Source organism: Arminella tubonensis, from assembly GCF_003240585.1.
GTDB lineage: Bacteria > Pseudomonadota > Alphaproteobacteria > Rhizobiales > Rhizobiaceae > Rhizobium > Rhizobium tubonense.
The window spans coordinates 1-57,671 of the sequence record NZ_PCDP01000030.1 but is presented as its reverse complement, the minus strand read 5'-3'; the positions used below and the strand labels follow the sequence as shown (position 1 = coordinate 57,671).

General features: G+C 60.7%; 54 protein-coding genes (1 of these 54 running past the window's edge). 40 read left to right on the top strand and 14 right to left on the bottom strand.

Annotated elements, in window-relative coordinates; translation table 11 throughout:
* The 6 genes in view from CPY51_RS09880 to CPY51_RS09855 are tightly spaced (at most 9 nt apart) and all read left to right on the top strand, a layout consistent with a single transcriptional unit that may run on beyond the window.
* Positions 1–471 carry the 3' portion of an ABC transporter ATP-binding protein gene (locus CPY51_RS09880; RefSeq protein ID WP_111160095.1) on the top strand. 249 nt of this gene lie to the left of the window's left edge, so 471 of the gene's 720 nt are visible here — the last part of the coding sequence; its start codon lies beyond the left edge, outside the window; its stop codon occupies positions 469–471.
* On the top strand, positions 471–1,190 hold the full coding sequence (locus CPY51_RS09875; RefSeq protein ID WP_111160074.1) for an ABC transporter ATP-binding protein: 720 nt from the start codon (positions 471–473) through the stop codon (positions 1,188–1,190). Before CPY51_RS09880 ends, CPY51_RS09875 begins: the two co-directional genes overlap by 1 nt.
* The gene (locus CPY51_RS09870) at positions 1,177–2,040 is read left to right on the top strand and encodes a branched-chain amino acid ABC transporter permease (protein WP_111160073.1); all 864 of its coding nucleotides are present in this window, start codon (positions 1,177–1,179) and stop codon (positions 2,038–2,040) included. Before CPY51_RS09875 ends, CPY51_RS09870 begins: the two co-directional genes overlap by 14 nt.
* Positions 2,041–2,049: 9 nt before the next feature.
* Positions 2,050–3,135 (top strand): branched-chain amino acid ABC transporter permease, encoded by a 1,086-nt coding sequence (locus CPY51_RS09865; RefSeq protein WP_111160072.1) that lies wholly within the window; start codon positions 2,050–2,052, stop codon positions 3,133–3,135.
* Positions 3,128–4,882 (top strand): FAD-dependent oxidoreductase, encoded by a 1,755-nt coding sequence (locus CPY51_RS09860; protein ID WP_111160071.1) that lies wholly within the window; start codon positions 3,128–3,130, stop codon positions 4,880–4,882. Before CPY51_RS09865 ends, CPY51_RS09860 begins: the two co-directional genes overlap by 8 nt.
* 7 nt (positions 4,883–4,889) lie before the next feature.
* Positions 4,890–5,789, top strand: a complete 900-nt coding sequence (locus CPY51_RS09855; protein WP_111160070.1) for an intradiol ring-cleavage dioxygenase — start codon at positions 4,890–4,892, stop codon at positions 5,787–5,789.
* 19 nt (positions 5,790–5,808) lie between these two features.
* On the opposite strand, the gene CPY51_RS09850 is transcribed toward CPY51_RS09855, so the two are convergent.
* The 9 genes from CPY51_RS09850 to CPY51_RS09810 form a co-directional block, all read right to left on the bottom strand.
* On the bottom strand, positions 5,809–6,159 hold the full coding sequence (locus CPY51_RS09850) for a ribbon-helix-helix domain-containing protein (protein ID WP_111160069.1): 351 nt from the start codon (positions 6,157–6,159) through the stop codon (positions 5,809–5,811).
* Positions 6,160–6,205: 46 nt separating this feature from the next.
* The gene (locus CPY51_RS09845; RefSeq protein ID WP_111160068.1) at positions 6,206–6,775 is read right to left on the bottom strand and encodes a DJ-1/PfpI family protein; all 570 of its coding nucleotides are present in this window, start codon (positions 6,773–6,775) and stop codon (positions 6,206–6,208) included.
* An 83-nt stretch (positions 6,776–6,858) separates the two neighbouring features.
* Positions 6,859–8,544, bottom strand: coding sequence for an ABC transporter ATP-binding protein (locus tag CPY51_RS09840; protein WP_244598567.1), 1,686 nt, complete (start codon positions 8,542–8,544; stop codon positions 6,859–6,861).
* Positions 8,541–9,485 (bottom strand): acetamidase/formamidase family protein, encoded by a 945-nt coding sequence (locus CPY51_RS09835; protein WP_111160066.1) that lies wholly within the window; start codon positions 9,483–9,485, stop codon positions 8,541–8,543. The genes CPY51_RS09840 and CPY51_RS09835 overlap by 4 nt, the downstream gene beginning before the upstream one ends.
* A gap of 63 nt (positions 9,486–9,548) precedes the next feature.
* Positions 9,549–11,177: an ABC transporter substrate-binding protein gene (locus CPY51_RS09830; RefSeq protein WP_111160065.1), complete on the bottom strand. Its 1,629-nt coding sequence runs from the start codon at positions 11,175–11,177 to the stop codon at positions 9,549–9,551.
* A 31-nt stretch (positions 11,178–11,208) separates the two neighbouring features.
* A complete protein-coding gene (locus CPY51_RS09825; RefSeq protein WP_111160064.1) occupies positions 11,209–12,129 on the bottom strand; it encodes an ABC transporter permease in 921 nt (306 codons plus the stop codon).
* Entirely contained in the window at positions 12,129–12,977 is an 849-nt protein-coding gene (locus tag CPY51_RS09820; RefSeq protein WP_111160063.1) for an ABC transporter permease, read from the bottom strand. Before CPY51_RS09820 ends, CPY51_RS09825 begins: the two co-directional genes overlap by 1 nt.
* Positions 12,977–13,558, bottom strand: coding sequence for an ANTAR domain-containing response regulator (locus CPY51_RS09815; protein ID WP_111160062.1), 582 nt, complete (start codon positions 13,556–13,558; stop codon positions 12,977–12,979). The genes CPY51_RS09820 and CPY51_RS09815 overlap by 1 nt, the downstream gene beginning before the upstream one ends.
* Entirely contained in the window at positions 13,555–14,691 is a 1,137-nt protein-coding gene (locus tag CPY51_RS09810) for a transporter substrate-binding protein (protein ID WP_111160061.1), read from the bottom strand. Before CPY51_RS09810 ends, CPY51_RS09815 begins: the two co-directional genes overlap by 4 nt.
* 255 nt (positions 14,692–14,946) lie before the next feature.
* On the opposite strand from CPY51_RS09810, the gene CPY51_RS09805 reads away from it, so the two are divergent.
* The 25 genes from CPY51_RS09805 (at position 14,947) to CPY51_RS09685 (ending at position 43,062) form a co-directional block, all read left to right on the top strand.
* A complete protein-coding gene (locus CPY51_RS09805; protein WP_111160060.1) occupies positions 14,947–15,957 on the top strand; it encodes a GlxA family transcriptional regulator in 1,011 nt (336 codons plus the stop codon).
* 226 nt (positions 15,958–16,183) lie between these two features.
* Positions 16,184–17,854: an ABC transporter substrate-binding protein gene (locus CPY51_RS09800; protein WP_111160059.1), complete on the top strand. Its 1,671-nt coding sequence runs from the start codon at positions 16,184–16,186 to the stop codon at positions 17,852–17,854.
* A 74-nt stretch (positions 17,855–17,928) separates the two neighbouring features.
* Positions 17,929–18,942, top strand: coding sequence for an ABC transporter permease (locus CPY51_RS09795; protein ID WP_111160058.1), 1,014 nt, complete (start codon positions 17,929–17,931; stop codon positions 18,940–18,942).
* 3 nt (positions 18,943–18,945) lie between these two features.
* Complete coding sequence (locus CPY51_RS09790; RefSeq protein ID WP_111160057.1) at positions 18,946–19,821, top strand: ABC transporter permease; 876 nt, start codon at positions 18,946–18,948, stop codon at positions 19,819–19,821.
* On the top strand, positions 19,818–21,926 hold the full coding sequence (locus CPY51_RS09785; protein ID WP_111160056.1) for a dipeptide ABC transporter ATP-binding protein: 2,109 nt from the start codon (positions 19,818–19,820) through the stop codon (positions 21,924–21,926). The genes CPY51_RS09790 and CPY51_RS09785 overlap by 4 nt, the downstream gene beginning before the upstream one ends.
* Entirely contained in the window at positions 21,923–23,200 is a 1,278-nt protein-coding gene (locus CPY51_RS09780) for an MFS transporter (protein ID WP_338049419.1), read from the top strand. Before CPY51_RS09785 ends, CPY51_RS09780 begins: the two co-directional genes overlap by 4 nt.
* Entirely contained in the window at positions 23,197–24,630 is a 1,434-nt protein-coding gene (gene hydA, locus CPY51_RS09775; protein ID WP_111160055.1) for a dihydropyrimidinase, read from the top strand. The genes CPY51_RS09780 and hydA overlap by 4 nt, the downstream gene beginning before the upstream one ends.
* Positions 24,627–25,400, top strand: a complete 774-nt coding sequence (locus CPY51_RS09770) for an SDR family NAD(P)-dependent oxidoreductase (protein WP_111160054.1) — start codon at positions 24,627–24,629, stop codon at positions 25,398–25,400. The genes hydA and CPY51_RS09770 overlap by 4 nt, the downstream gene beginning before the upstream one ends.
* Positions 25,401–25,436: 36 nt before the next feature.
* The gene (locus CPY51_RS09765) at positions 25,437–26,474 is read left to right on the top strand and encodes an NAD-dependent epimerase/dehydratase family protein (RefSeq protein ID WP_111160053.1); all 1,038 of its coding nucleotides are present in this window, start codon (positions 25,437–25,439) and stop codon (positions 26,472–26,474) included.
* On the top strand, positions 26,474–27,415 hold the full coding sequence (locus CPY51_RS09760) for an allantoinase PuuE (protein WP_111160052.1): 942 nt from the start codon (positions 26,474–26,476) through the stop codon (positions 27,413–27,415). Before CPY51_RS09765 ends, CPY51_RS09760 begins: the two co-directional genes overlap by 1 nt.
* 24 nt (positions 27,416–27,439) lie before the next feature.
* Positions 27,440–29,110: a thiamine pyrophosphate-requiring protein gene (locus tag CPY51_RS09755; RefSeq protein WP_275540468.1), complete on the top strand. Its 1,671-nt coding sequence runs from the start codon at positions 27,440–27,442 to the stop codon at positions 29,108–29,110.
* 25 nt (positions 29,111–29,135) lie between these two features.
* On the top strand, positions 29,136–30,470 hold the full coding sequence (locus CPY51_RS09750) for a dihydroorotase (protein ID WP_111160093.1): 1,335 nt from the start codon (positions 29,136–29,138) through the stop codon (positions 30,468–30,470).
* 10 nt (positions 30,471–30,480) lie between these two features.
* Positions 30,481–31,254, top strand: a complete 774-nt coding sequence (locus CPY51_RS09745) for an SDR family NAD(P)-dependent oxidoreductase (protein ID WP_111160050.1) — start codon at positions 30,481–30,483, stop codon at positions 31,252–31,254.
* Between the two features lie 53 nt (positions 31,255–31,307).
* Positions 31,308–32,093 carry an SDR family oxidoreductase gene (locus CPY51_RS09740; protein ID WP_111160049.1) on the top strand — a complete coding sequence of 262 codons (786 nt, stop codon included), beginning with the start codon at positions 31,308–31,310 and terminating at the stop codon, positions 32,091–32,093.
* Between the two features lie 342 nt (positions 32,094–32,435).
* Positions 32,436–32,822 (top strand): c-type cytochrome, encoded by a 387-nt coding sequence (locus CPY51_RS09735; RefSeq protein ID WP_111160092.1) that lies wholly within the window; start codon positions 32,436–32,438, stop codon positions 32,820–32,822.
* A 186-nt stretch (positions 32,823–33,008) separates the two neighbouring features.
* A complete protein-coding gene (locus CPY51_RS09730; RefSeq protein ID WP_111160048.1) occupies positions 33,009–33,824 on the top strand; it encodes a cytochrome c oxidase subunit II in 816 nt (271 codons plus the stop codon).
* Positions 33,825–33,877: 53 nt separating this feature from the next.
* Entirely contained in the window at positions 33,878–35,656 is a 1,779-nt protein-coding gene (locus tag CPY51_RS09725; RefSeq protein ID WP_111160047.1) for a cbb3-type cytochrome c oxidase subunit I, read from the top strand.
* Positions 35,653–36,357 carry a cytochrome c oxidase subunit 3 gene (locus CPY51_RS09720; RefSeq protein ID WP_111160046.1) on the top strand — a complete coding sequence of 235 codons (705 nt, stop codon included), beginning with the start codon at positions 35,653–35,655 and terminating at the stop codon, positions 36,355–36,357. Before CPY51_RS09725 ends, CPY51_RS09720 begins: the two co-directional genes overlap by 4 nt.
* A gap of 12 nt (positions 36,358–36,369) precedes the next feature.
* Positions 36,370–37,092 (top strand): heme-copper oxidase subunit III family protein, encoded by a 723-nt coding sequence (locus tag CPY51_RS09715; RefSeq protein ID WP_111160045.1) that lies wholly within the window; start codon positions 36,370–36,372, stop codon positions 37,090–37,092.
* 10 nt (positions 37,093–37,102) lie between these two features.
* Positions 37,103–37,435 (top strand): cytochrome C oxidase subunit IV family protein, encoded by a 333-nt coding sequence (locus CPY51_RS09710; protein ID WP_111160044.1) that lies wholly within the window; start codon positions 37,103–37,105, stop codon positions 37,433–37,435.
* A 226-nt stretch (positions 37,436–37,661) separates the two neighbouring features.
* A complete protein-coding gene (locus CPY51_RS09705) occupies positions 37,662–38,822 on the top strand; it encodes a Gfo/Idh/MocA family protein (protein ID WP_111160043.1) in 1,161 nt (386 codons plus the stop codon).
* A 13-nt stretch (positions 38,823–38,835) separates the two neighbouring features.
* Positions 38,836–39,720, top strand: coding sequence for a carbohydrate ABC transporter permease (locus CPY51_RS09700; protein ID WP_111160042.1), 885 nt, complete (start codon positions 38,836–38,838; stop codon positions 39,718–39,720).
* A 14-nt stretch (positions 39,721–39,734) separates the two neighbouring features.
* Positions 39,735–40,577 (top strand): carbohydrate ABC transporter permease, encoded by an 843-nt coding sequence (locus CPY51_RS09695; RefSeq protein ID WP_195909491.1) that lies wholly within the window; start codon positions 39,735–39,737, stop codon positions 40,575–40,577.
* Between the two features lie 67 nt (positions 40,578–40,644).
* Positions 40,645–41,862, top strand: a complete 1,218-nt coding sequence (locus CPY51_RS09690) for an ABC transporter substrate-binding protein (RefSeq protein ID WP_111160040.1) — start codon at positions 40,645–40,647, stop codon at positions 41,860–41,862.
* A gap of 63 nt (positions 41,863–41,925) precedes the next feature.
* Positions 41,926–43,062, top strand: a complete 1,137-nt coding sequence (locus CPY51_RS09685; protein WP_111160039.1) for an ABC transporter ATP-binding protein — start codon at positions 41,926–41,928, stop codon at positions 43,060–43,062.
* Between the two features lie 28 nt (positions 43,063–43,090).
* Here CPY51_RS09685 and CPY51_RS09680 read toward each other — a convergent pair whose 3' ends face one another.
* From CPY51_RS09680 to CPY51_RS09670, 3 genes are read right to left on the bottom strand one after another with little or no spacing between them, the layout of a single operon-like run.
* Positions 43,091–44,194 carry a D-TA family PLP-dependent enzyme gene (locus CPY51_RS09680; RefSeq protein WP_111160038.1) on the bottom strand — a complete coding sequence of 368 codons (1,104 nt, stop codon included), beginning with the start codon at positions 44,192–44,194 and terminating at the stop codon, positions 43,091–43,093.
* 1 nt (position 44,195) lies between these two features.
* A complete protein-coding gene (locus CPY51_RS09675) occupies positions 44,196–45,671 on the bottom strand; it encodes a M81 family metallopeptidase (RefSeq protein ID WP_111160037.1) in 1,476 nt (491 codons plus the stop codon).
* A gap of 27 nt (positions 45,672–45,698) precedes the next feature.
* Positions 45,699–46,184, bottom strand: coding sequence for a hypothetical protein (locus CPY51_RS09670; protein ID WP_111160036.1), 486 nt, complete (start codon positions 46,182–46,184; stop codon positions 45,699–45,701).
* A 111-nt stretch (positions 46,185–46,295) separates the two neighbouring features.
* Between CPY51_RS09670 and CPY51_RS09665 the strand changes: the two genes are divergently transcribed.
* From CPY51_RS09665 to CPY51_RS09640, 6 genes are all read left to right on the top strand, one after another.
* Entirely contained in the window at positions 46,296–46,685 is a 390-nt protein-coding gene (locus tag CPY51_RS09665; protein WP_111160035.1) for a RidA family protein, read from the top strand.
* Positions 46,686–46,720: 35 nt separating this feature from the next.
* Entirely contained in the window at positions 46,721–47,584 is an 864-nt protein-coding gene (locus CPY51_RS09660) for a MurR/RpiR family transcriptional regulator (protein WP_111160034.1), read from the top strand.
* Between the two features lie 27 nt (positions 47,585–47,611).
* Complete coding sequence (locus tag CPY51_RS09655) at positions 47,612–48,388, top strand: SDR family oxidoreductase (RefSeq protein WP_111160091.1); 777 nt, start codon at positions 47,612–47,614, stop codon at positions 48,386–48,388.
* Positions 48,389–48,415: 27 nt separating this feature from the next.
* Positions 48,416–50,335 carry a beta-N-acetylhexosaminidase gene (locus CPY51_RS09650; RefSeq protein ID WP_111160090.1) on the top strand — a complete coding sequence of 640 codons (1,920 nt, stop codon included), beginning with the start codon at positions 48,416–48,418 and terminating at the stop codon, positions 50,333–50,335.
* Between the two features lie 9 nt (positions 50,336–50,344).
* Positions 50,345–51,781 carry a M81 family metallopeptidase gene (locus tag CPY51_RS09645; RefSeq protein WP_111160033.1) on the top strand — a complete coding sequence of 479 codons (1,437 nt, stop codon included), beginning with the start codon at positions 50,345–50,347 and terminating at the stop codon, positions 51,779–51,781.
* Between the two features lie 96 nt (positions 51,782–51,877).
* Positions 51,878–53,080 carry an MFS transporter gene (locus tag CPY51_RS09640; RefSeq protein WP_111160032.1) on the top strand — a complete coding sequence of 401 codons (1,203 nt, stop codon included), beginning with the start codon at positions 51,878–51,880 and terminating at the stop codon, positions 53,078–53,080.
* 13 nt (positions 53,081–53,093) lie between these two features.
* On the opposite strand, the gene pepT is transcribed toward CPY51_RS09640, so the two are convergent.
* Entirely contained in the window at positions 53,094–54,326 is a 1,233-nt protein-coding gene (gene pepT, locus CPY51_RS09635; RefSeq protein WP_111160031.1) for a peptidase T, read from the bottom strand.
* A 127-nt stretch (positions 54,327–54,453) separates the two neighbouring features.
* On the opposite strand from pepT, the gene CPY51_RS09630 reads away from it, so the two are divergent.
* A complete protein-coding gene (locus tag CPY51_RS09630; protein ID WP_111160089.1) occupies positions 54,454–55,848 on the top strand; it encodes an aminotransferase-like domain-containing protein in 1,395 nt (464 codons plus the stop codon).
* Between the two features lie 192 nt (positions 55,849–56,040).
* Complete coding sequence (locus CPY51_RS09625; RefSeq protein ID WP_111160088.1) at positions 56,041–56,463, top strand: DUF983 domain-containing protein; 423 nt, start codon at positions 56,041–56,043, stop codon at positions 56,461–56,463.
* A 14-nt stretch (positions 56,464–56,477) separates the two neighbouring features.
* Here the strand turns inward: CPY51_RS09625 and CPY51_RS09620 are convergent, their stop codons facing one another.
* Entirely contained in the window at positions 56,478–57,365 is an 888-nt protein-coding gene (locus CPY51_RS09620; RefSeq protein ID WP_111160030.1) for an AraC family transcriptional regulator, read from the bottom strand.
* Positions 57,366–57,556: 191 nt separating this feature from the next.
* Between CPY51_RS09620 and CPY51_RS33790 the strand changes: the two genes are divergently transcribed.
* The coding region (locus tag CPY51_RS33790) for a family 4 glycosyl hydrolase (protein ID WP_146260092.1) at positions 57,557–57,671 on the top strand (115 nt) is incomplete at its 3' end.

Below are 57,671 nucleotides of genomic sequence, written 5' to 3'. Positions count from 1 at the left end.
TTCCAGATTCCGCAGCCTTTCGAGAAGCTCACCGTGTTCGAAAACCTGCTGGTCGCCGGCGCCTTCGGCTCGCGCAAGCGCGAGGCCGAGGTTTCGGATCGATGTGCGGAAATTCTGGTCGATACAGGCCTGATCGACAAGGCCAATGTCGTTGCCGGAAGCCTGTCCCTGCTGCAGCGTAAGCGGTTGGAACTTGCCCGGGCGCTGGCGACCGAGCCGAAACTGCTGCTGCTGGACGAAATTGCCGGTGGACTGACCGAGGGTGAATGCCGCTCGCTCGTCGCCACCATCCGGGCCATCCATGCAAGAGGCATCACCGTCATCTGGATCGAGCATGTCCTGCACGCGCTGAACTCGGTGGTGGAGCGCCTGCTGGTGCTGCATTTCGGCAAGGTGATTGGCGCGGGCAGGCCGGAGGAAATCATGGCATCGCGCGAGGTGCGCGAGATCTACCTGGGGATCGAGATATGATGGCGCTGCTTGAAACCATAGGGCTGGAGGCGTTCTACGGCGACTTCCAGGCCCTGTTCGGCGTCGATATTGCCATCGGCGCCGGCGAGGCTATTGCCATTATCGGTGCCAACGGTGCTGGCAAGACGACATTGCTGCGCTCTATCGCCGGCGCGCTCCTCAATGAGCGAAATTCCATCCTCTACAAGGGCGAGTCGATCGGCGCCTTGTCGGCGCCCGACATCGTCGCGCGAGGCATCGCCATGGTGCCGGAGGGCCGGCGGCTGTTCCCCTCGCTCAGCGTCGAGGAAAACCTCCAGGTCGGCGCCTATGGCCGCAACGTCGACGGGCCATGGATCCTCGACAGTATCTATGCGCTGTTCCCTATCCTGAAAGAGCGGCGAAGCAGCCCGGCAACGGCGCTTTCGGGCGGCCAGCAGCAGATGGTGGCGATCGGCCGGGCGCTGATGTCGAATCCGACGGTGCTGCTTTGCGACGAGATCAGCCTCGGCCTGGCGCCGATCGTCGTCCGGGACATCTATGCCGCCTTCCCGAAAATTCGCGAGACCGGGGCATCGATCGTGATCGTCGAGCAGGATATCGCCCAGGCGCTGAAAGTCGCGGATCGGGTCTATTGCATGATGGAGGGGCGCATCACCCTATCCGGCCCATCGGACAAAATCAGCCGCGAGGCGATCCACGCAGCCTATTTCGGAGCGGATGGTCATGAACTGGCTTGATACGATCCTCCAGGGCATCCTGCTCGGCGGGCTCTACGCTCTCTTTGCAGCCGGTCTTAGCCTCGTCTTCGGCATCATGCGGCTCGTCAATCTGGCCCATGGCGATCTGATCGTGCTAGCCGCCTTCATCATTCTGGTACTTGTCACGTCGCTGGGGCTCAATCCCTTCGTCGCGGCACTGTTTGCGGCGCCGGTCATGTTTGCGGCCGGCTGGGCGCTGCAATATTTTTTGCTCAACCGGACGCTCGGCAAGGACATCCTGCCGCCGCTTTTGGTGACTTTCGGCCTGTCGATCGTCATCCAAAACGGCCTGCTCGAGGGCTTTTCCGCCGATAGCCGTCGCGTCTCGGTCGGGTACCTGGAAACGGCTTCGCTCAGCCTCGGGCCGATCAGCGCCGGGATCATGCCGTTGCTCACCTTCCTCTCGGCGGTGCTCGTCATCGTCTGCCTCAGCCAGCTGATCTATCGAACATCCATGGGCCGCGCCTTCCGGGCGACCTCCGACGATCCGGTGACGGCGGGGTTGATGGGCATTCGGCCGCAGCGCATCTTCGCCATGGCAACCGGTCTTGCGATGGTGATCGTCACCATTGCGGCGCTCTATCTCGGCACCCGTGCTAATTTTGACCCTACATCAGGTCCAACCCGGCTGATCTACGCGTTCGAAGCGGTCATCATTGGCGGGCTCGGGTCACTCTGGGGCACGCTTGCGGGCGGCATCATCCTCGGCGTCGCGCAGACGGTTGGCGCCGCGGTCAATCCAGAATGGCAACTTCTCGCCGGGCATCTCGCCTTTCTCGTGGTCCTGTTGTTCAAGCCGCGCGGCCTCTTCCCGCGCGCCGTCGACTGAGGTCAATCGATGAGTATCGCAATTACATCCTGGCAAGTCGAAACCCGCACCAAGGCATCGGCGCTGTTTGCCGTGGCGATCGTGATCGTCCTAGTCGCCGCAGCCGGAGCACCCTTCTTCGTCTCGCGCAGCATCATCCAGGACATGTTCTTCATCCTCACAATGCTGGTGCTGGCCCAGACCTGGAATCTTCTTGCCGGCTATGCCGGTCTGATTTCCGTCGGTCAGCAGGTCTTCGTCGGCTTCGGGGCCTACGCAATGTTCGGCTGCGTCATTCTTCTCGGCATCGATCCCATCGCGGCGATCTTCATCGCCGGCGTGCTCTCGGCACTTCTGGCGATCCCCACCGCCTTCTTCACATTCCGGCTCTATGGCCCCTATTTTGCCATCGGCACCTGGGTGATCGCCGAAGTCGGCCGGCTGCTCTTTGCGCAATGGAAGGCGCTCGGCGGTGGCACCGGCACGTCGTTACCGCGGCAGGCCGCGCGCGAGATGTGGGGCGTCGGCGCACTACACGAGCTCTTCGGCATGAAGGCCGCGCAGGCGGGCGACGCGCTCACCTACTGGCTGGCATTGCTGCTGGCACTGGGGACGATCGGTTTCATCTACGGCCTTTTGCGCAGCAAACAGGGGCTTGGGTTGGCTGCCGTCCGCGACAACGAACAGGCGGCGCGCGCCGTTGGCGTCGATGCCGTCAGAATGAAGGCCCTGGTCTATGTCGCCGCGGCTTTTCTGACCGGGATCGCCGGAGCGCTGATCTATGTGCAAAAGGCCCGCATTTCCCCGGATGCGGCGTTCTCGGTGATCGACTGGACTGCCTATGTGATCTTCATCGTCGTGATCGGTGGCATCGGTACGCTGGAAGGTCCCATTGTCGGCATCATTGCGTTTTTCCTGCTGCAAAACCTGTTGGCCGACTATGGCTCCTGGTATCTTCTGATCCTCGGTCTTCTCGGCATCGTCGTCATGCTTTTTGCCCCGCGCGGTCTCTGGGGCCTCTTCTGCGACCGCACGGGCATCCAGCTTTTTCCGGTCCGCCGTGTGCTGAAGCGCGGACCGCTCAATCTCAAAGACAAGGGAGGGCCGAATGGCTGACATCACCACCGACGTACTCGTCATCGGGACGGGACCCGCAGGCGCCGCAACCGCCGCACTGCTTTCGACCTATGGTGTCGAAAACATGATGATCAACCGCTACCGTTGGCTGGCGAGCACGCCCCGTGCCCACATCACCAACCAGCGTACCATGGAGGTGTTGCGCGACCTAGGCCGCGAGGTCGAGGACGAAGGCTATATGCACGCCACCGGCCAAGACCTGATGGGAGAGAACGTGTTTTGCACCGCTATCGCCGGCGAGGAAATCGGTCGGATGAAAAGCTGGGGCACGCACCCCAATTCTCGCGCCGAGCATCTGCTGTCCTCGCCAAGCCATATGAACGACCTGCCGCAGACCTTCATGGAGCCGCTGCTTTTCAAGACCGCCTGCTCGCGCGGTACGCAGTCGCGCATGTCGACCGAATATCTGAGCCACGAGCAGGACGCGCAGGGTGTCACCACGGTCTGTCGCGACCGCCTGACGAACCAGGACATCACCATCCGCTCGAAGTACCTCGTGGGCGCCGACGGCGGCAACTCGAAGGTTGCCGAGCACGCGGGCCTCACTTTCGAGGGAAAGATGGGTGTCGCCGGCTCGATGAATATTCTCTTCGAGGCCGACCTCTCCCAATATGTCGCCCACCGCCCTTCCGTTCTATACTGGGTGCTGCAGCCCGGTGCCGACGTCGGCGGCATCGGCATGGGTCTCGTGCGCATGGTGCGTCCCTGGCACGAATGGCTGATTGTCTGGGGTTATGACATCAACCAGCCCGCGCCTGCAGTCGACGAGGCGCATGCGAGAAAGGTAGTCCGCGATCTCGTTGGCGTGGCGGACCTCGAGATGACCATCAAGTCGGTGTCCACCTGGACCGTCAACAACATGTACGCCACGACCATGGCGAACGGTCGGGTTTTCTGCATGGGCGACGCGACCCATCGGCACCCGCCCTCGAATGGGCTCGGTTCCAACACATCCATACAAGACGCCTTCAATCTCGCGTGGAAACTGGCCTTGGTGCTGAAAGACAAGGCCGGTCCGGGATTGCTGGAAAGTTACGAAGCGGAACGGGCGCCGGTCGCCAAGCAGATCGTCACCCGTGCCAACAAGTCGATTGAAGAATTTGGGCCAATTTTCAAGGCGTTGGGTCTGCTGGACTCGATCGATCCGGTAAAGATGCAACAGAACATGGACGCCCGTTGTAACGACACGGCAGACGCGGAGGAACAGCGCGTAGCCATCCGCAAGGCGATAGCACACAAGGTCTACGAATTCGACTGCCATGGCGTCGAAATGAACCAGCGCTACCGATCGGATGCCGTGATCGCCGACGGGCAACCCGAGCCAGTATGTGCGGGCGATGCCGAGCTTCACTACCAACCGACCACCTGGCCCGGCGCCCGACTACCGCATGCCTGGATCTTTTCCGGCAGCGGCGCAAAGGTCTCGACCCTCGATCTGACCGGCCACGGCAGGTTCACGGTGCTGACCGGCATCGGCGGCCAGGGCTGGATCGATGCGGCACGCATTGTCGGCAAGGAACGTGGCATCGAGATCGAAGCCCATGTGATCGGCCCGCGCCAGCAGTGGCAGGATTTCACCGGCGACTGGGCGAACGCGCGTGAAGTCCGCGACAGTGGCATCATCCTTGTCCGTCCGGACCATCACGTCAGCTGGCGGCGAGACAGCATTTCCGATGATCCGGCCGGGGAACTGCGCCGGGTCATGGCATCGATACTGGATAAGTGAGGCGATCATGGAAGCGCATGAAAAAGGCTTCTTCACAGAAGCCAATTCCGTCGAGGTCGTGACCGGCCGCAACCGCAATGCGAAGAACGACCGGCTGAAGCAGGTGATGGAGGTCGTCACCCGGAAGATGCATGAGGCGGTGAAGGAGATCGAGCCGACGCAGGACGAATGGCTGGAGGCGATCCTCTTCCTCACCCGCACCGGGCAGATCTGCAACGAATGGCGGCAGGAGTTCATCCTGCTTTCCGACGTTCTGGGCGTTTCGATGCTGGTCGACGCGATCAACAACCGCAAGCCTTCGGGTGCCTCGGAAAGCACGGTGCTCGGTCCGTTCCACGTCGATGGGGCGCCGGAACTCCCGATGGGCGCCAATATCTGCCTCGACCAGAAGGGCGAGGACATGTTCATTCATGGACGGATACTCGACACGTCGGACAAGCCGATCGCGGGCGCGGTGATCGACGTCTGGCAGGCCAACGACGAAGGATTCTATGATGTCCAGCAACAGGGCATCCAGCCTGATTTCAATCTGCGTGGCGTCTTCCGCACCGGACCGGATGGCCGCTACTGGTTTCGCGCAGTGAAGCCGAAATACTATCCGATCCCTGACGACGGCCCGGTAGGGCAGCTCCTGAACAGCCTCGGGCGCCATCCCTACAGGCCCGCCCATCTTCACTACATCATCAAGGCAAAGGGTTTCGACACTCTCGTCACCCATATCTTCGACCCTGACGATCCCTATATCAGTTCCGACGCTGTGTTCGGCGTGAAGGAAAGTCTGCTTGCCGAATTCAAGCGCACGCATGATCCGGCGCGGTCGAGGGACTATGGCTTTGAAGGTGATTTCTGGGATGTCGAGTACGATTTCGTCCTGGCGAGGAAGGAGGAGGCTCGGTCACCCCTTTAATTTCTCGGCACTATCGACTTCAGTGATATTTCTCGCGCTCACGGCCTAGAATCGTACGGGCATCGAGCCCGGCAATCGGCTGCGAAAGATCGGACGGGATATTGCCGGAAAGCTGCAGATCGAGATAGCGGGCGCAGCATACCCTGAGAAATGAAGTGAAATTGCCGAGGTCGTGACCGGCATCGATCGATTCATGATGCAGCCGGGTAATGAGCTGGACGACGTTCATACCGTCACGTCTGGCAATTTCCTCGAGTTTGGACCAGAAGAAATTTTCCAGTCGGACGCTCGTTACCATGCCGTCGATGCGCAGCGAGCGCGTGGTGCTTTCCCACAGCCTTGCATCGGCCTTGATAAACAGTTCGCACATGACATCCTCCCGGTGCCGCCCGTTGTGGGCGGCACTTTACCAGCCCTCAAGCTGCCAGCACAGCCATGAATTGCTTGAGCCATGCGGGATGCGCCGGCCATGCGGGTGCGGTGACGAGCTTGCCGTCGGTTACAGCGTCGCTGACGGCAATCTCGGCATAGGTGGCGCCAGCGCGCTCGACTTCGGGCCTGCAGGCCGGATAGGCCGAGCAGATGCGACCCTCGAGAACGCCTGCCGCGGCAAGCAGCTGCGCGCCATGGCAGATTGAAGCGACCGGCTTTTGGGTGTCGAAGAAATGGCGGACCGCCTTTAGCACTTTCGGATCGAGCCGCAGATATTCGGGCGCCCGTCCGCCCGGAATAACCAGGGCATCATAGTCCTCGGCGCGGATGCTCTCGAACGTCGCATTGAGCGCGAAATTGTGGCCGCGCTTTTCCGAATAGGTCTGGTCGCCCTCGAAATCGTGGATCGCGGTTGCAACCGTCTCGCCCGCTTGCTTGCCCGGGCAGACGGCATGAACCGTGTGGCCGCAGGCTTGCAAGGTTTGGAACGGAACCATGGTCTCGTAGTCTTCGGTGAAGTCACCGGTGATCATCAGAATCTTGGCACTTGGCATTTCTGTTCCTCCCTGAAACGACAGGTGAAACATAGCGAACCGCAAGCTCTGAGGGGTACTGAGGGGATACTACGAAGAAAATTCTATGCCAGCCTCCGGTGAGCCGTTGGATCGGGAATGGGAACAGCTGCCATCAGCGCCTGGGTGTAGGGATCCTGCGGTGCCTCGAAGACCTGGCGGCGCGTGCCGGCTTCGACGATCCTCCCATGCCGCATGACGGCCACCCTGTGCGACATCCGTTCGATGACCGCCATGTCGTGGGAAATGAAGAGATAGGCAAGGCCCATTGTTTCCTGCAGTTCCAGAAGCAGGTCTAGGACGCGAGCCCGGACCGAGACATCGAGTGCCGCGACGCTTTCGTCCGCAACGATCAGTTTCGGCTCCAGGGCAAGGGCACGGGCAATGCAGATGCGTTGGCGCTGGCCGCCGGAGAATTCGTGCGGATAACGGGTCGCGGCATCCGGCGTCAGGCCGACACGGTGCAGCAGCTCGGCCACCCGATCTTTCCGCTCGGATTTGCCGCCGAGGCCGTGGATGACCATCGGCTCGGCGACGGCGGTGCCGACCGCCATGCGTGGATCGAGAGAGGCGTAGGGATCCTGGAAGATCATCTGCGCCGAGCGGCGGACAGGCTGCATCTCCCGCTGGCTCAATCCGGCGATGTTGCGGCCATTGATCACGACATCGCCGGTGAAGGGAATAAGGCCGAGCACGGCCTTGCCGGTCGTCGACTTGCCCGAGCCGCTCTCGCCGACGAGACCGAGCGTCTGGCCCGGCCTGATGTCGAACGACACGTCGTTGACGGCGGGCGCCGACGCTGCTGCCTTGAAGAACCAGCCTGCCTGGCTGCCATAGGTGACGTTCAGATTGCTGACGGTGAGGACGGGCGTCCGGTCGCGCTGCAATATTTCGATCTTCGTCTCGCTGACGCGGGGAGGCGTGTCCGTCCCGGCATGGGCGCCGAGCCTTGGCACTGCTGCAAGCAATTGTTTGGTGTAAGGCTCCTTCGGATGACCGAAGACGGCAAGTGCCGAACCATCCTCGACGATCCGGCCGTCTTGCATGATGACGACGCGGTCCGCCATCTCGGCGACGACGCCCATGTCATGGGTGATGAGAATGATCGAGGCGCCGAATTCCTGCTTGAGCTCACGCATCAGCTTGAGGATCTGCGCCTGCACGGTCACATCGAGCGCCGTCGTTGGCTCATCGGCGATCAGCACCTTCGGCCGGCACGAAAGCGCCATGGCGATCATGACGCGTTGCCGCATTCCACCGGACAGTTCGTGCGGGAATTGCTTTAGCCGGCGGGCAGGGTCGGTGATCTGCACCGCATCCAGCATTTGTTTTGCGATCGTTTCCGCCGTCGCGTTGTCGCTGCCCTGATGCTCGCGGATCGCCTCGCTCAGCTGTGCCCCCACCGATATGACGGGGTTCAGCGACGTCATCGGTTCCTGGAATACCATGGCGATATCACCGCCGCGAACCTTTCGCATGGCGCGGTCGGGCAATTGCAGCAGGTCGCGGTCTCCAAGCAGGATCTTGCCCGATGCGACCTGCAGCGAAGCCTTCGGCAGAAGTCCCATGATGGCGAGCGAGGTCACGGACTTGCCGGAACCGGATTCGCCGGCGATGCAGAGCGTCTCGCCTGATGTCAGATCGAAATTGATATCGTCGAGGATGCGTCGGCGGCCCTCGGGCGTGCGCGCGTCAAGACAGAGGTTGCGAACCGAAAGTACCGGCGCTGCGGCAGAGTTGGGTCCTGTCACTCGAACACGATCCTTGGAAAGTAGAAGGAAACGACCCAGTTCGGCATGTCGACGATCTCGCTGATCCTCAGGTCGCCGCATACCGAGCAGAGGAGATAGGCGTCGACAGGGCTCATCCCATGCTCGTCACCGAGCAGGTCGATCATTCGCATCAGGCTTTCCCGCGCGCCGGTCATCAGGTCAGGGCCGATGCCTGTCGTCACCTCGTAGCCGGCTCCGTCAAGATGGCGGGAGACCGGCTCCGTAATGGTGAAGCGCGGGCTCTTGAGACGTGCATCCTTCACCAGCTCGATCGTCGCCTCGACGTTCATCTGGCTTTCGATGGCGGTGCCGCATACCTCGCCATCGCCCTGCGCTGCATGGGTGTCGCCGATCGAGAACAGCCCGCCTTCGACTTCGACGGGAAGGTAGAGCATCACACCGGCGCTGAGGTCGCGAATATCGAGATTGCCGCCGACATTGCGTGGCGGCACGACGGAGTGCAGGCCGGGCTCGGCAGGTGCAAGGCCGATCGTCCCGGCGAATGGCTTCAGCGGCACACGACCGCCAGGGCCGTAGAGTGCGGGGGTCATGCTGTTCGCATCATAGGACCACATGTGCAGGGCCGGGTCCGGAAACTGGTCGGCTAGCAGGCCGAAGCCGGGAATATTGGCGGTCCAGCCGAGACCGGAGGGCACGAAGCGGCGAAGTGTCACCTTCAGCGCGTCGCCCGGCTTGGCGCCTTCGATATAGACAGGTCCGGATACGGGATTGATCTTGCCGAAATCGAGGCTTTTCAACGATTCTACGGTGGCGCCGGCGCCGAGCTGTCCGCCTGACGAATCCAGGCATTCAAAGTGAATGGTCTCGCCGGGCTTGGCGATCAGCGCCGGTTCGAAATCGCGGTTCCAGCCAAAATTATGCTGCGCGCGGTGGATAGTATGGGTGCAAACAATGCACATGTCATTTCTCCGAAGATTGAGCCTCCCCGAACTGCGTTCGGAGAGGCATTGGACCCTGTCGGCTTATTTCTTCACGAAGATCGCTTCATAATTAATGACGCGCGTCGGATCGATGTAGACCTGATCGGCGCCACCCATGCGCTTCGCCTTGGCAACGACGCGGCGCTCGTTGAAGACCGGAATCCATGGTGCATCCTTCTCCTGGATTTCGGTGAAGATCTTGCTCCAAGCCTCGTTGCGCTCGGTCGCCTTTGCGGGGAGCTGCATTGCATCAGCTGCCTGCGCACGCGGCTCGATATCCTTGTTGCAGTACCACGACCAATTCCAGCCGCCGGCGACAGCACTACCGCAGCCGAGGATCGGTCCGTAGAAATCGGAAGGATCCGGGAAGTCGGCAATCCAGCCGAGGCCGCCGGACCAGACCATCGGCGCTTCGCCCTTGGTGCCGCCGGCAGCGATGATGTTCGGGTTGGCGAGCGCCTTGATCTCGACCTTCACGCCGATGGCAGCCAGATCCTGCTGGATCGCCTGGGCGATGCGCGGCTGCGGATCGGTGTTCGACGTGTAGAGCGTCGTCGAGAACCCGTCCTTGAGACCGGCTTCCTCAAGCAGAGCCTTCGCCTTCTTCATGTCGTAGGCGTAGCCCTTATAGCTCTTGTCGTAGCCCGGCATCAGCGGTGGCAGCACTTGGAAGGCCGGTTCGGCGCGGCCGTTAATGATGCGGACGATGCGATCCTTGTTGATCGCCATGTTGAGCGCCTGGCGAACCTTGACGTTGTCGAGCGGTTTCACCTGGGTATTGAGCGTCACGTAGCTGGTCTCGAGCTGCTGGCGATCGACGATCATGCCCTCGAAGTCCTTGGACTTCTTCATTTCCAGATATTTGGCGGGCGGGATGCCGTCGCCGGCAATGTCGACTTCGCCCTTCTGCAGGCGAAGCAGCGCGACCAGCGGCTCCTGGCCGAGCTCGACCGTGTATCCGTCGATATGCGGACGATCCTTGACGAAGTAATCAGGGTTTCTCTCAAAGACCAGGCGCTGGCCGACGGTCCATTCCTTCAGCGTGAAGGCGCCGGAGCCGATCGGGTGCTTGCCGAAATCGCCGCTCGCCGCTTCAACAGCTTCCTTCGGCACAACGGAGGCAAAGTTGAGTGCCAGCACGTTGAGGAAAGTCGCGTCGGGCTGAACGAGCGTGAACTTCACGGTGTGGTCGTCGACGGCGACGATGCCGTCCAGCCCCTGTGCCGTGCCGGCGGTCATCGCATCCGCGCCGACGATCGAATGGAAGAAGCCGGCGCCCGGCCCCTGCGTCTTCGGATTGACGGCGCGCTCGATCGAGTACTTGACATCAGCGGCGGTGACCTCGCGGCCATTGGTGAACTTGACGCCAGAGCGCAGTTTGAAGGTGTAGGTCTTGCCATCAGGGGAGACGTCGTAGCTTTCGGCAAGCGACGGCTTCAGCTCGGTCGTGCCGGGCGTGTAGTCGACCAGGCGCGAAAACATCGCGTTGATCATCGACCAGTTCTGCCAGTCATAGCCGATCGCGGGATCGAGCGTGGCGATGTCGTCCTTGAAGCTGACGACGATACTCCCACCCTTCTCGGCGGTTTCTGCATGGGCCAGCGCTGGAACTAGCGAGGTTGTCGCGAGCATGGCGGCGAGGGCCGCGCGTCGCAGGAATGTCTTTGTCATCATAGAACTCCTCTGTTGGTTTTTTGCGTGGTTATTGCGCGCGGATGCGCGGGTCGATGAAAGGGGCGATGATGTCGGCAAGCAGATTGCCGATGACGATGGCGAGCGCCGAAACCAGCGTGACGCCCATGATGATCGGAATGTCGACCTGCTGGATTGCCTGCCAGGCAAGCTGGCCGATGCCCGGCCATCCGTAGACCGCTTCGACGACGACCACACCGCTCATGAACTGGCCGATGTCGATGCCGATCATGGCGATGATCGGAAGGATGGCGTTCGGAAGTGCATGGCGGAAGACGATACGGCTCGACGACAGGCCCTTGGCGCGGGCGGTCCGGACATAATCCTGGTTGAGCACGTCGATCATCGCCGAGCGCACCATGCGTGCATACCAGCCGGCGCCGAGGACGCCGAGCGTCATGGCGGGAAGGACGACGTGATCAGGCGTGCCGTAGCCGCTCATCGGGAACCAGCCGAGCGTGGCGGCGAAGACATAAAGGAGAAGCAGCGCGACGACGAATTGCGGTGCCGAAACGCCGACGAACGATGCCATCATCACCAGCCGGTCGACGAGGCCGCCGCGCCGCACGGCCGCAATCGTCCCGAGCGTGATGCCGATAGTGACTTCGACCACGATGCCGGCCGCCATCAGGACGAGCGTCGCGGGCAGGCGGGCAAGGAGCAACGGCAGCACCGCGGTCTTCTGCGTATAGGAACGGCCGAGATCGCCGTGCAGGATGCCGCCGACATAGTGGAAAAACTGCAGGATCAGCGGCTGGTCGAGGCCGAGTTCGTGGCGAATGGCGGCAACTGTTGCCGGCGTGGCGCTGCGTCCGGCGATCAGGACGGCAGGATCGGCCGGCAGCGCGTAAAGCAGCAGGAAGGTGATGGCTGCAACCCCGAGCAGGATGAGGGCGGCCTGAACGAACCGCCGCAGGATGAGGAATGTCATCAGCCCCTTCCTCTCTGCGTTGGATCCAAGATGTCGCGCAGCGCATCGCCGATCAGGTTAAAGGACAGTGCGGTCAACAGGATAACGGCACCGGGGATGAAAACGAGCCAGGGCGCCGTGTCGAAGTAGCTCTGGCTCTCGAAGATGATGTTTCCCCAGGAGGGTTGCGGCGGTTGCACCCCGATGCCGAGAAAGGAGAGTGTTGCTTCCAGCAAGACGGTGGTCGCGATGCCGAGGGTGCCCCAGACGATCGCGGTCGGCATGAGATGCGGCAGGATGTGCACCAGCAAAATGCGGAAATGGCCGGCGCCGAGCGAGCGTTCCGCCATGATGAAGTCGCGCTCCACCAGGCCGCGTGTCTCGGTGTAGACGATGCGGGCAACCTGCACCCAGTTGACCAGCGCAATGACCATCGCCACGATCCAGAGGCTGGGCTTTAACAGCGCCGCCAGCACGATTGCCAGCAGCAGCGCCGGGAAGGCCATCATCAGGTCCGTGAAGCGCATGAGGAGATTGCCGACGGCGCCTCTGATGTAGCCGGCGACGATGCCGATGAAGAGGCCGATCGCGACAGCTATCCCGTTGGCAACGAGGCCGATGACCAGTGAGGTGCGGGCGCCGAACAACAGGCGCGAGAACAGGTCGCGACCGAGCGTATCTGTCCCAAGCAGATACGGCCCGCCAGGTGGCAATGGCGCGCCCTCCATCGACAGCCCGTCGAACATTTGATCGTCCGGGCTGAACGGCGCGATCAGCGGTGCGGCGATTGCCATGACGATCACAAGTACGACAATGATCAACCCGAACAATGCGGATGGCTGGCGCAACATTGCTTTCCAAATTCGCATCAGACAGCCTCGGGTAGCGGCTCGGCGCCACCGATTATAAAGGCGGACAGCTGCTCCATCGTCAGCCGGCGCTGCATCGCGCAGCCGCGCAGAATTGCATAGGCCCGTTCCTCGCTGACGCCGCGGACGTCCATGATCTTCTGGACCGCAGCATAGATGAGCGGTCGCATCCGCGCCCGTTCTTCGAGATGGCGGAGCTTTTCGGCCGTAGCCTTGCGCTCTTCGTGGATCGATAGGGCCATGACGAGCGCCGGGAAAACGGCGGACGGCGTGATCGGCTTGGCAATGATGGCGCCGGCCCCTTGCTCCAGCGCCCAGGCGATGCGTCCCGGCGCTTCCGAACCCAAAAGGGCGACCACCGGCAGAGGCGGATTTCCGGCGTTCCAGGGCAGCAGCCCGTCCCACCCCTGATCGGCGTCGACGATGACCATGTCAGGAAGTTCGTGCGCGCCGATCGGCGCCCAGCGCACCGACATGCTGAAGCCAAGCAGCGCCAGCTGCCGGATGAGGCGTTCGGTATTGCTGTCTTCCCGATGCAGGATCGCGGCATGCCAGCCGGTGAAATTCGGTGTCTGCCTCATGAAACCACCCTCAGTTTGGAGGATGGCCCGGTATGGCGCCCCGTAAGATAGGGATCGGCAGCAAGTGCGGCGCGCGACGCGATGACGTCAAAGCCGTTGTCACTGTTGATCCGGCCGAGATGGAAGGGCAGGGCTGCGTGATTGGTTTGCGCATCGATTGAGAGCGGGCCGAAGAGGCTGGGCCAGGCGGCAGAATAGAGCTCGCGCCGGACGGCCTGCGGTTCGTCGCTGCCTGCGGCAAGGATTGCTTCGACGCACAGGTTGACCGCCGTATAGGCGCTGGCGAACACACTGGAGACACTGCGGGCCGGGCCATAGTGCCCTGCCACTCTCGACTTGAACGCGAGGTTTGCCTCCGAGCCAATGCTGTCGAAATAGGACGCGGCGCAGAGCTGGCCGACCGCCGCCCCGGCTTCGATATCGGCGAGCTCGCATTCCATCAGGTCGCAGCTGACGACGGGGCAATTTTCAGGGCGAAATGCAGGGTTGCGATCGCCGAGCAGCTTGATGGCGGCCAGAAAGGCATAGCTGGAGGGGCCGATCAGATTGTTGAGAATGAAGCTTGGACGGCGCTGCTCGATATCGGCAACAATGCGCTCCACCGCCGTCTCTTCAAGCGGCAGATAGCGCTCGCCGAGCACGTCGCCGCCGGCATTGGTCACAAGTTCGCGGGCGAGCCGGTTCATTTCCCAGCCCCAGACGTAATTCGCGCCGACGAGATAGGGACGCTTGCCATAGCGAGGGATCAGATGCTCGAACAACGGCAACAGGTGCTGGTTTGGGCAGCCGCCGACATAGATGACGTTCTCGTTGGCTTCGAACCCCTCGTAAGGGCACATATACCAGAGAAGACCATCATGCTTTTCGACCAGCGGAATGACTTCCTTGCGGGCGGCCGAGGTAATCGTGCCGACGATATGGCGGCATCCGGCATTTCGCAGCATATGCCTTGCGCCGTCGAGATAGGCGGGAATATCGGCATGCGGGTCGACGAAGACGGGTTCGATGACCCGCCGGCCGGTGCCGGCGAATTCCTGGATCGCGAATTCGGCGCCGTCGCGCGCGTCACGACCCATCGAGCCGTAGGGTCCGGTGGTCGAAAACAGGATGCCGATCTTTAGCGGATCACTCATAGGAACTTATCCAAATGCAAAAACCCCCACGACGCGTTCCCCATCGCGGATGGGGGCATCATGGGGGCGAAACTGCCCAGCGACAATCGAAGTCATGTGATCGCGAAAAGGTCCTGCCTATTCCGCAGGCCTGAGTAAAATACAGGCAGCTGACATTTGTCAAGCGCCATTCTCTGCGCCCTGCTGCGACATATACCGTGCCATGGGATTCAATGCCGCGCTGGCATCGGGACCAGGATGTGATACGAATCCAATATGGCTGACCAACCATTTTCCATAAAGCAGCTGGCCAATCCGGAGCGTCCGGTTCGCATTGGCTTTTTTCTTGTGCCCGACTACCCGCTGATGACTTTCTCCGCGGCGCTGGACGCGCTTCGCCAGGGAAATAGGCTCGCCAAACGGAAGGCATTCGAATGGGTTTTGATCTCGTCCGATGGGAGCGATTCGAGATCGAGCAGCGGTCTGGTCATACCTGTCAGCCACGCCATGGCGAACGCTCCCAAATGCGACATCGTGATTGTCTGCTCGGGCGTCAACTATGCTGCAGGTTATGACGGCAACACGTTTGCCTGGCTGCGGCGTCTCTATTACGAGGGCTGCGTTCTCGGAGCCGTGAGTACTGGTGTCTTCTATCTCGCCAAGGCAGGCTTGCTGGAAGGGCGCAAATGCGCCGTGCATTGGGAATCGCTTGCGACCTTCCGCAGCGAGTTTCCGAAGTGCTTTGCCACCGACGACATCTTCACGATCGACGGGCGCTTCTTGACATCCTCCGGCGGTACGGTGACGCTCGACATGATGCTTTATCTGATCGCGGCGATCGAGGGTCGCGAGCTTGCCTCCCAGATATCCGACCAGTTCAATCACCCCCGCATGCGTCGCCAGGACGACGCGCAGCGCATGCAGCCGGAGGATCGTTTCGGTATCCGCAATGCCAAGCTCGGCTTTGTCATAAGACGCATGGAGAGCAGCCTCTATGAGCCTATCGAGATTGCCGAGCTTGCGGAAAGCGTCAGTCTCTCGACCCGCCAGCTCGAGCGGCTGTTTCAGGCAAATCTGCAAAAGAGCCCCTCGAGGTTCTATATCGATCTGCGAATGGCCCGGGCCAGGGATTTGCTGGTGCACACCGATTTGTCTGTCGCCGAGGTTGCAGATGTCTGCGGCTATGAATCCCCATCCCATTTTAGCCGGTTCTACCGGCAACATTTCGACGAAAGCCCGGCGGCGACGCGAAAGGCCAACGTTACCGATCGCGCGGTTGCCGTTTAACCGGCAGCAGCGAACGATCTGACAGCACTTGTCGCATCGCGCATAGACCATGTCGGATCAGTGCATTCTTTCGATGGAAGAACGCTCGTAGCTTTATTCGCGACGGTCAAACGACGAAAAAAGTTCCATCCGAATCTGGAACGAAGGCGAGCCCCAACGAGGGCCGTTACCGCATTGAAAAATAAACTTCACGGAACAGCCTGCGAACAAATTGGAGAACACGAAGTTGGAAAAATTCCCCCATCCCTACATTCCGACGCTCATCGACGAGATGACCGACGGTGCCATCAGCCGTAGAGATTTTTTGCGCAAATCGACATTGCTCGGCCTTTCCGCCGCCGCGGCCTATTCCGTCGTCGGCATGGTCGATCCTTCCAGCCTGCTCAAGGCAGCAGACATGCCGAAGGGCGGCAATCTGCGCATCGGCATGCGCTGCATGGAAATCAAGGATCCGCATCTGGCGGATTTCGCCGAGAAGTCGAACGTGATCCGGCAGGTCTGTGAATATCTGACCTTCACGGACCGCAACAACATCACTCATCCCTATCTCCTGGAGAAATGGGAGGTCAGCGACGACCTCAAGACCTGGACGTTGCACATCCGCAAGGACGTCAAGTGGCGCAAGGGCAAGCCGCTGACGGCTGATGATGTCGTCTGGAATCTGAAGCGCGTCAGCGATCCGGCTATCGGCTCTTCAGTGCTGGGCCTGTTCACCGGTTATCTCGTGCAGGAATACGATGCCGGCGAGAAGGACGAAAAGGGCAACCCGAAGAAGTCGAGCAAGCTCTGGGCCGACAACGCGATCGAAAAGGTCGACGACCACACCGTCCGCCTCAACTGCTTTGCGCCCCAGATCGCCGTCCCCGAGCATCTGTTCCACTACCCGATGTTCATTCTCGATCCGGCCGACAACGGCGCTTTCGGCCCGGATGCCAACGGCACCGGTCCGTTTCAGCTCACCGAATATACCGTCGGCAAGAGCGCAAAGTACAAGGCTCGCACCGACTATTGGGGCAAGGGGCCATATCTCGACACGTTCGAATATGTCGATCTCGGCGACAACCCAGGCGCCGGGATCGCGGCGATCGCATCAAAGCAGGTCGATGGCCTGTCGGAAGCCGACGCCGTCCAGATCAGCGCGATGAAGAACTTCCCGCACGTGGCGGTCTTCAAGGTCGAGACGACCCAGACGGTCGTTGCCCGCATGCATCCTGACGTCGATCAGTTCAAGGACAAGCGCGTTCGCCAGGCCATGCGGCTTGCCATCGACCGCGACAAGATCATCCAGACCTCGCTTCTCGGTGCCGGCACGCCGGCCGAAGATCACCATGTCGCACCCTCGCATCCGGAGTACGCGGCGCTTCCGAAATATCCGCGCGATATCGAGAAGGCTAAAAAGCTCCTTGCCGATGCCGGCTATCCCAATGGCTTCGAATTCGACATGGTGACACGCCCGGATCCGATCTGGGAGCTGAATACCGCGCAGGTGCTTGCCGAACAGTTCAACGATATCGGCGTCAAGATCAACATCAAGTCGCTGCCGAGCGCGCAATATTGGGAAGTGTGGACGTCGGCTCCGTTCAGCTTGACTGCCTGGGGTCATCGGCCGCTCGCCATCATGACACTGTCGCTTGCCTATCGCTCGAATGCCGCCTGGAACGAGTCCCACTATGCCAACACCGAGTTCGACACGCTGTTGACCCAGGCAGAAGGCATTCTCGATCCGAAGGAACGCAGCAAGGTCATGGCGAAGATCGAGGCCATCATGCAGGACGACGGACCGATCGTGCAGCCGTTCTGGCGAACTTTCTCGACTGTCATGGACAAGAAGGTGAAGGGCTTCGACCTCCACCCGTCGCAGTACATCTTTGCGCATGAGTATGCCATCGCGGTCTGACCGTCGGCGTCGTGCCCGCTCGGAAAAACCGGGCGGGCAAAACAAGCGCGTCCAATCCTGGAAGTCTGTCACCCATGGTGAATTTCATTACAAAGCGACTGTTGATGATGCTGCTCACAATGCTGTGCGCATCGTTTCTGGTCTTTGCCGTGTGCGAATTCACGCCGGGAAGCGTGGCGCGCAAATCGCTCGGGCCGTTCGCGACGCAGCAGCAGGTCGATCTGCTGACGCAGAAGCTCCGCGCCAACGATCCTTTGCTGGTGCGCTACGGCCGCTGGCTCGGCGTTCTCGTTGGCGCTATTCCCGATCCGTTGCAGGATCCGGGCACCGGTCTCAACTTCTCCGATCCGCGCGGCGCCCGCTATTTCGGCAATTTCGGCTATTCGACGCTCAACAAGCTGCCGGTCAACGACGTGATCTGGAAAAGGCTCGGCAATACCTCAATTCTGGCAGGCCTTGCATTCCTGCTGATCGTGCCGTTGTCGATCATTTTCGGGATCCTCTCCGGTCTCAAGGAGGGCGGAGTGCTGGACCGAACCTTGTCGGTCATCTGCATCACCTTCACCTCGATCCCGGAATTTGCGTCCGGCGTATTCCTGGTCACGCTGTTCGTTATTCTCTGGCCGATCCTTCCGGGGACGAGCCCGCTGGATTCGGACGGCGGCTGGCCGATCCCTTCGCAACTGGTGCTGCCGGTCGCTGTCCTCGTCATCTATGATTTCGGCTATGTCGCCCGGATGATCCGTGTGTCGATGATCGGCGTGATGGAGCGGCCTTATATCCGCACCGCCGTTCTGAAGGGCATGGGCACCCGGCGCGTCATCCTCGGGCACGCGCTGCGCAACGCGATGATCGCGCCCTTTACGGTGTTGCTGTTGCAGATCAATTTCCTGATCAGCGGCGTCGTCGTCACCGAGCTGGTCTTTGCCTATCCGGGTTTCGGCAGGTTGCTTCTGGATGCGAGCATGTTCGGCGATATCGCAACGCTCGAGGCCGCAACCCTCATCACCGTCGGCGTCGCAGTTGCAACGCAGTTCGTCGGAGACCTCGGCTACATGCTGCTCGATCCCCGCATAAGGATGGCGTGAACAATGTCGGTTCAACAGGATATCGATGTGTTGAAGACGGTACCGGTCAGGAAGGCCGAACGTTCGAAATGGATGCAGGTCTTCAAATCGCGCACGGCAGTCGTCGGGTTATTCCTCGTCGCCTTCTGGATTTTGGCAGCGCTGCTAGCGCCCATCCTGCCGCTGCCGTCGCCAACCGATTCCGACGTGATGGCCATGGCCGACCCCACTCCCTCGGCTGCTCATTGGCTGGGGACCGATATTCTCGGCCGCGACCTCCTCTCACGCCTGATCTTCGGCGCCCGCACCGTCCTCGTCGTCGCGCCCCTGTCGGTTGCCGTCGCCATGGTCGTCGGCATCGCGATCGGCATGGTTGCCGGCTATTACGGCGGCTGGATAGACACCCTCATCAGCCGCTTTTCCGATATCATCCTGGCCTTCCCGGTGCTCGTCCTCTACGTCATCCTGATTGCCAATATCGGACCTTCCGTCTTCAACATCGTGATTGCAACGACGATCGCTTCGGCACCGGGGATCGGCCGCATCACCCGCGGGCTGGTGCTCGGCCTCAAGGAGCAGGAATATGTCGCAGCGGCAAGGCTGCGCGCCGAGGGCACGCTGTACATCATGCTGGTCGAGCTGCTTCCCAATTGCCGGAGCATGCTGATCGTCGATGCCTGCCTGCGCATCGGCTATACCATCATCACCATCGGTATCCTCGGCTTTCTCGGCCTCGGCCTGCCGCCACCCAATCCCGACTGGGGCGGCATGGTCAAGGAGAGCACGACGGTCATCAACGTCTGGCCGCTGATGTCGCTGGCCCCGTCATTTGCTATCGTGAGCCTCGTTCTCGGGTTCAATCTTCTTGCCGACGGGCTTCGGGAGGCCTGGAAGCCATGAACCTTATCGTTTCTGAGATGAAGGGGATGCCGATGTCGGACGCGCCCAATACCGCACCAGGTGCCGACGCCGCGCCCCTTCTCGAGATCAAGGATATCCGCATCGAGTTTCGCGGCAAGCACGAGACCGTGGTCGCGGTGCCACAACTGTCGTTTGTCGTTCGCCCGGGCGAAAGCTATGGCCTCGTCGGGGAATCCGGCTGCGGCAAGAGCACGACGGCGATGGCGATTATGGGGTATCTCGGTCAAACCGGGACCATCACTAGAGGTAGCATCCGCTTCGACGGGCAGGAACTTGTCGGCGCGACGGACAGGCAGTTGCGCGCCATTCGCGGTCGACGGATCGCCATGGTCTATCAGGACCCGATGAGCGCGCTGAACCCGGTCAAGACGATCGGCGCCCAGCTTGCCGAAGTGCCGCTCCTGCACCTTGGCGCGACCCGGAAAGAAGCGCTGGAGATGGCAGCGGCTATGCTCGACGACGTCCGCCTGCCTGATGCCGGCGACATGCTGAAACGCTATCCGCACCAGCTTTCGGGCGGCCAGCAGCAGCGCGTCGTCATTGCGATGGCGTTGCTGGCGCGGCCGTCGCTGCTACTGCTCGACGAACCGACGACCGGCCTCGACGTCACGGTCGAAGCAGCCGTCATCGACCTGATCGGTGAACTGCGCCGGCGTTATTCGACGAGCCTGCTGTTCATTTCGCACAATCTTGGCCTGATCGCCGAAAGCTGCGATCGCGTTGGCATCATGTATTCCGGCGAGATGGTTGAAGAGGGAACGACCGGCGACCTGTTCCGCCATCCCCGCCATCCCTACACCCAAGGTTTGATCGACTGCATTCCCGACATCGGCAGCGACAAGCATACGCGGACGCTTGCCGCCATTCCCGGGCACATTCCGCAACCCCAGGAACGGCCGGAGGGCTGTTTCTTTGCGCCGCGCTGCGCCGGTTTCACGGCCGGTCTGTGTGACCGTCCCGATCTCGCTCTAACGTCGGCGGGTCCTGAGCATCTCGTGCGCTGCGCGCGCTGGCCGGAGATGGAGCGCAAGCCTTTAACCTTGCCGATGGAACTCGCAGAGCGTCATGCGGCGGTCGATGAAATGCAGCTTTCCGACGTCACCAAGCTCTATAGCGTCAGCGCCGGAAGGACCCTGAAGGCAAACGAGTCCGTTTCCTTCAATGTGGGAAAAGCAGAGATCGTCGCGCTCGTCGGGGAGTCCGGATGCGGCAAGTCGACGCTTGCGCGCATCGTGACCGGTCTAGATCGAGCCACGGCGGGCGAAATCCGCCTCGCCGGTGAGAATATCGCCGAGCTGCAGGCCCGGCAGCGGCCGAAGCATTTGCTGCAATCGGTGCAGATGATTTTCCAGAACCCCGACAGCACCCTCAATCCTTCGCATCCTGCGGCGTTCTCGATCCGTCGTTCGATCAAGAAATTCGGCGTGCGCAAGGGCAAGGCCGCCATCGAGCAGCGGGTGAGAGAGCTTCTGGAGATGGTCCGGCTTTCGCCGTCACTGGCCGATCGCAAGCCGAGCCAGCTTTCCGGCGGGCAGAAGCAACGCATCGCGATTGCGCGCGCCTTTGCCGCCGATCCCTCGCTGATCGTCGCCGACGAGCCGGTTTCAGCACTCGACGTCTCCGTGCAGGCAGCGGTGGTGACGCTCTTGCTCGATATTCAGAAAGAGAAGCATACGACGATGCTGTTCATCAGCCATGACCTGGCGCTCGTGCGGCATGTCGCCGACAAGGTCGTGGTGATGTATCTCGGCAAGGTGATGGAGCAGGGCCGCGTCGACGAAGTCTTCGGCGGCGGAACCCATCCCTATACTGAAGCCTTGCTGTCGGCGATCCGCAGTCCAAATCCGGACGAGGTGCCGCGCGAGCGTATCCGGCTGACCGGCGACACCCCGAGCCCTGTCAATGTGCCGGCAGGCTGTCGCTTCGCCACCCGCTGTCATCGCAAGCTGGGGACGATTTGCGACACGGTGCCGCCGCCGATCCGTCAAATGTCGCCGACCCACGAGATCGCCTGTCATATCGAACGGGCGGACCTCAGCGCGACGCCACCCGTCTTTGCTGTCGGGCCTGTGAGGCAAGCATGATCATGCGGCAATTTCCCTCGACTTTGGCGACGCTCTGGCAAAAGGCCGAACGCTCCCGCGCCATCCTGCCGATCATGGCAAGTGTCTGTCTCGTCGGCACTGGCAACGGCCTGTTGACGACCGCCGTGTCGCTGCATCTGAGCGGCCCCGGCATCGATGCGCATGTCGTGCAGCTGGTGCTGACGGCTTTCCCGGTCGGCTTCCTTGCCGGCTGCCTGATCACCCGCTTTTTTGTCGCTGCCCTCGGCCACGAGCGAACCTTTCTGCTGCTCTCACTGCTGGCGGCACTGGCGACTTCAGGCTTCATCGTGACCGACCTGATGCCGGTCTGGTTCTGCCTTCGGCTTCTGAGCGGCCTTTCCATGGCGGCATTGTTCATCGTCTGCGAGAGCTGGATCAATCTCTATGCCAGCGAGCGCAATCGCGGCACCTATTTCTCGCTCTACATGATGATGACGTCGCTGGCCGTCCTGTTCGGCCAGTTGCTGGTCGAAGCCGCCGGTCCGCATTCGCCTGATCTGTTCCTGATCGCGACAATGGTGATTGCGATCGGTCTCGTCTACAGCAAGTTCATCGGCGGACGCTGGCCGGCGCTGCCCATCTGGCAACAGCGCCCCGATCCGCTGAATATCGCACCTTCAGAACAACGATACGGCCTGTGGCGGTTGGCAATCCTTGCCCCGGTTACCATCGTCGGTGTCTTCCAGGCCGGAATGACCAATATGAACGTCTTCGCCATGACGCCGATCTACGGCGTCCATATCGGCCTGTCCGCGACGACAACCGTTGGACTGGTGACCACCTTCAGCGTCGGCGGCATGCTGGCGCAGGCGCCGATCGGCTGGCTGTCCGATCGCCTGGATCGTCGGCTGATGCTGCTCGTGCAGGGGATCATCGCCGCCTTTCTTTGCGCCGCCATCGTCTGGGCCGGCCATAACTTCGTGCCGTTGCTATTCGTGCTGTTCTTTGCCTACGGCGCGACGGCATTGACGATCTATCCCGTTGCCATCGCCTTTGCCAATTCGCAGATCGATAGCCGCCATATGGTGTCGGCCTCAGGCGGATTGTTGCTGCTCTATTCTATTGGGAATGTGATGACGCCCGGGGTCGCGGCCGGCCTCATGGAAAAGGTCGCGCCGCAGGCGCTGTTCGTGATGCTTGGCACGGGTGCCGCGCTGGTGGCGATCGCAGCCTGCTTCAACCTTCTGCGTCGTCGCGCTGGCGCACCGGCAAAGGCCGGCGCGGCATGCATTGCCCCGGGAGCATGTGAATGAGCAGCAAACCTTCCTTCGATCTGGTCATCCGCGGCGGCCGCGTCGTTCTGCCTGATGAAACCGTCGGTGCCGATATCGGCATCGTCAATGGCCTCATCGCGGCAATTGGACCCCGGTTGGGGCCGGGAAAACGCGAGATTTCGGCCGAGGGTCGCCTCGTGCTGCCGGGCGGCGTCGACAGTCATTGCCACATGGACCAGCAGCCCTGGGAAGGCAAGGCGACGGCGGACGACTTCAATACCGGAACGCTCTCGGCGCTTTGTGGCGGCACGACGACGGTCATTCCCTTCGCCATGCAGATGCGCGGCCAGTCGCTTCGCGACATCGTCGAGGACTATCACCAGCGCGCCGGGCCGAAGGCGCATATTGACTACGGCTTTCACCTGATCGTCGGCGATCCGTCGCCGGACGTACTGCGCGACGAGATCCCGGCACTGATCGCCGAAGGCTGCACCTCAATGAAGATCTATCTGACCTATGACGGGCTGAAGCTCGACGACTACGAGGTCCTGAACGTCCTCGATCTTGCCCGCGCCGAGGGGGCGATGGTGATGGTGCATGCGGAAAACGATGCCTGCATCCGCTGGCTGACGGAGCGCTTCATCGCTGCCCGCAAGACCCAGCTACGCTACCACGTGCAGGCGCATCCAGAGATCGGCGACCGCGAAGCGACGTTTCGGGCGATCAGCCTGTCGGAGCTTATCGAGACGCCGATCCTCATCAGCCATGTCGCGGCGGGCGGCGCCGTCGAGGAAATCCGCCGGGCAAAAGCGCGGGGCCTGCCGGTCTATGCCGAGACCTGCCCGCAATATCTGTTCCTGTCGGCCGAGGACATCGATACCGAGGACCTGTCCGGTTCCAAATGCGTCTGCACGCCTCCACCGCGTGACAAGTCCAACCAACCGGCGATCTGGCAGGGTATCCTGGACGGCACGCTCGAACTTTTCACGTCTGACCATTCGCCCTGGAACTACGCCGACAAGATCGCCGGCGGGCCGGATACGCCGTTCCACCGCATCCCGAACGGCATTCCCGGCATCGAGACGCGATTGGCGCTGCTGTTTTCAGCGGGCGTCAACGGCGGACGGATTTCGCTGCAGAAATTCGCTGACCTGACATCGGGAGCGCCTGCTCGTCTCTTCGGCCTCTATCCGCGCAAGGGCGTGATTGCGGTCGGCTCCGACGCCGATCTGGCTATCTGGGACCCCGAGCGCAGCGTCACGATCGACAACGACATGCTGCATCACGCGACCGATCACACGCCCTATGCAGGACAGACCGTCCGGGGATGGCCCGTCATGACGATCTCGCGCGGCGATCTCGTCTGGGACGACGGAAAGGTGTTGTCGGAGCCGGGCCGGGGCCAGTTCATCGTCCGCCAGCGGCCTTTCCCGCCGCAACAGGGGTTGTCGAAAGTGCTGGCATCATGAGCCGCGAAAAGGTCACCGCTCACGATCGCCTTGCCGGCAAGGTCGTGTTGATCACCGGTGCCGCAAGCGGCATTGGCGCTGCCATTGCTCGCCGCATCATCGCCGAGGGTGGCAAAGTCGCCTGCGCCGATCTCGATGCGGACGCAGCGATAAACCTTGCGGAAACGCTCGGAGCCAACGCCATCGGTCTCCGCTGCGATGTGACGGATCTGCGTTCTGCCGAACGCACCATCGAAGCGACGCAGGCGCGTTTCGGCCGTATGGACGGGTTTGTGCACAATGCCGCTGCCCCATCGAAGGACGGTACGGTTGCGGATCTGGACGAAAGCCGATGGCGGCTGGAGATCGACGTCAGTCTCACCGGCGCCTTCCTCGTCAGCAAATTCGCCATGCCGCTGATCGCCGCGAGCGGTGGCGGGGCGGTGGTGCTGATCGCCTCGCAGTTCGGCCATGTCGCCACCGGCAAGGCAGTTGCCTATTGCGCCGCCAAGGCCGGGCTCATTCATCTTGCCAAGGCAATGGCCGTCGATCATGCGGCCGAAAATATCCGCGTCAACAGCCTGTCGCCCGGCGCAGTGGCAACGGCGCGCCTCCTGCAGCGATGGCCGAACCTTGGCGCTGCCGACGCCGCGCTCGGACCCGCCCACTTGCTCGGCCGTATCGGCAGGCCTGACGAGATCGCGGCTGCTGCTGCCTTTCTTCTCTCGTCGGACGCCTCCTTCGTAACCGGAACCGACATGCTCGTGGATGGCGGCTATGCGACGCGCTGAACTCAATTTTACAAAAGATGTGAACGGGATAGATCAATGACCCTTCTTGTTACCGGTGGAACCGGCTTCGTCATGAGTGTCGTCGCGCGGACGTGGCTCGACCAAGGCCCGGCGGCGCGTGTCGTCATCCTCGATCGTTCCGGGCTTGATGCCATGGCGGAAAAATATTTCGCCCCGGTCCGAGATCGCCTGACAGTTATCACCGGTGACATCTGCGATCCCGCGCAATGGGCGGCAGCACTTGACGCCCACGACATTACCGCCATCGTCCACGGTGCGACCATCACGCCGATCTCGCGTGGCAGCGCCGCCGAGGCAAAGATCCAGCCGGAAGCGCATGATCCGGCCCGCATCGTCGACGTCAATCTGATGGGCACTGTCCGCATGCTCGAATGGATGCGCCAGCATTCCGGTGTCAAGCGCTTCGTCTATATCAGTTCGGGCTCGGTCTATCGCCATCACGGCCCGGATTGGGCGGGCGAGCCCCTGCCGGAAGATGGTTACGTCGCGCCGCTGACCCTCTACGGGATTTCGAAATTCGCCGCTGAGATGGTGGTCAACAGATATGCCGACCTCTTCGGCCTGTCGGCGATCTCGGTGCGGTTGTCATCCGTCTACGGCCCGATGGACCGGGCGACGGAAAGCCGCAATTTCCGCCACGTCCCCAACCGGGTCGCCCACATGGCGCTCGCAGGAGACGTTGTTCGCCCCAACAGCCTTGAGCCGGTCGGCGACTACATCAGCTCTGCGGATGTGGCCGCAGCAGTGATAGCTCTGATCGGTGCGCCCGGGCTGCGCTATCGCCATTACAATGTTGCCAGCGGCGTCGCGACCACCATTGGCGACGTCATCGGCTGGGCACGTGCCCGGGTACCAGGCATCAAGGTCGAGGTCGGACCCGGCGATGCCGCCAATGTCGTCCAAGATACCACTCTGAAGGACGGGATGTGGGGCGCCTATGATATCGCGCGGATCATCCGCGATACTGGCTGGCAGCCGCGGCCGGGCGAGGTGGCATTTCATGATTACATGGATTGGATCCTTGCCAACGAGAAAACGCGGGAGGGGAAATAATGCCGGGGAAAGTGCACCTGCCACTGACCGAACATCAGCCGCGCGACTTTATCGGCTATGGTCCAAACCCTCCCGTCATGATCTGGCCTGATGGCATCAAGGTCGCGATCAATCTCGTCGTCAATTACGAGGAAGGCTCGGAATATTCCTGGCTCGAAGACGGCCGCAACGACAATTGGGGTGAATATAATATTGCGAACAGCCCCCCGGTGCGCGATCTTGGCACGGAGACCCACTTCGAATATGGCAGCCGCGCCGGCATCTGGCGACTGGCACGGTTGTTCGACCGCTACCAGATCCCGGTCACCGTCTCGGCCTGCGCCGTGGCGCTCGAGCGCAACCCGGCAGTCGTCGACTGGATGAATGCTCGTGGCCACGACCTGCTTGGCCACGGTTTGCGCTGGAGCGAATATTCGACCACCGATCGCGACGACGAGGAGCGTCAGCTTCACGAGGCGATCGCGCTCTACCAGACACTGACCGGGCGACGGCCGCTCGGCTGGAACTGCCGGTCCTTCCCAAGCGTCAATACGCGCGACCTCATCGTCCGCGAAGGCGGCTTTCTCTATTATTCCGATCCCTGCAACGACGATCTTCCCTATTTCTTTCACCATGACGGAACGCGGATGTTGTGCGTTCCCTATTCGAAGACGCTGAACGACAGTCGCTATCTGATCGCTCCAGGCTACAGCAATCCGCGCGACTTTGCCGAGGATTGCCGCTCGGCGATCGACTACATGCGCAGCGAGGCGGATGAGATCGGCGGGCGGATGCTGACCATCGGCGTGCACGCCCGCTGGATGGGCCAGCCCAACCGCGCCGCCGGCCTTCGCGAAGTCATCGAGCATGTGATGAGGACGCCGGGAGCCGGCTTCATGCGGCGCGAAGATATCGCCCGTCACTGGCTGGACAATCATCAGAATTTCGATCGTCGCGCCTGACCTCGCGCGGCGACACGTGCGTCAATTCACAAGGAAGAACAAAATATGTGGGGGAAGGACATGAACGGCGCCCAGGTCGTGGCATCGATCCTCAAGCAGGAGGGCGTGAAGCAGATCATCGGCTTTCCGAACAGCGAGTTGTTCGACGCTTCTGCCGAGCTGGATATCCCGCCGATCATCACCCGGACGCCGCGCGTCGCCGTCAACATTGCTGAGGGGTATGCGCGAACGACGGCGGGCAAGGATCTTGCCGTCGTCACGGTCCAGTACGGCCCCGGCGCCGAAAGCTCCTTTGGCGGCATCGCGCAGGCATTCAACGATCGCGCCCCCATCCTGTTTCTGCCGACGGGTTATCCGCGCGGCTCGGAAGCCGTTTCCCCGAATTTCGAAGCGCGGCGAAATTTCCGGTACATCACCAAGTGGTGCGAGGCAGCGACCCGCGTCGAGGATCTGCCAAAGCTGATGCATGCCTCGATTTCCCGGGTGCGCAACGGCGCGCCGGCACCGGTCCTGCTCGAGCTCCCGGTCGATCTCCTCGCGCAACGGCACACGCCGTTCCAGACGCCCTATCAGCGGCCGCGTCGCAGCGTGCCTCAGGCAGATCCCATCGAAATCGCCGAGCTGGTGGCGACGCTGCTTGCCGCCAGGAACCCTATCGTCTTTGCCGGGCAGGGTGTTCTTGCCGCATCGGCATCGAAGGAACTGGTCGAGCTCGCGGAGCTTCTGCGCATCCCCGTGATGACGACGCCGAACGGCAAGAGCGGATTTCCCGAAAATCATCCGCTGTCGCTCGGCACCGCCGGGCGTGCGCGCCCCGCGACGGTTGATCATTTTGTCGATAAAGCCGACGTCATCTTGGCGATCGGTTCGAGCCTCACACGGTCCCACTACATTCTGCCGCTGCCGGCCACCAAGATTCTCCTGCAGGTGACGATCGACGAAGGCGACATTGGCAAGGACTATCCGGTAGCGCTAGGCGTTCTGAGCGACGCCAAATCCGCGCTGCGCCAGATCATCGATCATATCAGCGAAAAGCGACTGGAACTGCCCGAGCGAAACGGCATCACTGATGAAATCCGCAGGATACGGGCTGCGTTCATGGAACGCTGGATGCCGTTCCTGACCATCGACAGCGAGCCGATTTCGCCATACCGGGTGGTGTGGGAAATTATGCGCGCCGTCGATCCGGCAAAGACGATCATCACCCATGATGCCGGCAATCCACGCGACCAATTCAGCCCGTTCTACGAGGCGACGGTGCCGGGGAGCTATATCGGCTGGGGCAAGACCACACAGCTGGGCAGCGGCCTCGGCTTTGCCCTCGGTGCCAAACTGGCCCGGCCCGACGCGACCGTCGTCAACCTCATGGGCGAGGCGGCGTTCGGCATGGTCGGCATCGATTTTGAAACGGCAATTCGGTGCAATCTGCCAATTCTCACCATTGTCATGCGCAACAACGTCCTTGGTGGCTATGCCGCCAGCATGCCGGTCGCGACGCGGAAATACGGTGCCAACCGTATGTCGGGCGGTTATGCGCCGATTGCGGAGGCGCTGGGTGGATATGGCGAATGCGTCACCGATCCCCGCAATCTGCGGCCGGCTCTGCTTCGCGGCCTTGGCCGCGTTTGCGCAGGGCAGGCGGCACTGATCGAGGTTGTGACGCAGGAAGAACCGCGCCTTCCGGGGCTCTCCTGATGCGGACACGCGGAAAGAGATGGCGATGTTCGATCTGATCATATCAGGCGGGACGGTGGTCAACGCCGAGGGTGAGCGGCGGGCGGACGTCGCAATCGTCGATGGTCATATTGCCGCATTGCTATCTCCCGGCGAGCCGGGGATCGCTCGCGATATGATCGACGCCTCGAACAAATACTTGATGCCTGGTCTCGTCGACGCCCACGCTCATCTGCGCGAGCCTGGTTTGACACATAAGGAAGACTTTGAAAGCGGCACGAGGGCCGCGGCGCTCGGCGGCGTGACGACGGTGCTCGACATGCCGACCGACGATCCCTGGACCGCAACGCCACAGCAGCTTTCCGCCAAAATGGCTCTGGCCATGGACCGCATCCATGTCGACGTCGGCTTCCAGGTTGTCCTCAATCGCGATCTTAGTGAGATTGACGCGTTGGAGGAGCTGGGGCCGGTTTCCTTCGAGCTTTTTACCGCCGATGTGCCTGAAAATTTCCTGTTTCCGACCATCGACGCGGCGTCGCAAGCCCTCGGCCGCTTTGCAAGCAGGAATACGCTCGTCGGTGTTTCGCCCGGCGATCAATCAATCCTGATGGGAAGCGCTGACCGTGAGACGGTCGGCGACGTCGCCGCATTTCTCGCCAGCCGTCCGCCGCTCGCAGAAGCCAACGGCATTGCGCGCGCCTTGCTTGCCGCTGCATCCACCAAGACGCGCATTCACGTTCGCCAGATCAATTCGGCGCTTGGAATCGCGACGTGGCGGCGTCTTCGTGACCTGGCGGACGCGACGGTCGAGACGACGCCGCAAAACCTGTTTTTCACCGCCGAGGACTGCCAGGCTCAGGGCGCGAACCTGAAGGGATCGCCGCCTTTCCGCGCCAAGCATGATGTCGAAATGTTGCGCGCAGCCATGCGCGAAGGCCTGATCGATATCGTCGGTACCGACCACGCGCCGCACAGCCCCGCTGAGAAATCGGCGTCCTACCCGGCGTTTGCCGATATTCCAGGCGGAATGCCGGGGCTTCAGACGCTGCTTCAGCTGATGTTGAAGCTGGTCGGCGAGGAGGTCATCGGCCTTTCGGATCTTGTGCGCATGTGCGCATTCAATCCCGCTGCCCGTTTCGGTCTCGGCAACAGCAAGGGTGCGATCGCACCCGGCTACGACGCGGACATGCTGATTGTCGATCGGCGACGGACGAGCCGCATCTCCAATACAGAACAAGTCTCACGAGCCGGATACACGCCGTTCGACGGATGGGAGGTGACCGGTCAGCTCGATCGCGTTTTTCTGCGTGGGCGCGAGATCGTACGGGATGGCAAGCTCAGCGGCGGGCCAAGCGGCCTTGTCGTCCGGCGCGGGGCCTAAGGGAGGATCGATGTCACTTCTACAAAGCAAAATAGCCGTTGTTACCGGCGCAAGTTCCGGTCTCGGCCGTGCCATCGCGATCCGCTATGCGGCCGAGGGTGCTTGCGTCGTTCTTGCCGACATCAGGGATGCGCCGGTCGAGGGCGGTGCGACCACGCTGGAATTGATTGAAGCGACAGGCGCTACTGCATTGCAGGTCGCGACCGATATCGCGGATTGGAACTCGGTCGACGCGATGGTTTCAGCCACCGTCGAACGCTTCGGGCGGCTGGATATCATCGTCAACAACGCCGCGATCTACACCTCGACCAATCTGCTCCAGACCTCCATCGAGCAATGGGACCGGGTGATCGCGGTCAATCTCACAGGTTTCTTCTACTGCTCGAAGCGCGCCGTCATGCAGATGGTCGGACAGGAGCCCGTAAACGAGGTCCGCGGCCGTATCATCAATATCTCGTCGCAGCACGGCATGGTGGCGTCGCCCGGTGACTTTCCTTACGGCGTCAGCAAGGGCGGTATCGTGCAGATGACGCGCCAGATCGCCGTGGATCATGCCGAGGACGGTATCGTCTGCAACGCGATTGCGCCGGGCAAAATCATCACCGGCAAACCGGGGGTCGCCAACGATCCAAAGGCGCTCGACTATTCGCGCAGCCGTACGCCTTGGCCGCGGCTCGGCACCCCCGACGACGTCGCCGGCGCGGCTTTGTACCTCGCAAGCGACATGGCGAGCTTTGTCACCGGCGTCAACCTGATGGTCGACGGCGGCTGGATGGCGGGCTGAATCAACCAACAACAAACGAAAAGCCGGCTTGAGAGCCGGAGAGGAGACCTTCCATGGATTTAGGATTGAATGAAAAGACTGCGCTTGTCTTTGGAGCAGGCGGGGGTCTCGGTGGCGCGATTGCGCGAACCTTGGCAAAGGAAGGCGCCAATGTGGTGGTTGCCGATGTCAATCGCAAGGCTGCCGAGATCACGGCCGACGCGATCACATCCGCCGGGGGCAAGGCGATGATGCTGGAATGGGACCTTACCGATCTCTCCGTGATCGATGCGCATTTGAAGGCTATCGAACAGCAGTTCGGTTCGGTGAACGTCCTAGTGAACAATACCGGCGGCCCGCCGCCGACACCGGTTGCGGGGCAGGATGCCGAGACCTGGCAGCGCTTCTTCAACTCGATGGTCCTGCCGGTCATCGCGGTTACCGACCGCGTCCTTCCTGACATGAAGGCTGCAAAGTGGGGGCGCATCATCACATCGACCTCATCAGGCGTAGTCGCTCCTATTGCCAATCTCGGCATGTCGAACACCCTTCGTACCTCGCTTCTCGGCTGGTCGAAAACGCTGGCGCAGGAAGTCGGGCGCGACGGCATCACGGCCAATATCGTGCTGCCGGGTCGCATCGCGACACAACGCATCAGCTTTCTCGACGAGCAGAAAGCCAAGCGCGAGGGACGCTCGGTCGAGGACGTTTCGGCGCAAAGTACCGCTTCCATTCCCGTCGGCCGCTATGGCGACCCGCAGGAATATGCCGATGTCGTCACCTTTCTCGCGAGCAGGCGCTCGTCCTACGTCACCGGCAGCGTGATCCGAATCGACGGCGGACTGATCGCAAGCATCTAGGCCGGTGCGTTGCAACTTACCGACGACGGTGTACCTAATATTAGGGACTGCGACAAAGACAGCAAACTCTGATAAAGTCGTGATTGTCGGTTGCAGTTCAACGTGTCGGCGAATGATTTGCCGATGCTCTTGAACCGCGAACCGGCTCGCGGCTGAGGAGGAGGAGTGCTGTGGCGGGTTTTGCGCCATGGCAAATTTGCACGGCGACCTTGCGCCCCAATGGACGAAAAGATCGCACGCTCTGAAATCGCGAGCGAAGTCTATTTCGAGGCATCCCTGAAGCTTTCACGCACTGACGGCGCTGGGGTAGCTGGAGCAACCTTGAGGAGGATAAGGATTGCGATGTGGTACCGTGCTCTTCCGATCAGCCTTTGCCTTGCCGTTCTGTTGCCGTTTGACGCGCTCTCGCAGGAAGGCGACGCCGCGGCGGGGGCCGTCGTGTTCAAGAAATGCGGCATCTGTCATGTGGCCGAAACCGACACCAACAAGGTCGGCCCTTCACTTAATGGTCTGTTCGGTAGAACGGCCGGGACCCATCCCAACTTCAGCTACTCGCCAGCCATGCAGGAGGCAGGCAAGGGCGGTCTCATATGGAGCGAGGTGACGCTTCGCGACTATTTGCACGATCCGAAGGCCAAGGTGAAGGGAACCAAGATGACCTTCGTCGGGCTGAAGGATGATACCGAGATCACTAACCTCGTCGCTTATCTCAAGCAGTATTCCAAATAGTGGCATGACGCATGCAGACCGATCCCAACGTCTTCAACGGAAAGCGTTTTTCGGTTCAGCAACCCGAGCGGTCCGCTATCTCTCTGGCGTAATTGCCCGCATGACGTGTTTATGAGATGATGTGAAAATACAACGCGATGGGCCTCGGATCAGTCCGCAGCCGGGTCGCGGGTCAGGGAGCAGGAAATGGCTATTGTGCTGGTTCTGGTTCTGCTGGTGGTGGGATCGGTCGCATTCCATCTCTTTAGCCCGTGGTGGTGGACGCCGATAGCGTCGAACTGGAGCTACATAGACAACACGATCGTCATCACGTTCTGGATCACTGGCTTGGTCTTCACGCTGGTTGTTTTGTTCATGGCCTATTGCGTCTTTCGCTTTCGATACCATCCGGGAAAGCGGGCAGCCTACCAGCCAGAGAATAAGCGGCTGGAGTGGTGGCTTGCCGGCGGTACCGCGCTCGGAGTGGCGGCAATGCTTGCGCCCGGCCTTGTCGTCTGGAAGCAGTTCGTGACGGTGCCTGCAGATGCCAGCATGGTGGAAGTCGTTGGCCAACAGTGGCAGTGGAGCTTTCGGCTGCCAGGCGTGGATGGGCGGCTCGGGCGGGCCGATACGCGCACTGTGACCGCGGATAATCCACTCGGCGTGAATAGGAACGATCCAGCCTCTCTCGACGACATCGTCATCCAGGGAGGCGAGCTGCACCTGCCGCTCGGCAAGCCGGTCGAGCTTCTCTTGCGTTCTATCGACGTCCTGCATGATTTCTACGTGCCCGAATTCCGCGCCAAGATGGACATGATCCCCGGGACTGTCACCTATTACTGGTTGACGCCGACGCGGACGGGAACCTTCGAGGTGCTTTGCGCCGAATTATGTGGTGTCGGCCATCCGCAGATGCGCGGTACGGTGATCGTCGACGACGAGGCCGCTTACCGAACCTGGCTGCAACAGCAGCCGACATTCTCACAATCATTGGCACTCGCGCAGAAGCAGCCGGCAAAGTAAGCCCAAGGCGGCCGAGGAGGAAGGCCGCTTTGGGGAAACAGGGAGGACAGAGCATGGTCGACATTCGATCTGGCGCCGAGGACATCATTCATCCCGCCGAAGTCGAGGACGTGGAGCTTTACCATCCAAAAAGCTGGTGGACGAGATATGTTTTCAGCCAGGATGCGAAGGTCATCGCCATCCAGTACGGCATAACTGCCATCGCAATCGGCATGGTGGCGCTGGTGCTGTCCTGGCTGATGCGCCTACAGCTCGGATTTCCTGGCTATTTCTCCTTCATCGATGCCGACCATTATTATCAGTTCATCACCATGCACGGCATGATCATGGTGATCTACCTGTTGACAGCGCTGTTTCTTGGGGGATTTGGCAACTACCTCATCCCCCTGATGCTCGGTGCTCGCGACATGGTGTTTCCCTATGCGAACATGCTGAGCTACTGGCTCTACCTTCTGGCGGTGCTGGTGCTGGTCGCAGGCTTCTTCGCACCGGGCGGGCCGACCGGTGCCGGCTGGACGCTTTATCCGCCGCAGGCCCTCCTGTCAGGCACGCCGGGCGGGCGCGACTGGGGCATCATCCTGATGCTCTCGTCGCTGATCTTGTTCATCATCGGCTTCACGATGGGCGGTCTCAACTACGTTGTCACGGTGCTGCAGGGACGCGCCCGTGGCATGACACTGATGCGCATGCCACTGACAGTATGGGGCATTTTTACGGCGACCGTCATGGCACTGCTCGCCTTCCCAGCACTGTTCGTTGCCGCGGTCATGATGCTGTTCGACCGGCTGCTCGGCACAAGCTTCTTCATGCCCGCTATCGTCGAGATGGGTGAGCAGTTGAAGCAGGGCGGCGGCAGCCCTATTCTCTTCCAGCACCTGTTCTGGTTCTTCGGCCATCCCGAAGTCTATATCGTGGCGCTTCCCGCATTCGGTATCGTTTCTGACCTGATCAGCACCCACGCCCGCAAGAATATCTTCGGCTACAGGATGATGGTCTGGGCGATCCTCATCATTGCGGCGCTGAGCTTCGTTGTCTGGGCGCATCATATGTATGTGAGCGGCATGAATCCCAACTTCGGATTTTTCTTCGCCACCACGACGCTGATCATCGCCATCCCGACGGCGATCAAGGTCTACAACTGGGTGTTGACCCTCTGGCGCGGCAACATTCACCTGACGCTGCCGATGCTGTTTGCGCTTGCCTTCATCGTCACCTTTCTCAATGGCGGGCTGACAGGCCTGTTTCTCGGCAACGTCGTCGTCGACGTGCCACTGTCGGATACGATGTTCGTCGTCGCGCATTTCCACATGGTGATGGGGGTTGCGCCCATCATGGTGGTTTTCGGGGCTATCCATCATTGGTATCCGAAAATAACCGGGCGGATGTTGAACGAGGTGATGGGACATATCCATTACTGGGTCACCTTTCTCGGCGCCTATGCGATCTTCTTCCCCATGCACTACCTCGGCCTGATCGGCGTGCCGCGCCGCTATTACGAGCTCGGAGAGACCGCGTTCATTCCGCCGTCGGCCCATACGCTGAACGAGTTCATCACCATCGCCGCGCTGATCGTCGGTGCTGCGCAGGTGTTGTTCCTGTTCAATCTGGGCTGGAGCCTGTTCAGGGGCAAACCGTCCGGCGGCAACCCGTGGCGCGCAACGACGCTTGAATGGCAGACGCCCCAGACGCCGCCCGTCCACGGAAACTGGGGTAAGGAGCTGCCTGTGGTCTATCGCTGGCCCTATGACTATAGCGTTCCAGGCGCGGCTGAGGATTTCATTCCGCAGAACCAGCCGGACAGGGCAGGCTTGTCGAGAGGCGTCGTTCCATGAGCGCCATCCTCATCTTCCTGGCGGTACTTGCCTGCATCATCGGCTGGTGGATGACGCGGCAGCGGCTGACCTCGAAGCCTTGGCTGGAGGCGGGACAGGCGAGGGACGTTCAGGGCATGCAAGGATCGCCGCTGCCGACCGCCAAAATCGGCCTCGGCATTTTTCTGGCTGTCGTCGGCGCCTTGTTCACGCTGTTCATTAGCGCCTATCTCACGCGCATGGGCGGAGCCGACTGGTGGGGGATGCCCATCCCGCGGCTGCTCTGGGTCAATACGGCGGTTCTGGTCACCAGTAGCGGAGCGCTCCAATGGGCTAAGACAGAAGCCCGCGTCGGGCGCCATGAAGCCTTGAATACTGCGCTTTCGGCAGCGCTCGTAACGGCTGTCCTCTTTCTCGCCGGTCAGGCCGTGGCGTGGTGGCAGCTCATGTCGGCCGGCTACATCCTCGCCGATAACCCGGCAAACAGCTTCTTTTACATGATTACCGGAATACACGGATTGCACATTCTCGGCGGACTTCTCGTGCTCGGGCGAACAACGATGCGGGCGCGGTACGACCTGTCGCCGCAGAAGCTGCGCCTGAGCGTGGATTTATGTGCCACCTATTGGCATTTCATGCTCCTGGTTTGGCTGGTGCTGTTTGCGCTTTTCGCAGGCTGGGCCAACAGTTTCGCCGATCTTTGCCGTCAATTGATCACTTAAGGAGTTCGGATCATGAACGAATCCGCGCAGACGCAGCCCAGCGAAACACTTCCGCGACCTGTTGGGCTGCGCGGCGTCGCGGCAGATCTTTCGTCGGACCAGCGGGCGTTCAAGAACGTCTCCTGGGGCAAGGCGATGATGTGGATATTCCTCCTCAGCGACACATTCATCTTCGGCTGCTTTCTACTTGCCTACATGACCGCCCGAATGTCGACGACCGTCCCCTGGCCCGTTCCCAGCGAGGTATTTGCCCTCACGATTGGGGGCAAGGAAATCCCGCTGATCCTGATTGCGATCATGACGTTTGTCCTCATCAGCAGCAGCGGTACGATGGCCATGGCCGTCAACTTCGGATACAGCCGAGATCGTCGCAAGGCGGCATTCTTGATGCTGGCGACGGCGGCCCTCGGCGCGACCTTCGTTGGAATGCAGGCCTTCGAGTGGACCAAGCTGATCCGCGAAGGGGTGCGTCCCTGGGGAAATCCCTGGGGTGCCGCGCAATTCGGCTCGTCTTTTTTCATGATCACGGGCTTCCACGGGACCCATGTTTCGATCGGCGTGTTGTTTCTGCTGATCACGGCCCGCAAGGTGCTGCGGGGAGATTTCGACCAGGAGAGGCGGGGCTTTTTCACCAGCAGGAAGGGCAACTACGAGATCGTCGAGATCATGGGGCTCTACTGGCACTTCGTCGATCTGGTCTGGGTATTCATCTTTGCATTTTTCTATCTGTGGTGAGGAGCGCACAATGTCCCAATCGCCTGTTCATTCCGGACAGCAGCATCCGATCAAGCTCTACCTCGTGGTCTGGGGCCTGCTTTTCGTCCTCAGCACGTTTTCCTACCTTGTCGATTATCTCGGCATCCAGGGCTATCCGAGGTGGTTTCTGATCCTGCTCTTCATGATTCTGAAGGCGGGGTTGATCGTTGCCATCTTCATGCACATGGCCTGGGAACGGCTGGCGTTGGTCTATGCCATCGTGGTTCCTCCGGTACTCGTGCTCGTCTTCGTCGCTTTGATGGTGTCGGAGTCCGACTACACGGTGTTGACACGACTAGCCTATTTTGGCGCGGTCCCCTGAGAGGCTCGTTGCTTCAGGCCAACTTCTAAATTCAGGGTTATCAGAACGTAACGTAAGGTAGCTCTTGAGTTCAGATAAAACCTGGAGGCGCAGTCCAGATCGATGGAAGTTACTGCTGTGTGAAAATTAATTTCATAAATTCAACTTTTTCCACATTCACGTTGACGGGTTCGAATTTTTGTCCCAACTTGACGAAAATAAATTACGTGAGTGGGAACTCGATAGCATGAAAGTGGGAATTATCGGGCTTGGATTCCGGCTGGCTTACCTTGCCTATGTCTTCAAAGCCATTGATGAGAATTTTGAGATCGTTGGTTATGTCGATCCGGAGCCCACCGGACTACCGGAGCTTGTCGAGAAGAAGATTTCCGTCGGCACGTCCTATGCGTCGCCGCAGGAGCTGACGGCCAACGAAAAGCTCGATCTGCTGATGATCGGCTCCCCGAACCACATGCATCTCGACCACATCCGGATCGGCCTCGAGGCCGGACTGAAGGTTTTTTGCGAAAAGCCCATCGTCACCACGATCGAGGACAGCATTGAGCTTGCCCGTCTTATGGCTAAATTCGGCCACGAGCGGCTGATGGTCGGCCTTGTTCTGCGATATTCTCCGATGTACCGGGATCTGCTGGCAGCACAGGCGACGGGCGTGCTTGGCAATATCGTTTCCATCGAGGCCTCGGAGCACATCTATCCTTACCACGGCGCCTTCTTCATGCGCGACTGGCGTCGATATGAGAAATATTCCGGCAGTTTCATGCTGGAGAAATGCTGCCACGATCTCGACCTTTACAACGGTATTGTCGGCGTTCGGCCGGAGAGGGTTGCAAGCTTCGGCGGACGCCGCAGCTTCATTCCGGCGAACGATCCCCGCAACGAGGGGATCAACGACATGACCATGTTCTACAGTAAGCCGTCCGGCTGGCAGGGCTCCGACAAGGTGTTCGACAGCGATGGCGACATCATCGACTATCAGGTGGCGATCGTGGAATATGCCAACGGCGTCGGCATGAATTTCCATACCAATCTCAATGTTCCCGACCAGTTCCGTCGCTTCGCCATCATGGGGTCGCGCGGCATGGCCGAGGGCGATTTCATTCGCGGTTATCTCGACATCCACGAGGTTCTCTCGGGCGCAAAGGTCGTGGAGAAAAAATACGCGACGCGCACCGCACTCTCCCAGCACTATGGTGCCGACGAGCAGATGGCGGCAGATCTGATCGCCCACGTTCGAACCGGCAAGCATCTCCCGGTCTCGACCCTGAATGCCCTTGAGGCGGGCATCCTCGCGCTTGCGATGGATGAAGCGCGCCTGAAACGAACCATCGTTGATTTGCGACCGGTATGGGATAGCTTCGACGAAGCTCTCCACGCCAGAGCGGCTTGAGGAGCGGCGAAGGATGAACAGTCAACGCAGTAACATCCTCTTCGCCTGGCTCCTGCTTCTTCCCGCATTGCTATACGTTCTGGCAATCGTCGCCTGGCCTTTGGTAGCGACGGTCAATCTTTCCTTCACCGACGCTGCCCTCAAGAAGAGTGTCAACTGGGTCGGCTGGGACAACTACATCAAGATTTTCCGTGCAGGCTTCGGCACGATCATCGTGCGCACCTTCGTGTGGACGTTCTTCTCGGTCCTTTTCAAGATGGTGATCGGCACCTGCGGCGCACTTCTTTTAAGCGTTGCCTTGCCCGGCCGGACGATCTTTCGCGTCCTGACCCTGATGCCCTGGATTGTCCCGATGGCGATCGGCATTTTCATGTGGGGCTGGATGTATAACGGGCAGTTCGGCATGATTTCCGGACTGCTGCAGCGCTTCGGCATCGTTGATGGGCCGGTGGCATTCCTGGCCTATGGCAGCACGGCCTTCTGGGCAACGATCATGACCGACGTCTGGATCGGCACGCCGATGGTGACGTTCTATTTCCTCGCAGCCATCCAGTCGATTTCCAAGGACCTATACGAGGCGGCATGGGTGGACGGAGCGAGCCGCTTTTATCGCTTTCGCCGCATTACCCTGCCGCTGATGGTGCCGGCCATCCTCACCATGTCGATGATCTCGCTGATTTCGACGTTCAATTCCTTCGATATTATCTGGATTCTAACGCATGGTGGGCCGAGCGGCGAAACCACCACGATGATCATCGACACTTATAGGACCGCGATCGGTTCCTACAAATATGGCGAGGGTTCCGCGCGCGCCGTCCTGGTCGCCATCTGCCTCGGCATATTCTGCTTCTTCTATTTCCGCGTCATCAACCGGCTGACCGCCGCAGACAGCAAGTAAGGGGACGCGTCATGATGATCGACAAATTCCGCTGGTACGAAAAGATCGGCATCTACCTCGGAACCTTCGTATTCCTGTTTTTCATCATGGGACCGTTCATCGAGGGCTTTCTCGTCTCGCTGAAGCCGATATCGCTGCTGTTTTCATCGCCCTATCATTTCTGGCCGGAAAACGGGTCGTTCGACGCCTATTTCACCATCTGGACCACTGTGCCCTTGCTATGGCGCTATATGCTCAACGGAATTTTCATTGCCACCGTAACCACCCTTCTCGGCCTCACCTTGATCATTCCTGCCGCCTACGCCCTTTCGCGCATCGAATTTCCGGGCCGCGGCGTCATTCTCGGTATGTTTCTGTCGGTGAACATGTTTTCGGGTGCGGTGTTGATCATTCCGCTGTTTCGCCTGATGCGCACGATCGGCGTGCTGAATACCTATCTGGCGATGATCATCCCCGGCGCTGCCTTCTTACTCGGGACCGGCATCTGGCTGCTGCGCGCCTATCTGATGCGCATCCCTAAAGAACTGGAGGAGGCTGCCTTCGTGGACGGAGCGGGCCGCCTCTATATCCTGCGCCGGATCATCCTGCCGCTTGCAGGACCGGGCGTTCTCGTCGTGGCGATGTTCTGCTTCCTCACGGTCTATGCCCAGCAGTTCATCTACGCCCTGACCTTTAATTCGAAGTCCGAATATATGCCCTTGTCGGTCGGCTTGTTTGGCTTTTTCGGGCGGCAGGAGGTTGCCTGGAACGAGTTGATGGCGGCGAGCTTCGTCGGCATTGCGCCGGTCCTCATCGTATTCATCTTCCTGCAGCGCTATCTCGTCGCCGGCCTGACGGCCGGTGCCGTGAAAGAGTGAGGCCAACGTGTCTCGCCAATAACCAAGAGTAGAAGACTACCTAACCAGAGTGGAAGGAAAAAACGCAATGCCCCTGCATTCCAAGATCATGATGGGCGTCTTCGCCGCCCTGCTTTCGACGACGTCGATGGCATTTGCCGAAGACAAGGTCATCAGCTTCATCCAGTGCGGCGATTCAGTCGACCCAACCTATCCGCCCTTCATCGCCAAGTGGGAGAGCGCCAATCCCGGTTACAAGGTCAACATCGAGCCGGTCGGTTGGGACCAGTGCCAGGACAAGGTGACCACGCTTGCAGCTGCCGGCACGCCGCCGTCGCTTGCCTATGTCGGCTCGCGCACGTTGAAGCAGTTCGCCAGCAACGACCTCATCATCCCCGTCCCTATGAGCGATGCCGACAAAGCCGCTTACTATCCGAATATCCCGGAGACCGTGACCTTCGAGGGCAAGCAGTGGGGCGTTCCGGTCGCTTTCTCGACCAAGTCCTTCTATTGGAACAAGGATCTGTTCAAGCAGGCCGGCCTCGATCCCGAAAAGCCGCCAACGACCTGGGCTGAGGAACTCGCCGATGCCAAGATCATCAAGGAAAAGACTGGCATCGCCGGCTTCGGCGTCGTCGCAAAGACTTACGACAACACCATGCACCAGTACCTCCACTGGGTTTACACCAACAATGGCAAGGTCATCGATGCCGACGGCAAGATCGTGCTCGACAGCCCCGAAAACCTCGAGGCGCTGACCGCGCTGAAGGCGATGGTACCCTACGCCGAAGAAGGCCCGACGGCTTACGAACAGAACGAAGTGCGCGCCATCTTCCTCGACGGCAAGATCGGCATGATCCACGCTTCGGTTGGTGCAGTGAACAAGCTGAAGGATGCCAAGTTCAAGTGGGGCGTTGCCAACCTGCCGCTCGGTCCGCATGCCAAAGGTCCAGGCACGCTGCTCATCACCGACAGCCTCGCCATCTTCAAGGGCACCGGCATGGAAGACAAGGCGACCGATCTCGCCAAATTCCTGACCAACCCCGAAAACCAGTTCGTCTATGAAGTCTCCAACGGCCTGACACCGCTTCGCCCGGTTCCCGGCGTGAAGGACCTGGTCGCGAAGGACCCGAGCTGGCAGCCCTTCCTCGACGGGATTTCCTTCGGTGGTCCAGAGCCCCTGTTCCTCGACTATAAGGGCTTCCAGAACACCATGATTGATATGGTCCAGTCGGTCGTTACCGGCAAGGCAGAGCCGGCCGACGCCTTGAAAAAGGCCTCTGCCGACCTTGAGCAGTACAAGTAATCAGGTCCCCGGGGGCGGGTTCGCTCGCCCCCGGAACTGACGATCGCAATTGGAGAGCATAGCGTGGACCGGCTTCACCTCAATCATATCGTCAAGCGCTATGGCATCGCGGAAATCCTGCACGACATCAATCTCGAGATCCAGGATGGCGAATTCGTGGTGTTCGTCGGGCCTTCGGGTTGTGGCAAGTCCACCCTCCTTCGCTGCATCGCCGGCCTTGAAGAAATCAGCGGCGGCGATATCCTGATCGACGGAAAAAGGGTCAACGACCTGCCGCCGGTCAAGCGCGGCATCGCCATGGTTTTTCAATCCTATGCTCTATATCCGCACATGACCGTCTTCGAGAATATCGCTTTCCCGTTGCGCGTCGAAAAGATGCCCGAAGACAAGCTCAAGGAGAAGGTCGGCAACGCCGCGCGTATTCTTCATCTCGAAGAGCGCATGCAGCAAAAGCCGGGCATGCTCTCCGGCGGACAGCGCCAGCGCGTCGCGATCGGCCGTGCCATCGTCCGCGAGCCGAAGATTTTCCTCTTCGACGAACCTCTGTCCAACCTCGACGCGGCCTTGCGCACCGATATGCGCATCGAGCTTGCCAGGCTGCATCGCCAGCTGAAGGCGACCATGATCTATGTCACCCACGACCAGGTGGAAGCGATGACCATGGCGGATCGCATCGTCGTGCTCAATGCCGGCGAGATCGCCCAGACCGGGGCGCCACTGGAACTTTATCACAAGCCGGCGAACATCTTTGTGGCCGGCTTTATCGGCAATCCAAGAATGAATTTCCTACCCGTGACGTGCAGAAACGTCGGTTCTTCAGGGATCGAGGTGGACTACAAGGGGCAGACGGCGCTGCTGCCGGTCACGCCGCGGGACGGGATCGTCGGCAAGGCGCTGACCCTCGGCATCAGGCCCGAACATATTCAGATCGGCTCCGGCGATATCACGATACCGGTGGTGCCGACGGTGATCGAGCGGCTGGGTGCGCAGACCGTTGCCCATGCCGCGCTCGACGGGGAGGGGGAGAACTTCTGCGCTACTCTGCCCGGAAGCGTCCCGATCCGAGCCGATGTCCCGCTGTCGATCGGGTTCAAGGCCGCCGACTGCCATCTCTTCGATGAATCCGGTATCGCGTTCGAGCGCAGCGTCGCCTTGACCGATATCGACATGAACGTGCTCGATCCGACGGGGGCGGCCTAAGCCGCGCCGTTCTCCCGTACTTGGGAACCTACCAGACGAGGCCGCGCGCTGCGACCTCCTCGACGCGGGTCACAACGCCGTTGCGATGAAACACCATTGTGTCGAACAGGTTCGAGACCACGCAGGTGTGGTTCGGGATGATGCGGATTTTTTCGCCGATCTCCGGGCGCTTGCCGGTGCATCGGGACAGATCGATGACGCCATGCTCCTCTGACAGGCCTGTGATAACGGCTTGCGGGTAACCCGCTATGGTCCCGAAATCCGAAAAGCCCAGCAGATCTGATGTCAGGGCTTTGGAGCCTGCGTCGATCACCGCGCGGTCGGCGGTTGGGCGCGAAACGACGGTCGCCAACACGTGCATCGCGCAATCGTCTTCAGTGCAGTGGCCCGCCCGCACCATGGAGCGGTCGTTGTAAATGTACGTGCCTGCCCGATGTTCGGTCGCAGCCGTGACCAGATGCGCGTCGAAAAGGCTCGGGGTGCCGCCATTGCTGACAACAGGGCAGTCGATACCGACGCTTCGCAGGAGTGCAAGCGTTTCGGTTGCGAAGCGCTGGACGTCTGCAGCACCGCCTGGTTTCGGATAGGTCAGAAGGCCGCCGAAGACGAGGCTGGGCACTTTGGCTATCCGCTCGGCGAGTGCTGCTGCCTCGGCAGGCGTCTGGACCCCGCAGCGACCGCCACCGGTATCGCATTCGACCAGCACCGTCAGCGGCTTGCGCGCGGCGAAATGGGCCGCAAGGCCGTCAACCGTCACCGCGCTGTCGGCAACCACCTTGAGCGCGGAGATGCGCTCATGCAGGGCGGCCAGCCGAGCAAGCTTCTCCGTGCCTAGAATATTGAAGGTGATGAGGATGTCTTCGAACCCCGCCGACGCAAAGACTTCCGCTTCGGTGATCTTCTGGCAATTGATGCCCTTGGCGCCGGCAGCAGCCTGGGCCCTGGCAAGTGCCGGTATCTTATGTGTCTTGATATGCGGTCGAAAATTCAGGTGATGGGCATCCATATAGGACTGGATGCGCGCAATATTTGCGGCAAGGCGGTCCTCGTCGATGATCGGGCGGGGCGTCGAGAGATCGACTAGGTTGTCGCCTGGTTTGGCAACGACGGCGAAGGCTTCGTTGTGGGTCATTTCAGCTTGCCCCGTGTTCCATTGCATGAGGATCGGCGATCATCGGCCAGATATCTTTTCGTGCGCGACGATAGGGTGTCTTCGCCGGATTGTTAGGATAAGGCGTACCGGCCGCGCAATAGATGATTTTCGGCGCGATCTTTGAGAAGGAGGCGAAGAAATGGTTGGTCGATTTGATCACCAGGATTTTCTTCGATGCGGGATCGATACCCATGACCGAAAACAGGCTGGGATCGAAACTCTGCGCCCGGGTCGAATTGAGAATGATGTCGATGCCATTCAGTACGATATGGGCGGAATCGCCGAAGGGAGCAAAGCTTTCGCCGAAACGCATCTCGGCGTTTCGAACGAGCTTCACCACGGTGACGATGCCGTCCACCGGATTGCCCGTACCCGGCGCCGACTTTGCACCGAACCGTAGCGGGATCGCCGCCCCTTCACCTGCCGCCATGCAGATCTGAACGGCCATCGGGTCCCAGATGGTGCCAATCGCGGTGTCTGTGGCGCCCTTTGCCAAAAGCTCTGCGAGAAGGACCGTGGCGTCGCCTGCCGTGCCTCCGCCAGGGTTGTCCCACATGTCGGCGATTACGACGGGCCATGACGTTGCGGCGAACGCTTCTGTAACCGCCTGCTTTTCATCGATCTGAGGCATGATAAACGTGCCGCGTTTCGAAAACAGCTCAAGACCGAGATCGCGCGCGAGAGCCGCACCTTTTTCGGGCTTGTCATCGGTCACGACGAGCAGCTTCGTGCCCATGTCGGGTACGTCGGCCGCCATGAAGCCATGGATGACCGAGATGGAAAGAATATCGGCATCGTCCTTTTCGATCTTCATGATCTTGTCGACGAAGGAGCGCATCGGCTCGCGCGACGTCGGATAAACGTCGATCATCCGGCAATCGAAAACTGACATGACGGGCTTTACGCGCCCCTCCAGAGTATCGACGGTGATGCGCCAGAGATCCTCGGCCCGGTCGACGAAATCCGTATGCGGAAATTCCTTGAAGTAGACGAAAATATCAGCGGCCTGAAGGCGTTTGGCCGTCAGGTGGCTATGCGGATCGAGCTCGGCGCAGATGAGAACGTCAGGGCCAACGATATTGCGCACGCGGGCAAGGATATCGCCTTCGGTATCCTCATAACCGGCGGCGACCATTGCGCCATGCAAGCCGAGCACGACTGCATCGACCGGCAGCGCGGCACGCAATTGTTCGAGCACTTCGTCGCGCAGACTTTCATAGGTCGAGCGGCTGACAAGTCCTGCGGGATCGGCCCAGGCCGCGGTACCCTCGATCAGCTCCCAGCCCTTTTGCGCGGCAACCGTGCGGCCCACGGTGATCGGCGCCGTACAGAGCGTCGGTGTCTCTGGATGCTCGCCCGGTGGGGCATAGAGAGAGGCCTCGAAAGCCCGCCGATCGATGCAGATGGGGGAAAAAGTATTGGTCTCGGTTGCGAGAGCTGCCGTAAAGATGCGCACTGGAATTGCCTTTGTGCTGATGCCATCTCAACCCATCGGGTTTGGGAGATAGCCGGTGAAGCCGGAAATCTTCCAGCGTCCCTGGTGAAGACGGCAATAGTAAAGTGTCTGCCACCGCATCACATCGCGGCTGCCGTCCGCTTTCGTCAGGCTGCCGTCGAACTTCTTCCGGACGAGCGCCGTCTCTCCCTCTATCTCGATGTCTTCAAGCGTCGTGGTGGTGAAAATGGCCGTGCGCGGGTCTTCGGCAAAGGATTGCGTTGCAAAATCCTGGGCCTGCCTTAGCCATTCGTCGCGGTAGGCGGAAAGGGTAGGAAACGCCAATCGCCATTTGTCCGGGCTGATTTCACGCTTGCCGTCGATACCGATGAAGCCGTCTTCGACGAAATCATCCTCGACCATGGACCAATCCGCGCAAAGAAATGCGTCGATATCGCGGGGCACCAGCATCTCCCATATGGCGTGGCGAGCGGCGTCGGACGATGGGAAGGGATTTTGAAACGGGTCCCGCATGCTTCCTCGCGTATTGAAATTCTTTTCATAAATGTCGTTTTTCGCTGGTCAAATTCCGCTTTCTATGGTCATTTGTCAACTTATCAAGAAAATAATTTGCAGGGATAGGCAATGTCCATCAAGCGTTATGGCACAGGTCAAAACGGCGCAGGAGGCAAGACGCTGCCATTTGCGCGGGCTGTCGAGGCCGATGGGTGGCTCTATGTCTCCGGGCAGGTCGCCATGGAAAATGGCGAGATCATCGATGGCAACATCATTGCCCAGACGCACAAGACCATCGCCAATGTACTCGCGATCCTGAAGGAAGCCGACTACGGCGTCGAGCACCTCGTCAGGGTCGGTGTCTGGCTGGACGATCCGCGTGATTTCTGGAGCTTCAACAAGATCTACCAGGAGTATTTCGGCGAACATCCCCCGGCGCGCGCCTGCGTGCAATCGTCCATGATGGTGGACTGCAAGGTGGAAATCGACTGCATCGCCTACAAGCCGAAAGGCACATGACGCGGAGCCGATAGGCGCGTCGGAGGAAGCTTTGGATGGATATTTTCTCTACACTGCAGGAAGAAAGAGGCCGGTTTTCGCAGTCTGAAAACCGCATTGCCGATATCATTCTCAACGACTTCGAATTTGCGGTGAACGCTTCGATCATCGGCCTTGCAGAGAAGGCCGACGTCTCGCCCCCGACCGTCACGCGCTTCTGTCGGCGTCTTGGCTGCGACAGTTTCGCCGATTTCAAGATTCAGCTGGCCCGGACGGCCCATATCGGCGTGCGCTATCTGAAGCCGGAATCGAAGAGCACCGATCCCGCCGATGTTGCGCAGGACATTATTGAAAAGGCGCAGAATGCGCTCTTCCTGCTTCACCGCTCGCTTGACATGGCCGCGATTGCGCAGGCTGCAGAGCGCATCTCCCAGGCGGAAATGATCTATGCCTTCGGTTCCGGCGGCAATTCGTCGATGGTCGCCAACGAATTCCAGAACCGGCTTTTTCGGTTCGGCCTGCACGTTACGGCGAGTTCGGACCATAGCATGCAGCTGATGATGGCAGCTGCAGCAAAGCCTACGGATGTGGTGATCGGGTCTTCCTTTTCCGGACGCAATGCCGAACTCGTGCGAGCCTTTACGCTCGCCCGCGAGTCAAAGGTCCCCACTATCGCGCTCACCCAGAGTGGAAGCCTGGTGGCGCAGGCCGCGGATATCGTCGTGTCGATCGACTTGCCTGAGGGCAACAATATCTACCGTCCGACATCGACGCGTATCGCCTATCTTGCCGCTGTCGACATTCTTGCCAGCCTCGTTGCCTATGCCATCCAGCCAAAGGCGACGATCACGCTCCGGCGCATCAAGCAACAGCTCGTCGCCCACCGTGACGGAGACGACCGTCAACTCCTTGGAGACTGAGAAGCAATGTCCGCGGAAGCAAGCCCAATGACCAAGACGATCGCGATCGTCACAGGCGGAGCAGGCGATATCGGCCGTGCCATCGCAGCCCGGCTCGCCGACGACCACGATATCGTCCTGCTTGTCGACATCGATCTTGCCGCGGCCGAAAAAGCGGCCCGCGATCTGGGGTCGGAACAGCGCTTCGTAGCCGTGGGTTGCGATGTTACCAATGTGGGAAGCGTCGCCGAGATGGCGACGCGTGCCAAGATGCTCGGGACGGTCAAGACGCTCGTCAACAATGCCGGCGCTGCCCGGGCGGTTAGCCTTCATGACACGACGCCGGAGATCTGGCGGGCCGACAACGCACTCAATCTTGAGGCGGCCTTTCTTTGCTTCCGCGCCGTCGAGGACATGTTAAAGACATCAAAGGGCTCGTTGATCAACATCTCCTCGGTCAACGGCATGAACGTCTTCGGCCATCCGGCCTATAGCGCTGCCAAGGCTGGCCTTGTGCATTTTACCAAGCTTGTTGCGGTCGAGTACGGGAAGTTCGGCATCCGCGCCAATTCCGTGGCGCCCGGTACCGTGCGGACGCAGGCCTGGAAAATCCGTGCAGCAGCCAATCCTGACGTTTTCGAGGAGGCGCGCCGCTGGTATCCGCTTCAACGCGTCGTGGAACCCGAGGATGTGGCCAATGCCGTCGGTTTCCTCGCAAGCCCGCTGGCGGCCGCGATATCAGGCGTTTGCCTTCCCGTCGATTGCGGGCTGACGGCCGGTCAGGCGGAACTCGCCCGGACCTTCTCGCAATCGGATCATTATTAAAAGCAAGAGAAAACGAGAGGAATGGATATGCAGCCGGCTTCTTATCGCCTTGAAAGTACCTGGCAACCGGATGGCGGCCCAAACGGCAGCTTCAGCTTCACCCTTTTCAATCTTTCGGACGAAGCACTTTCGGGTTTCAGCCTTGTCTATACGTCGCTTACGCGCGTCATTGATCCGAAGGCCTGCGGCAATGCAACCTTCCTGCGACGCGATGCCAATTTCCACGAATTCGCCCCACCGGCGGGCGTGACGGTCGGGGTTGGTCAGAGCTGGACCTTCACGGTGAGTGGTCTGCATCGTCCGGCCCGCCATTGCACCGATGGCGCCAAATCCGCCTATCTGACGCTCGCCTCCGGCAAGCATGTTTCTGTCGCCGTGTCGGATCTTCTACTCGAGGGCCGCGTGAGCGAGCCCCCGCCTGTTCTGCTGCCGGAAGGCAAACTCGATCTGCCCTTCGCCCTGCAGCCTTGGCCGGCCGAAATCAATGCCAAGCCTGGTGAAGGCTTTCCCGTCGTGCTTTATCCGGCTGTTGGCTGTTCTTTCGAAGAGCAGCGCGCCGTCTCGACCGCGATTTCACACTTTCGCCGACTTTTCGAGAGCGCCCATGTGCCCTTCAGTCTCTCGTCGTCTGTGCAAGGCCGGTCGTTGCGCTTTGTCAGCAATGCCGCGATTGCCAAGGAGGGCTATTTGCTGGCGTTTTCTTCGGATGAGATCAGCCTTTCCTATTCCAATGCGGCGGGTCGGCAGTATGGCCTGACCTCGCTCGCGCAATTGCTTCATGGCGCCCGCAGCAGCCCCGGCAAATTTCGCTTTCCCAACGCCGGCACGATCTCCGACGGGCCGCGCTACGGCTGGCGCGGGTGCCATCTCGACGTTTCGCGCCAGTTCTATCCGGTAGCCGATGTCACCCGGCTGATCGATATCATCGCCTGGCTGAAGCTCAACATATTCCATTGGCATTTGAGCGATGACGAGGCCTGGCGCCTGGAGATCAGGGCCTATCCGGCGTTGACGACCGCGGGGGTCTTGCGCGGGCCGGACGAGCCGATACTGCCGCAGCTTGGCAACGGTGCAGAGCCGGTCGGCGGATTCTATTCGCAGGATGACGTGAAGGCCATTGTCGCCCACGCGCGCTCGCTGAGCGTCGAGGTCATCCCGGAAATCGACATCCCGGGCCACAATGCGGCAACGCTGGTCGCTGTGCCCGAGCTAACGGACGGACAGGAAGCTCCCGAGAGCTATCACTCGGTGCAGGGCTATGCCAACAATGCCTTGAACCCGGCAGTTCCCTTTACCTACCAATTCCTCGAAAACGTCTTCGACGAAATGGTCGAACTATTCCCGTCCGCCTATATTCACATCGGCGGCGACGAGGTGGCAGACGGCTCCTGGCTTGCGTCGCCGCTGGCCAAGAAGCTGATGGAGGAAGAGGGTATCTCGGGGACCTTCGCGCTCCAATCCTACTTCCTCAAGCGCATCAAGGAGATGCTCACCGCGCGCGGGCGCAAGCTTGCCGGCTGGAACGAGGTTGCCCATGGCGGCGGCGTCGGTGCGACGGATACGCTGCTAATGGCCTGGGAGAACCCGAAGGTCGGTATCGAGCTCGCGCGGGAAGGCTATGACGTCGTCATGACGCCGGGGCAAGCCTACTACCTCGACATGGTACAGGCGGAGGCATTTCAGGAGCCAGGGGCAAGCTGGGCAGGCACCGTCCCGCCGGCCCATACCTATGGCTACGAAGCGGAAGGGGATTTTCCGGAGGAGTTGAAGGACAGGATGAGAGGGGTGCAGGCCTGCATCTGGTCGGAGCACTTCCTGTCGCGCGGTTATTTCAACCGCCTCGTCTTCCCTCGTCTGCCGGCAATCGCCGAAGCCGCCTGGACGCCCAAGGCAGCGAAGGACTGGCAGCGTTTCGCCGCCATCGTACCTCTTAGCCCAAGTTTGTAAGGTCCGGCCATGCGCATTGCAGTTGGTGGAATTCACACGGAGTGCAGCACCTATTCGCCGGTGCTGATGGCAGTGGAGGACTTCCGCGTCATGCGCGGTGCGGAGCTCCTCGGCTCGGATTATTTCAGCTTCCTTAAAGCCGACGGCATCGAGCATATTCCCCTCATTCACGCCCGCGCTATTCCGGGCGGTCCGGTCTCGCGCGTGGCCTACGAGGCCTTCAAGACCGAGTTCCTCGATCTCTTGAAAGCGGCTTTGCCTCTCAACGGGCTCTATCTGGCCATGCACGGCGCAATCAACGTCGAGGGGATGGACGATGCTGAAGGCGACTGGATTTCGACAGCCCGCACGGTTGTCGGGCCGGATTGCCCCATTGCAGCAAGCTACGACCTGCATGGCAATGTCAGCCAGCGCATCATCGATCAGCTCGACATCTTCGCCGCGTACAGGACAGCCCCGCATATCGATGTTCGCGAGACGATGGTGCGTGCCTGGTCGATGCTGATCGAAGCGGTGAGAACGGGTTGGCTGCCCGGCATCGCCTGGGCGCCGGTCCCGGTGCTGCTGCCGGGGGAATGCACATCAACAGAGGACGAGCCAGCCAGGAGGATTTACCTGGGGTTGCCAGAGTTCGACAAGCAGACCGGCATTCTCGATGCCAATCTGATGATTGGCTACGTCTGGGCGGACGAACCCCGCGCGACCGCTTGTGCCGTCGTCACGGGCGTCGATAAGGCCGCAGCATCGAAGGCGGCGGAGGAAATCGCGTTTTCCTATTGGGCTGCGCGCGAGGATTTCGGCTTCGGTCCGGTCACCGGGCCGTTGGACGAAATGCTCGATATTGCCGAGCGCGCTTCAACGTCGCCAGTCATCCTTGCCGATTCCGCGGATAATCCGACGGGCGGCGGCGTCGGAGACCGGGCGGATGTGCTGCGGGAACTGATCGCGCGCGATTTTCAAGGCGCGCTGTTGGCCGGTATCACCGACAGACCGGCTGTCGAAGCCTGCTTTGCGGCAGGAATCGGCCGGATAGTCGAGCTTAAGATCGGCGGCAACCTCGATCCGGCTAGTTCGCCGGTTTCAACCGAGGCGGAGGTGATCTTCCTCGACGATCCAGGCACGGAGGCCGCACGGCAGGCAGTCGTCCTGACGGGTGGCATTGCCATCGTTCTTGCCGCCAGGCGGCGTCCCTATCACAATATCGAGGACTTCAGCCGTCTCGAGCTTGATCCGAAGTCCGTGCGGCTGCTCGTCGTCAAATCCGGCTATCTTTCGCCGGAGCTGGCGCCGATCGCCAATCCCAACGTGATGGCGCTGACGAACGGCGTGGTCAATCAGGACATCGAGGGCCTCGTCAGCAAGCGACGCATGCGTCCGGCCTTCCCGTTCGACCGGATCTTCGAATATCAACCGAAAGCCCGCTTCTCGGCGCGCTGGAAAGACTGAGAACCGGGCTTTGGCGGCTTCCGGCTCAGGGGCGAAGCTGCTAAAGCCCTACCGCCCGGACGAACCGGGCATGTACATTCCCGTCCCTATCGACCCATGGCCGCTCTCATCCCCGATGTCTTCCGCAACCCGACGATCCGGGTCAGCATGCTTGCGATCTTCGCTTACGGATTTGCAGGCGCTGCAACCTCGCCCTATCAATCGGTGATCGGCATTCGCGAATTGGGCCTCAGCAACGGGCTTTACTCCGCGCTGATCTTTGCGGCGGCCGCCGTCAACGTCATCGTCAGCGTTCTCGTCGGCAATCTTGCCGATCGGCTCGGCGACTATCGCTCGATGATGTTGTCCGTCACCGTATTCGGCGTGCTTGGCTATGGTGTCGTCTATCTTTTCCCGACACAGCCGACATTTGTCCTGAGCGCCCTCTTCCTGTTGCCAGTGTACAACGCGCTGAATTCGCTGCTTTTTGCCAATGTCCGAGCCACCGCCAAGGGCATGGCCCGGCACGAGGTTGCGACGGTAAATTCCGGCGTGCGGGCAATGATTTCGCTATCCTGGGTCCTTGTTCCCGGGATCACCGGTGCGCTTCTGTCGCATGCAAGCAGCATGTTGCCGGCTTATCTTTTTGCCTGTCTTGCCTGCACCATCTGCCTGGGGTTGATTGCCGGCTTTCTGCCTCGACAAAAGGGAACGGGCGAACATGCAAGGGCCCATCTTTCCCACCTCGCAGCGCTCGGCGAAGTCCTGTCACCGAAAATTTTCATACGCCTGATCGCCATCGCCTTGATCTGTAGCACATTGCACATCAGTGCAGCCGTCCTGCCGCTGATCGTGACGGGGGCGGCACATGGAACTGTGACTGATATCGGCGTGCTGGTCGGCATCGTTGCCTTCCTCGAAGTCGTCTTCATCGTTGCCTGGGGGCGCCTTCAGCGTTCTATGAGCAACGTGACCGCGTTGGCAATCGGCACCACCATCTATGTCGCCTACCTTGCGCTGCTCGGCTTTGCTTCCGCGCCGTGGCACGTCTACGCCCTGACGCTGATCAGCGGCGCCGGGGCAGCAGCGTTGATCAGCATTCCGATTACCTATTTGCAGGATTTGATCGCCGAGCGGCCGGGTCTCGGCAGCGCGCTCATTTCAGTCAATCTCTTTCTAAGCGCCGGGCTGAGTGCTGTCCTCTTTGCGATTGGCACCGGTATCAGCAGCTATTCCGGGACCGCGATAATCGGAGCGGCAGCGGGAGCAGTCGGCATGTTACTGCTCCTGCTGCTTGACGGAACGAAAGGACTTCGCTGATTGCCGAGTGCGTCTAGGCGCGCTCCTCCCAGATTTTCGCAAGTTCGACCAGCGTCCTCACTGCTCTTTCCATATCCTGCACGCTGATCCATTCGAGCGGCGAGTGAAAAGCGTGGCCGCCTGCAAAGATGTTTGGGCAGGGCAGGCCCATGAACGACAGCCGCGAACCATCGGTGCCGCCGCGAATGCTGCCGCGCACCGGCACCATGCCGGCGCGCCGGACTGCCTCGATGGCATTATCGACGATCTCGGGGTTGCGGTCGAGAATGACCTTCATGTTGCGGTACTGCTGCTTGACCGCAAAGTTGTAGGAAGAGCCGGGATAGTCCGTCATGACCTCCTTGACGATCGTCTCGAGGACCGTTTCCTTGGCGGCCAGGCCCTCGTCGTTGAAGTCGCGGACAATAAGGCTGAGGGCCGCCTTTTCCATCGAGCCGCTCACGCCAGTTGGGTGAATAAAGCCTTGTCTCCCCGTTGTCGTTTCAGGCGCTGCTTCCTTCGGCAGGCGGCTGATGATCGCCCCGGCGATCTTGATCGCGTTTTCCATCTTTCCCTTGGCAAAGCCCGGATGTATGGCGACCCCCTGGATGGTGATCTCGACACCATCCGCCGAGAACGTCTCATCTTCGATATGGCCGGCGGTTTCGCCATCGACGGTATAGGCGAACTGCGCATCCAGCTTTGCCAGGTCGACCTTGTCTGCTCCGCGCCCGACTTCCTCGTCCGGCGTGAACAGAAGCTTGATCGTTCCGTGCTTGATCTCGGGATTGTCCATCAGGAACTGGGCGGCCGTCATGATTTCGGCAAGGCCGGCCTTGTCGTCGGCGCCCAGCAGCGTCGTCCCGTCAGTCGTGATGATGTCATTGCCGATCTGGTCACGCAGCGCCGGATTGTCGCTGAGGCGAATGATCTGTTGCGGGTCGCCGGAAAGCTTGATGTCGCTACCACTGTAGTTTCGCATCACTTGCGGCTTGACGTTTGTGCCAGTGAAGTCGGGTGCGGTATCCATGTGCGAGCAAAAGCAGATTACCGGTACCGGCTTTTCAACATTCGATGGAATAGTTGCATAGACGTAGCCGTGCTCGTCGAGATGAGCATCGGATAGACCGATCTCCAATAGTTCCTCCACCAGCACCCGGCCAAGGTTCCTCTGCTTTTCGGTGGTGGGCTGCGTCGATGACTTGGGGTCCGATTGGGTGTCGATGACGACGTAGCGGAGAAAGCGATCGGTAACGGTGTCGGTCATGGTGTCAAATCCAATATATGCGGCCGGGCCATCGACTGTAGCCTTCGTCGGCGCCACAGCCAAGCCCCTTGCCGGAATGGCAAAAACATACAATATACATACATTGCAAATCGAGCTTGGCACTGTCATGAATGAGCGGAAATCGAGTTTCTGGACGCCGTCGATAGCGAGGGCCGATGGGCCCGTCTATCTGGCGATTGCCGATGCGCTTCAAGCGGACATCCGCTCCGGTCGCCTGCCATCGGGTACCCGGCTACCGCCACAGCGCTCGCTCGCTGAAGCATTGGGTATAGATTTCACCACGGTCACGCGGGCTTATGCCGAAGCACGGAGGCGCGGGCTGGTGGACGGACGCGTGGGGCAGGGGACCTACGTTCGCCAAGGCCGTATGACCACGCTGCGTCCCGCCCCGGCAGGGCTCGTCGACATGAGCATGAACCTGCCGCCGCGTTTCGACGATGCTCCCCTGACGGCCCGCATGTGGGAGGGCGTGGGCGCGCTTGAGGCGGAGGGTGGGCTCGAGCTCTTGCTGCGCTATCAGCAGCCGGGCGGGGCGGCGCGCGACCGTGAGGCGGGGGTAGCGTGGCTGGCAAGCCGGCTTCCGGGGGTAAGCGTCGAGCGCCTGCTTGTCTGTCCCGGCGCGCAAGGTGCCTTGCTTGCCGTTGTAAGCTTGCTCGCCGCGCCGGGCGATACGGTCTGCGCCGAGGCTTTGACCTATCCGGGCTTTCTATCCGTTGCGGCCCAACTTCGGCTCAATGTCGCAGGTGTTGCGATCGACGAGAACGGTATCCTCCCCGAGATTTTCGAGCAGATCTGCATCACGCACAAGCCCAGAGCACTGTACTGCAACCCGACGATCAGCAACCCGACGACAATTACCCTGCCGCTTGATCGTAGACGGAAACTGCTGGAGATTGCGGCGCGATACGAGGTTGCCGTCATCGAAGACGATGCATATGGCGCACTGCCGGTCGCCCCGGTTCCCCCGCTTGCAGCGCTGGCGCCGGAGAGGGTCTATCACATTGCCGGACTGGCAAAGTGCCTGTCGCCGGCTCTGCGTATCGCCTATCTCGTCGTCCCCGATCTCAGGGCCGCGGCGCGCCTTGCCGGCGTCATCCGGGCGACTGCCGCGATGGCATCGCCGCTGACGGCGGCGATTGCCAGCCGATGGATCGAGGACGGAACGGCCGAGGCGGTGCTCGGAGCGATCCGCCGCGAAGCCAGGGCCAGGCAGGCGATCGCTTCAAAATTGCTGCCCGACGGCGCCCTGTTGGCAGACCGGGAGGGCTTCCATGGCTGGCTTCGGCTTCCCTCCGTCTGGTCCCGTGGCGAGTTCGCTGCCAGGCTCCGGTCCGCCGGTATCGGCGTGGTCGCGAGCGATGCTTTTGCACTCGGCTCCGCACCTGAAGCCGTGCGCCTTGGCCTTGGTGCTGCCGAAGATCACGAGCATCTGCGCCAGAGCCTCGGGATCGTCGCCGACCTGCTGGCGCAGTCACCGGTCGTCTCAGCCACGGTCGTCTGATCTGTCAAATCGTCGCAGCGACATACAATCCGCGTATTGTGTGCATACAATATTTGACAATCCATGCAATCTGATCTATCTATGCTGTAACGTCGTGGATCCAGCGCCCTATGGGACGCGTGTTCGGCGTTATGCTTTGCAACGACACGCATGGTGCGCTTCGCCGGCGAGGCTTCGACAAGGACAAAGCAAATGTCATCCGATGACACATGGCCGCCGCTCCCACCCGTCCAGACCGGCATTCGCGGTCGCTGCCCGCGCTGCGGTCAGGGGCATCTGTTCAGCGGTTTCCTGACACTCAGGCCATCTTGCGAGGTCTGCGGCCTGGACTATTCATTTGCCGATCCTGCAGACGGCCCGGCTTTCTTCGTGATCTGCTTTGCCTGCATCCCGAGCGTCGCCCTTGCGCTCTGGATCGAGGTCGCGTTCAACGCGCCCTATTGGGTCCATATCTTCACGACCCTGCCGTTCATGCTGCTCACCTGCATTCCGCCGTTGAGGCCGCTGAAAGGTTGGCTTGTCGCGAGCCAATATTTCTACAAGGCCGAAGAAGGCAAGCTTGCAGGCGCGAACTCGCACCATGTCGAGCCGACGATCCCGGCGCGATCCGCCTGACCGCAAGCAACCATCTATTTGCCGGCTGACAAGCTGTGCTGGACGGCTGCATACATACCGGTGGTGCGGAATTCGGTCGGGGTGATGCCGTACACCCGACGAAATACCTTCGAGAAATAATTGGCGTCATCGAAGCCGGAGATGATTGCCACCTCCTTGACCGGCAAGAACGCGGCGTTGGTCAGAAGCTTGGCCGCCCGCTGCATGCGTTGCTGCAGCACGAATTCCGCCGGCGGCATCCCTTCGCTTTCCGTAAAGACGCGTGAGAAATGCGCGCGGCTGAGGCCGCTGATGCCGGCCAGCTCCTCGACGGAGAGGGCCCTTTCGAGATTTGCGCGGATATGGTCGATTACTCTCTGCATCACACTCATGTCGGCTTCGAAGGCGTGGGAGCCAAAGACGTCGTCATAGAGCGCCATTGCCGCCTCATAGGCGATTGCGGAGGCCTTGGCCGGCGTCGACGCCTCGCGGATCAAGCGCAGGCTGCAGTCGGCGACATGGTCGATCGTGGCCTGTTGCAGTCGCAATAGCGGGCCGGCCGACGCAAGAATGAGGCGATGGATCCGCAACGCCTCCTCGCCGTTCATCGAGAGCCAGAAATACTCCCAGCGCTGGTTCTGCTCAAGCCAGTAGCGGTGATTGTGGGGCACCAGCACCAGCAACGTGTCACCTGCCGTCAGTCTGTAGTTACGGTTCTCGTATCGTAGCCGGCCCTCGCCACCGATCGTGTGCTGCAGTACCGTGAAGGCTGTTTGCCCGCGCTTGCGACCATCCCAGTCATAGGTTTCGTTCTGACGGATTTCATAGCCGGCGCTGGTCGGCATGGCATGCAGCCGGTGCCTGCCCCGCGGCAGGGAGACCGTCCTCATGATCGGGCCGTTGGCGATTAAGTCCTGCAGCATAAAATTACCCTCGAAAGCACAATCGTTCTCTGTTCGGCCGAATGATTATAGGCATAATTCCGCTTCGGCGACAGAACCCACTTCTGCGGCGGAGCGGCCGTGGCAAAAAATCCGAATTCGAAAACCCCTACACGGCCCGGCTGGTGAAGGCCGCGTTCGAGGTAGCCTGACATTTACGCGCGGAGACATTGATGACAGCCAACCCCAAGATCACCTTCATCGGCGCCGGCTCGACGGTGTTCATGAAGAACATCATCGGCGACATCCTGCAGCGCCCGGCGCTGTCGGGTGCGAGGATCGCCCTGA

What these genes read in the sequence shown, in the direction of transcription:
- hydA (WP_111160055.1), top strand. Translation starts at nt 23,197, where the DNA reads ATGAGCAGCAAACCTTCCTTCGATCTGGTCATCCGCGGCGGCCGCGTC.
- CPY51_RS09680 (WP_111160038.1), bottom strand. Translation starts at nt 44,194, where the DNA reads ATGACCCACAACGAAGCCTTCGCCGTCGTTGCCAAACCAGGCGACAAC.
- CPY51_RS09650 (WP_111160090.1), top strand. Translation starts at nt 48,416, where the DNA reads ATGCAGCCGGCTTCTTATCGCCTTGAAAGTACCTGGCAACCGGATGGC.
- CPY51_RS09875 (WP_111160074.1), top strand. Translation starts at nt 471, where the DNA reads ATGGCGCTGCTTGAAACCATAGGGCTGGAGGCGTTCTACGGCGACTTC.
- CPY51_RS09810 (WP_111160061.1), bottom strand. Translation starts at nt 14,691, where the DNA reads ATGAGTGATCCGCTAAAGATCGGCATCCTGTTTTCGACCACCGGACCC.
- CPY51_RS09845 (WP_111160068.1), bottom strand. Translation starts at nt 6,775, where the DNA reads ATGCCAAGTGCCAAGATTCTGATGATCACCGGTGACTTCACCGAAGAC.
- CPY51_RS09815 (WP_111160062.1), bottom strand. Translation starts at nt 13,558, where the DNA reads ATGAGGCAGACACCGAATTTCACCGGCTGGCATGCCGCGATCCTGCAT.
- CPY51_RS09655 (WP_111160091.1), top strand. Translation starts at nt 47,612, where the DNA reads ATGACCAAGACGATCGCGATCGTCACAGGCGGAGCAGGCGATATCGGC.
- CPY51_RS09760 (WP_111160052.1), top strand. Translation starts at nt 26,474, where the DNA reads ATGCCGGGGAAAGTGCACCTGCCACTGACCGAACATCAGCCGCGCGAC.
- CPY51_RS09730 (WP_111160048.1), top strand. Translation starts at nt 33,009, where the DNA reads ATGGCTATTGTGCTGGTTCTGGTTCTGCTGGTGGTGGGATCGGTCGCA.
- CPY51_RS09645 (WP_111160033.1), top strand. Translation starts at nt 50,345, where the DNA reads ATGCGCATTGCAGTTGGTGGAATTCACACGGAGTGCAGCACCTATTCG.
- CPY51_RS09695 (WP_195909491.1), top strand. Translation starts at nt 39,735, where the DNA reads ATGATCGACAAATTCCGCTGGTACGAAAAGATCGGCATCTACCTCGGA.
- pepT (WP_111160031.1), bottom strand. Translation starts at nt 54,326, where the DNA reads ATGACCGACACCGTTACCGATCGCTTTCTCCGCTACGTCGTCATCGAC.
- CPY51_RS09870 (WP_111160073.1), top strand. Translation starts at nt 1,177, where the DNA reads ATGAACTGGCTTGATACGATCCTCCAGGGCATCCTGCTCGGCGGGCTC.
- CPY51_RS09780 (WP_338049419.1), top strand. Translation starts at nt 21,923, where the DNA reads ATGATCATGCGGCAATTTCCCTCGACTTTGGCGACGCTCTGGCAAAAG.
- CPY51_RS09825 (WP_111160064.1), bottom strand. Translation starts at nt 12,129, where the DNA reads ATGACATTCCTCATCCTGCGGCGGTTCGTTCAGGCCGCCCTCATCCTG.
- CPY51_RS09620 (WP_111160030.1), bottom strand. Translation starts at nt 57,365, where the DNA reads ATGCTGCAGGACTTAATCGCCAACGGCCCGATCATGAGGACGGTCTCC.
- CPY51_RS09790 (WP_111160057.1), top strand. Translation starts at nt 18,946, where the DNA reads ATGTCGGTTCAACAGGATATCGATGTGTTGAAGACGGTACCGGTCAGG.
- CPY51_RS09665 (WP_111160035.1), top strand. Translation starts at nt 46,296, where the DNA reads ATGTCCATCAAGCGTTATGGCACAGGTCAAAACGGCGCAGGAGGCAAG.
- CPY51_RS09770 (WP_111160054.1), top strand. Translation starts at nt 24,627, where the DNA reads ATGAGCCGCGAAAAGGTCACCGCTCACGATCGCCTTGCCGGCAAGGTC.
- CPY51_RS09630 (WP_111160089.1), top strand. Translation starts at nt 54,454, where the DNA reads ATGAATGAGCGGAAATCGAGTTTCTGGACGCCGTCGATAGCGAGGGCC.
- CPY51_RS09750 (WP_111160093.1), top strand. Translation starts at nt 29,136, where the DNA reads ATGTTCGATCTGATCATATCAGGCGGGACGGTGGTCAACGCCGAGGGT.
- CPY51_RS09710 (WP_111160044.1), top strand. Translation starts at nt 37,103, where the DNA reads ATGTCCCAATCGCCTGTTCATTCCGGACAGCAGCATCCGATCAAGCTC.
- CPY51_RS09660 (WP_111160034.1), top strand. Translation starts at nt 46,721, where the DNA reads ATGGATATTTTCTCTACACTGCAGGAAGAAAGAGGCCGGTTTTCGCAG.
- CPY51_RS09640 (WP_111160032.1), top strand. Translation starts at nt 51,878, where the DNA reads ATGGCCGCTCTCATCCCCGATGTCTTCCGCAACCCGACGATCCGGGTC.
- CPY51_RS09705 (WP_111160043.1), top strand. Translation starts at nt 37,662, where the DNA reads ATGAAAGTGGGAATTATCGGGCTTGGATTCCGGCTGGCTTACCTTGCC.
- CPY51_RS09735 (WP_111160092.1), top strand. Translation starts at nt 32,436, where the DNA reads ATGTGGTACCGTGCTCTTCCGATCAGCCTTTGCCTTGCCGTTCTGTTG.
- CPY51_RS09765 (WP_111160053.1), top strand. Translation starts at nt 25,437, where the DNA reads ATGACCCTTCTTGTTACCGGTGGAACCGGCTTCGTCATGAGTGTCGTC.
- CPY51_RS09625 (WP_111160088.1), top strand. Translation starts at nt 56,041, where the DNA reads ATGTCATCCGATGACACATGGCCGCCGCTCCCACCCGTCCAGACCGGC.
- CPY51_RS09805 (WP_111160060.1), top strand. Translation starts at nt 14,947, where the DNA reads ATGGCTGACCAACCATTTTCCATAAAGCAGCTGGCCAATCCGGAGCGT.
- CPY51_RS09720 (WP_111160046.1), top strand. Translation starts at nt 35,653, where the DNA reads ATGAGCGCCATCCTCATCTTCCTGGCGGTACTTGCCTGCATCATCGGC.
- CPY51_RS09830 (WP_111160065.1), bottom strand. Translation starts at nt 11,177, where the DNA reads ATGACAAAGACATTCCTGCGACGCGCGGCCCTCGCCGCCATGCTCGCG.
- CPY51_RS09835 (WP_111160066.1), bottom strand. Translation starts at nt 9,485, where the DNA reads ATGTGCATTGTTTGCACCCATACTATCCACCGCGCGCAGCATAATTTT.
- CPY51_RS09855 (WP_111160070.1), top strand. Translation starts at nt 4,890, where the DNA reads ATGGAAGCGCATGAAAAAGGCTTCTTCACAGAAGCCAATTCCGTCGAG.
- CPY51_RS09745 (WP_111160050.1), top strand. Translation starts at nt 30,481, where the DNA reads ATGTCACTTCTACAAAGCAAAATAGCCGTTGTTACCGGCGCAAGTTCC.
- CPY51_RS09690 (WP_111160040.1), top strand. Translation starts at nt 40,645, where the DNA reads ATGCCCCTGCATTCCAAGATCATGATGGGCGTCTTCGCCGCCCTGCTT.
- CPY51_RS09850 (WP_111160069.1), bottom strand. Translation starts at nt 6,159, where the DNA reads ATGTGCGAACTGTTTATCAAGGCCGATGCAAGGCTGTGGGAAAGCACC.
- CPY51_RS09670 (WP_111160036.1), bottom strand. Translation starts at nt 46,184, where the DNA reads ATGCGGGACCCGTTTCAAAATCCCTTCCCATCGTCCGACGCCGCTCGC.
- CPY51_RS09725 (WP_111160047.1), top strand. Translation starts at nt 33,878, where the DNA reads ATGGTCGACATTCGATCTGGCGCCGAGGACATCATTCATCCCGCCGAA.
- CPY51_RS09795 (WP_111160058.1), top strand. Translation starts at nt 17,929, where the DNA reads ATGGTGAATTTCATTACAAAGCGACTGTTGATGATGCTGCTCACAATG.
- CPY51_RS09700 (WP_111160042.1), top strand. Translation starts at nt 38,836, where the DNA reads ATGAACAGTCAACGCAGTAACATCCTCTTCGCCTGGCTCCTGCTTCTT.
- CPY51_RS09860 (WP_111160071.1), top strand. Translation starts at nt 3,128, where the DNA reads ATGGCTGACATCACCACCGACGTACTCGTCATCGGGACGGGACCCGCA.
- CPY51_RS09785 (WP_111160056.1), top strand. Translation starts at nt 19,818, where the DNA reads ATGAACCTTATCGTTTCTGAGATGAAGGGGATGCCGATGTCGGACGCG.
- CPY51_RS09865 (WP_111160072.1), top strand. Translation starts at nt 2,050, where the DNA reads ATGAGTATCGCAATTACATCCTGGCAAGTCGAAACCCGCACCAAGGCA.
- CPY51_RS09820 (WP_111160063.1), bottom strand. Translation starts at nt 12,977, where the DNA reads ATGCGAATTTGGAAAGCAATGTTGCGCCAGCCATCCGCATTGTTCGGG.
- CPY51_RS09715 (WP_111160045.1), top strand. Translation starts at nt 36,370, where the DNA reads ATGAACGAATCCGCGCAGACGCAGCCCAGCGAAACACTTCCGCGACCT.
- CPY51_RS09740 (WP_111160049.1), top strand. Translation starts at nt 31,308, where the DNA reads ATGGATTTAGGATTGAATGAAAAGACTGCGCTTGTCTTTGGAGCAGGC.